This window comes from uncultured Sphingomonas sp. (genome assembly GCF_913778135.1).
GTDB lineage: Bacteria > Pseudomonadota > Alphaproteobacteria > Sphingomonadales > Sphingomonadaceae > Sphingomonas.
The window spans coordinates 1-43,345 of sequence record NZ_CAJYVU010000045.1 but is presented as its reverse complement, the minus strand read 5'-3'; the positions used below and the strand labels follow the sequence as shown (position 1 = coordinate 43,345).

The 43,345-nt window shown below is 68.5% G+C and carries 47 protein-coding genes; 29 read left to right on the top strand and 18 right to left on the bottom strand.

Features of this window, described 5'->3' with window-relative positions; genetic code table 11:
* The 7 genes from QZ847_RS04725 to QZ847_RS04695 form a co-directional block, all read left to right on the top strand.
* A partial coding sequence (locus QZ847_RS04725; protein ID WP_294353592.1) for a C-terminal helicase domain-containing protein occupies positions 1–655 on the top strand: 655 nt, incomplete at its 5' end.
* Positions 656–1,076: 421 nt separating this feature from the next.
* Positions 1,077–2,234 carry a CaiB/BaiF CoA-transferase family protein gene (locus QZ847_RS04720; RefSeq protein WP_294353589.1) on the top strand — a complete coding sequence of 386 codons (1,158 nt, stop codon included), beginning with the start codon at positions 1,077–1,079 and terminating at the stop codon, positions 2,232–2,234.
* An 85-nt stretch (positions 2,235–2,319) separates the two neighbouring features.
* On the top strand, positions 2,320–4,404 hold the full coding sequence (locus QZ847_RS04715; RefSeq protein WP_294353586.1) for a TonB-dependent receptor: 2,085 nt from the start codon (positions 2,320–2,322) through the stop codon (positions 4,402–4,404).
* A gap of 198 nt (positions 4,405–4,602) precedes the next feature.
* Positions 4,603–5,154 (top strand): DUF4142 domain-containing protein, encoded by a 552-nt coding sequence (locus QZ847_RS04710; protein WP_294353581.1) that lies wholly within the window; start codon positions 4,603–4,605, stop codon positions 5,152–5,154.
* A 12-nt stretch (positions 5,155–5,166) separates the two neighbouring features.
* Positions 5,167–5,742 carry a uracil-DNA glycosylase gene (locus tag QZ847_RS04705; RefSeq protein WP_294353578.1) on the top strand — a complete coding sequence of 192 codons (576 nt, stop codon included), beginning with the start codon at positions 5,167–5,169 and terminating at the stop codon, positions 5,740–5,742.
* Between the two features lie 179 nt (positions 5,743–5,921).
* A complete protein-coding gene (locus QZ847_RS04700) occupies positions 5,922–6,683 on the top strand; it encodes a glycosyltransferase family A protein (RefSeq protein ID WP_294353574.1) in 762 nt (253 codons plus the stop codon).
* 56 nt (positions 6,684–6,739) lie between these two features.
* Positions 6,740–7,225 (top strand): metallophosphoesterase family protein, encoded by a 486-nt coding sequence (locus QZ847_RS04695; protein WP_294353570.1) that lies wholly within the window; start codon positions 6,740–6,742, stop codon positions 7,223–7,225.
* Here QZ847_RS04695 and QZ847_RS04690 read toward each other — a convergent pair.
* Positions 7,222–8,067 (bottom strand): type 1 glutamine amidotransferase, encoded by an 846-nt coding sequence (locus tag QZ847_RS04690; RefSeq protein WP_294353568.1) that lies wholly within the window; start codon positions 8,065–8,067, stop codon positions 7,222–7,224. The genes QZ847_RS04695 and QZ847_RS04690 overlap by 4 nt on opposite strands.
* An 89-nt stretch (positions 8,068–8,156) precedes the next feature.
* Between QZ847_RS04690 and QZ847_RS04685 the strand changes: the two genes are divergently transcribed.
* From QZ847_RS04685 to QZ847_RS04675, 3 genes are read left to right on the top strand one after another with little or no spacing between them, the layout of a single operon-like run.
* A complete protein-coding gene (locus QZ847_RS04685; RefSeq protein ID WP_294353564.1) occupies positions 8,157–8,573 on the top strand; it encodes a cupin domain-containing protein in 417 nt (138 codons plus the stop codon).
* Positions 8,570–9,550 (top strand): SDR family oxidoreductase, encoded by a 981-nt coding sequence (locus tag QZ847_RS04680; protein ID WP_294353561.1) that lies wholly within the window; start codon positions 8,570–8,572, stop codon positions 9,548–9,550. Before QZ847_RS04685 ends, QZ847_RS04680 begins: the two co-directional genes overlap by 4 nt.
* Positions 9,489–9,902 (top strand): hypothetical protein, encoded by a 414-nt coding sequence (locus QZ847_RS04675; protein ID WP_366930170.1) that lies wholly within the window; start codon positions 9,489–9,491, stop codon positions 9,900–9,902. The genes QZ847_RS04680 and QZ847_RS04675 overlap by 62 nt, the downstream gene beginning before the upstream one ends.
* A 17-nt stretch (positions 9,903–9,919) precedes the next feature.
* On the opposite strand, the gene pncB is transcribed toward QZ847_RS04675, so the two are convergent.
* The 8 genes from pncB to QZ847_RS04635 all read right to left on the bottom strand — a co-directional run bounded on the left by pncB (position 9,920) and on the right by QZ847_RS04635 (position 16,996).
* On the bottom strand, positions 9,920–11,224 hold the full coding sequence (gene pncB / locus QZ847_RS04670; RefSeq protein ID WP_294353559.1) for a nicotinate phosphoribosyltransferase: 1,305 nt from the start codon (positions 11,222–11,224) through the stop codon (positions 9,920–9,922).
* A gap of 20 nt (positions 11,225–11,244) precedes the next feature.
* The gene (locus QZ847_RS04665; RefSeq protein ID WP_294353557.1) at positions 11,245–12,102 is read right to left on the bottom strand and encodes a glucose 1-dehydrogenase; all 858 of its coding nucleotides are present in this window, start codon (positions 12,100–12,102) and stop codon (positions 11,245–11,247) included.
* A 62-nt stretch (positions 12,103–12,164) separates the two neighbouring features.
* Positions 12,165–13,499 carry an AarF/ABC1/UbiB kinase family protein gene (locus tag QZ847_RS04660; protein ID WP_294353599.1) on the bottom strand — a complete coding sequence of 445 codons (1,335 nt, stop codon included), beginning with the start codon at positions 13,497–13,499 and terminating at the stop codon, positions 12,165–12,167.
* Between the two features lie 106 nt (positions 13,500–13,605).
* A complete protein-coding gene (locus QZ847_RS04655; RefSeq protein WP_294353554.1) occupies positions 13,606–14,463 on the bottom strand; it encodes a DUF5694 domain-containing protein in 858 nt (285 codons plus the stop codon).
* Positions 14,464–14,561: 98 nt separating this feature from the next.
* Positions 14,562–14,774, bottom strand: a complete 213-nt coding sequence (locus tag QZ847_RS04650) for a hypothetical protein (RefSeq protein WP_294353551.1) — start codon at positions 14,772–14,774, stop codon at positions 14,562–14,564.
* The gene (locus QZ847_RS04645; RefSeq protein ID WP_294353547.1) at positions 14,774–14,983 is read right to left on the bottom strand and encodes a hypothetical protein; all 210 of its coding nucleotides are present in this window, start codon (positions 14,981–14,983) and stop codon (positions 14,774–14,776) included. Before QZ847_RS04645 ends, QZ847_RS04650 begins: the two co-directional genes overlap by 1 nt.
* A gap of 74 nt (positions 14,984–15,057) precedes the next feature.
* Positions 15,058–16,446, bottom strand: coding sequence for a class II fumarate hydratase (fumC, locus tag QZ847_RS04640; RefSeq protein ID WP_294353544.1), 1,389 nt, complete (start codon positions 16,444–16,446; stop codon positions 15,058–15,060).
* Between the two features lie 67 nt (positions 16,447–16,513).
* A complete protein-coding gene (locus QZ847_RS04635) occupies positions 16,514–16,996 on the bottom strand; it encodes a ClpXP protease specificity-enhancing factor SspB (RefSeq protein WP_093004398.1) in 483 nt (160 codons plus the stop codon).
* 93 nt (positions 16,997–17,089) lie between these two features.
* Between QZ847_RS04635 and hisB the strand changes: the two genes are divergently transcribed.
* From hisB to QZ847_RS04575, 12 genes are all read left to right on the top strand, one after another.
* Complete coding sequence (gene hisB, locus QZ847_RS04630) at positions 17,090–17,677, top strand: imidazoleglycerol-phosphate dehydratase HisB (protein WP_294353542.1); 588 nt, start codon at positions 17,090–17,092, stop codon at positions 17,675–17,677.
* 25 nt (positions 17,678–17,702) lie between these two features.
* Positions 17,703–18,314 carry an imidazole glycerol phosphate synthase subunit HisH gene (gene hisH, locus QZ847_RS04625; RefSeq protein WP_294353539.1) on the top strand — a complete coding sequence of 204 codons (612 nt, stop codon included), beginning with the start codon at positions 17,703–17,705 and terminating at the stop codon, positions 18,312–18,314.
* Positions 18,311–19,045, top strand: a complete 735-nt coding sequence (gene hisA, locus QZ847_RS04620) for a 1-(5-phosphoribosyl)-5-[(5-phosphoribosylamino)methylideneamino]imidazole-4-carboxamide isomerase (RefSeq protein ID WP_294353537.1) — start codon at positions 18,311–18,313, stop codon at positions 19,043–19,045. Before hisH ends, hisA begins: the two co-directional genes overlap by 4 nt.
* Complete coding sequence (gene hisF, locus QZ847_RS04615; protein WP_294353534.1) at positions 19,042–19,803, top strand: imidazole glycerol phosphate synthase subunit HisF; 762 nt, start codon at positions 19,042–19,044, stop codon at positions 19,801–19,803. Before hisA ends, hisF begins: the two co-directional genes overlap by 4 nt.
* Positions 19,804–19,844: 41 nt before the next feature.
* The gene (locus QZ847_RS04610; RefSeq protein ID WP_093004406.1) at positions 19,845–20,030 is read left to right on the top strand and encodes a hypothetical protein; all 186 of its coding nucleotides are present in this window, start codon (positions 19,845–19,847) and stop codon (positions 20,028–20,030) included.
* A 58-nt stretch (positions 20,031–20,088) separates the two neighbouring features.
* A complete protein-coding gene (locus QZ847_RS04605) occupies positions 20,089–20,436 on the top strand; it encodes a phosphoribosyl-ATP diphosphatase (protein WP_093004408.1) in 348 nt (115 codons plus the stop codon).
* Between the two features lie 16 nt (positions 20,437–20,452).
* Positions 20,453–20,845: an HIT domain-containing protein gene (locus tag QZ847_RS04600; RefSeq protein WP_294353529.1), complete on the top strand. Its 393-nt coding sequence runs from the start codon at positions 20,453–20,455 to the stop codon at positions 20,843–20,845.
* Positions 20,846–20,954: 109 nt separating this feature from the next.
* Complete coding sequence (locus QZ847_RS04595; RefSeq protein WP_294189784.1) at positions 20,955–22,490, top strand: amino acid permease; 1,536 nt, start codon at positions 20,955–20,957, stop codon at positions 22,488–22,490.
* A 158-nt stretch (positions 22,491–22,648) separates the two neighbouring features.
* Positions 22,649–23,236, top strand: coding sequence for a LemA family protein (locus QZ847_RS04590; RefSeq protein WP_294189756.1), 588 nt, complete (start codon positions 22,649–22,651; stop codon positions 23,234–23,236).
* Positions 23,237–23,246: 10 nt separating this feature from the next.
* Positions 23,247–24,107, top strand: a complete 861-nt coding sequence (locus QZ847_RS04585; protein WP_294353526.1) for a TPM domain-containing protein — start codon at positions 23,247–23,249, stop codon at positions 24,105–24,107.
* Entirely contained in the window at positions 24,107–24,769 is a 663-nt protein-coding gene (locus QZ847_RS04580) for a hypothetical protein (protein ID WP_294353521.1), read from the top strand. Before QZ847_RS04585 ends, QZ847_RS04580 begins: the two co-directional genes overlap by 1 nt.
* Positions 24,766–25,296 (top strand): NUDIX hydrolase, encoded by a 531-nt coding sequence (locus QZ847_RS04575; RefSeq protein ID WP_294353519.1) that lies wholly within the window; start codon positions 24,766–24,768, stop codon positions 25,294–25,296. The genes QZ847_RS04580 and QZ847_RS04575 overlap by 4 nt, the downstream gene beginning before the upstream one ends.
* Before the next feature lie 9 nt (positions 25,297–25,305).
* On the opposite strand, the gene QZ847_RS04570 is transcribed toward QZ847_RS04575, so the two are convergent.
* From QZ847_RS04570 to QZ847_RS04555, 4 genes are read right to left on the bottom strand one after another with little or no spacing between them, the layout of a single operon-like run.
* Positions 25,306–25,857: a hypothetical protein gene (locus tag QZ847_RS04570; RefSeq protein WP_294353516.1), complete on the bottom strand. Its 552-nt coding sequence runs from the start codon at positions 25,855–25,857 to the stop codon at positions 25,306–25,308.
* Entirely contained in the window at positions 25,854–26,135 is a 282-nt protein-coding gene (locus QZ847_RS04565; protein WP_294353514.1) for an ETC complex I subunit, read from the bottom strand. The genes QZ847_RS04570 and QZ847_RS04565 overlap by 4 nt, the downstream gene beginning before the upstream one ends.
* 41 nt (positions 26,136–26,176) lie before the next feature.
* Entirely contained in the window at positions 26,177–28,603 is a 2,427-nt protein-coding gene (hrpB, locus tag QZ847_RS04560; RefSeq protein WP_294353512.1) for an ATP-dependent helicase HrpB, read from the bottom strand.
* Positions 28,604–28,616: 13 nt separating this feature from the next.
* Positions 28,617–29,612: an adenosine kinase gene (locus QZ847_RS04555; protein WP_294353508.1), complete on the bottom strand. Its 996-nt coding sequence runs from the start codon at positions 29,610–29,612 to the stop codon at positions 28,617–28,619.
* Between the two features lie 119 nt (positions 29,613–29,731).
* Between QZ847_RS04555 and QZ847_RS04550 the strand changes: the two genes are divergently transcribed.
* The 7 genes from QZ847_RS04550 (at position 29,732) to QZ847_RS04520 (ending at position 35,790) form a co-directional block, all read left to right on the top strand.
* Positions 29,732–30,400, top strand: coding sequence for an EI24 domain-containing protein (locus tag QZ847_RS04550; protein WP_294353596.1), 669 nt, complete (start codon positions 29,732–29,734; stop codon positions 30,398–30,400).
* Entirely contained in the window at positions 30,397–30,753 is a 357-nt protein-coding gene (locus tag QZ847_RS04545; protein ID WP_294353505.1) for a hypothetical protein, read from the top strand. Before QZ847_RS04550 ends, QZ847_RS04545 begins: the two co-directional genes overlap by 4 nt.
* A gap of 58 nt (positions 30,754–30,811) precedes the next feature.
* Complete coding sequence (locus QZ847_RS04540) at positions 30,812–31,729, top strand: ATP-binding cassette domain-containing protein (RefSeq protein ID WP_294353502.1); 918 nt, start codon at positions 30,812–30,814, stop codon at positions 31,727–31,729.
* Positions 31,726–32,943, top strand: a complete 1,218-nt coding sequence (locus QZ847_RS04535) for an ABC transporter permease (RefSeq protein ID WP_294353499.1) — start codon at positions 31,726–31,728, stop codon at positions 32,941–32,943. The genes QZ847_RS04540 and QZ847_RS04535 overlap by 4 nt, the downstream gene beginning before the upstream one ends.
* A 63-nt stretch (positions 32,944–33,006) precedes the next feature.
* Entirely contained in the window at positions 33,007–34,245 is a 1,239-nt protein-coding gene (locus QZ847_RS04530; RefSeq protein ID WP_294353496.1) for a cytochrome P450, read from the top strand.
* A gap of 70 nt (positions 34,246–34,315) precedes the next feature.
* Positions 34,316–35,401 carry a DUF3667 domain-containing protein gene (locus tag QZ847_RS04525; protein ID WP_294353493.1) on the top strand — a complete coding sequence of 362 codons (1,086 nt, stop codon included), beginning with the start codon at positions 34,316–34,318 and terminating at the stop codon, positions 35,399–35,401.
* 77 nt (positions 35,402–35,478) lie between these two features.
* Entirely contained in the window at positions 35,479–35,790 is a 312-nt protein-coding gene (locus QZ847_RS04520; protein ID WP_294189733.1) for a hypothetical protein, read from the top strand.
* 452 nt (positions 35,791–36,242) lie between these two features.
* Here the strand turns inward: QZ847_RS04520 and ftsH are convergent, their stop codons facing one another.
* From ftsH to ptsP, 5 genes are all read right to left on the bottom strand, one after another.
* On the bottom strand, positions 36,243–38,222 hold the full coding sequence (gene ftsH / locus QZ847_RS04515; protein ID WP_294353489.1) for an ATP-dependent zinc metalloprotease FtsH: 1,980 nt from the start codon (positions 38,220–38,222) through the stop codon (positions 36,243–36,245).
* A 64-nt stretch (positions 38,223–38,286) separates the two neighbouring features.
* Positions 38,287–39,297, bottom strand: coding sequence for a tRNA lysidine(34) synthetase TilS (tilS, locus tag QZ847_RS04510; RefSeq protein ID WP_294353487.1), 1,011 nt, complete (start codon positions 39,295–39,297; stop codon positions 38,287–38,289).
* The gene (locus QZ847_RS04505; RefSeq protein ID WP_294353484.1) at positions 39,275–40,246 is read right to left on the bottom strand and encodes a hypothetical protein; all 972 of its coding nucleotides are present in this window, start codon (positions 40,244–40,246) and stop codon (positions 39,275–39,277) included. The genes tilS and QZ847_RS04505 overlap by 23 nt, the downstream gene beginning before the upstream one ends.
* 71 nt (positions 40,247–40,317) lie before the next feature.
* The gene (locus QZ847_RS04500) at positions 40,318–41,298 is read right to left on the bottom strand and encodes a helix-turn-helix domain-containing protein (RefSeq protein ID WP_294353481.1); all 981 of its coding nucleotides are present in this window, start codon (positions 41,296–41,298) and stop codon (positions 40,318–40,320) included.
* A 119-nt stretch (positions 41,299–41,417) separates the two neighbouring features.
* A partial coding sequence (gene ptsP, locus QZ847_RS04495; RefSeq protein ID WP_294353478.1) for a phosphoenolpyruvate--protein phosphotransferase occupies positions 41,418–43,345 on the bottom strand: 1,928 nt, incomplete at its 5' end.

The following is a 43,345-nucleotide window of genomic DNA, read 5'->3' as shown; positions in this document are numbered from 1 at the left end:
GAGTCAGCCGCAGCGCGAGCGCGCGCTTGCCTTGTTCAAGTCGGGCGAGGTGCCGATCCTGGTCGCGACCGATATCGCCGCGCGCGGCATCGACGTGTCGGGCGTCAGCCACGTGTTCAACTTCGAGCTGCCCAACGTGCCCGAGCAGTATGTCCACCGCATCGGCCGCACCGCGCGCGCTGGCGCCAGCGGCGAGGCGATCGCCTTTTGCGCCGATGACGAGCGGCCGTACCTGAAGGACATCGAGAAGGTGACGCGCCAGAAGATCCCGTCGGTGCCGCTGCCCGACGACTTCACCCGCCGCGCCGATCAGCTGAAGGCCGAGCGCGTCAAGGCGATCGGTGCCGATCCGGCACCCCGCGCCGACCGCCAGCGTGGCCCCGCACGACCGAAGGCGACGCACGCGCCGCGCCCCGCACACGGTTCGCGCCAGCACGAGCCGCAGGCACCCGCCCGCGCGCACGGTGGCGGTCATGGGGGCGGCGGTCGTCCGGCACACGGTGGCCAGCGCCCGGCGCAGGGTAGCGCACAGGGTGGCAACGGCGGCGCAGGCGCCAATACCGGCGGTCGCAACTACGCCAACGCGAGCGGCAACCGTCGTCGCGGTGGGCGCGGCCGCGGCGGCGCAGGTGGCGGGCGCAGCATCTCTGCCTGATCCTTCTCGCCGATCGTAAGCGGCCCGCGTGGCGCTCGCGCTCTGCCTTCGAGGCGAGCGCGGGAGCCGCGCGGGCCGTTTCGCGTTTGAGATGCAGGAGGTCGCATCATGCATGTATCCGTTACGCCGCTCGTCGAGCGTATCGCGCGTGCTCGCCGCGCAGCGCATCAGCGCGAACGGGCCGGACAAGAGGAATCGGCGGGCAGACTGATCGACGCGAACTGGCCCGACTATTGCGACGACGCGTTGGCGGTGCGCCACACACCGTGCGCGAACCTTCACGCGCGATGGCGGACGCTGGCGACACCGCGACCTGGGAGCGCGTAGTCCTCGTCACGCTCGACGAGGCCCCCCCCCCGGCCGATTAACGCGAGCCTATAGAGCGTCGACTTGGCACAATAGTACCCTACAAGGGTCGATGATGACCGCTCCGACCGCCACCCCGCCCCGACCGCTCGCCGGCCTGCGCGTGCTCGAACTCGCGCGCATTCTTGCGGGGCCGTGGTGCGGGCAGCTGCTCGCCGATCTCGGCGCAGACGTGATCAAGGTCGAGCGGCCGGGCGAGGGCGACGACACACGTCACTGGGGTCCGCCCTTCGTCACCGCCGACGACGGCACCGACCTGTCGGCGGCCTATTACCACGCCTGCAACCGCGGCAAGCGATCGGTCGCGATCGACATCGCGAGCGGCGAGGGCCAAGCCCGCGTCCGCACGCTCGCCGCTGGCGCCGACGTGGTGATCGAGAATTACAAGGTCGGTGGCCTTGCCAAATACGGGCTCGACGCCGCCACGCTGCGCGCGGCCAACCCGCGACTGATCGTCTGCTCGGTCACCGGGTTCGGTCAGACCGGCCCCTACGCGCACCGCGCCGGCTACGATTTCATCATCCAGGGCATGGGCGGGATCATGTCGCTGACCGGCGAGCCGGACGGCGACCCGCAGAAGAGCGGCGTCGCGATCGCCGACCTGTTCACCGGCGTCTACTCCGCGGTCGCGATCCTCGCCGCCCTGCGTGAGCGCGAGCGGACCGGCGTCGGCGCGCACATCGACATGGCGCTGCTCGACACGCAGGTCGGCGTGCTCGCCAATCAGGCGCTCAACTGGATGGCGAGCGGCGCCGTGCCCGGCCGCATGGGTAACGGCCACGCCAACCTCGCCCCGTACCAGAGCTTCCCGACGAGCGACGGCGACCTGATCGTCGCGGTCGGCAACGACCGGCAATTCGCCCGGCTGTGCGCTGTCCTCGGCGCGCCTGCACTCGCCGCCGACGAACGCTTCGCCACCAACCCCGCGCGGGTGCGCAACCGCGCCGCGCTGCTTCCGCTGATCGTCGCGGAGACGGTGAAGTGGGAGAGCGCACAGCTGCTCGCCGCACTGGAGCAGGCCGGGGTACCGGTCGGCCCCGTCAACCGCATCGATCAGGTCTTCGCCGACCCGCAGGTGGTGGCCCGCGGCATGCAGATCAGCGTCGAAGGTCTGGCGGGCCTCGCCGCCCCGATCACGATCGACGGTCGCCGCGTCATCGCTGAACGTGCCAGTCCCAGGCTCGGCGAGCATGCCGACGCCGACTGGGCTTGATCGCGCTCTCGTTCACCTGCGCGACGTTGAGGCGTTCGGGTCGCCACGTGGCTAAGGGGGTCGCTTCCCGGCCACGAAAAATCGCATGATCCGCCCCACCCTCTCGCTCGCCCTGCTGCTCGGCAGTGCGCCCCCGGCCTTCGCCCAAACGCCCGCGCCAACCGACCCCACAGCGGGCGAGGACGTCGTCGTCACCGGCCGGGGCCTGAGCGATCGCCCCGGCGACGCCGCCGCCAGCGTGGTGACGATCACTGCCGAGCAGATCCGCAGCAACGCCGCCGACCGGCTCGAAAGCGTGCTCGCCGATGTGGCGGGGGTGCAGCAGTTCCGCCGCTCCGACTCTCGCTCGGCCAATCCGACCAGCCAGGGGATCTCGTTGCGCGGGATCGGCGGCAACGCGTCGAGCCGCGCGCTCCTGATCCTCGACGGCGTGCCGCAGGCTGACCCGTTCGGCGGCTGGGTGCCGTTTCCCGCCTACGCGACCGACCGTATCGGGCGCATTCGCGTGACCCGCGGCGGCGGCAGCGGTTACTTCGGCCCCGGCGCGCTCGCCGGCACGGTCGAACTGGAGAGCGCCACCCCGACGCAAGTGCCGCGCTATCTCGGCAGCGTCGCTTATGGCAGCCGCAACGCGCTCGACGCGCAAGGTTCCGCCACGCTCAGCAACGACGGCGGCTTCGCGACCCTGTCCGCCGCCTACGCGCGCGGTGACGGCTTCGCGCCGATCGTCGCGGAGGACCGCGGCTTCGTCGACGGTCGCGCACCCTACGAGCAGGCGTCGGGCGCGATACGCGGCGTGATCCGCACCGGCGCCGACAGCGAATTGCAGGCCAACGTCAGCGCCTTCACCGACCATCGCACGCGCGGGCTGCCGTTCACCGCCAACCGCAGCGAGGGCGCGGACGCGAGCCTGCGCCTGATCGGGCGCGGACACTGGGGCTATTCGGCGCTCGCCCACGTGCAGACCCGCGCCTTCGCGTCGCAGTTCGCCAGCGTCGACGCCGCGCGCACCACTGCGACGCCGACGCTCGACCAGTACAACACGCCCGCGACCGGGCTCGGCGCGCGGCTTGAGCTGGTGCCGCCGCTCGGCACGGGCGCGGACCTGCGGCTGGGCGTCGACTGGCGCGATGTCAGCGGGCGAACGCAGGAACTCTACAGCTACACAAACGGTCTTCCGACCAGGCGCCGCGTGGCGGGGGGCAGCAGCACGACGCTCGGGGCCTTCGCCGACGCGAGCCGGACACGCGGCCCGCTCACGCTGACGCTCGGCGGACGCGTCGATCGCTGGTGGATCACCGACGGGCGGCTGAACGAGCGCGCGCTCGCCGCCGCGACCGTCTTCACCGACGATCGCTTCGCCGACCGCGACGGCACCGAGGCGACCGGGCGCGCGGGCGTGGCGTACCGGCTGGGAGATGGCGTAACATTGCGCGCCTCGGGCTATCGCGGTTGGCGCCTGCCGACACTCAACGAGCTATACCGCCCGTTCCGCGTCGGTGCCGACGCGATCGCTGCCAACGCCGCGCTCTCACCCGAGCGGCTGACCGGCATCGACGGCGGCGTCACGATCACCCCTGCCGCACGCATGACGCTCGCCGCGACCATATTCTGGAACCGGCTGGAGGACGCGATTGCCAACGTGACGGTTGCGCGCGGGCCCGGCACCTTCCCCGGCGTCGGCTTTGTCTCGGCGGCGGGCGTGTACCGCGTGCGCCAGAACCTCGACGCGATCCGCTCGACCGGGCTCGAGCTCGACGCCGACTGGGATCTCGCGGGACCATTGTTCGCGCGCGCGTCGTGGAGCCACGTGTCGCCGCGGGTGGAGGCATCGGGCAGCGCCACAGCGCTCGATGGCTTGCGCCCTGCGCAGACGCCGCGTGACCTCGTCTCGGCGACGCTCGGCTGGCGACACGACGCGCTCACCGCGTCGGCGACGCTGCGCCACGCCGCGCGCCAGTTCGAGGATGACGCCAACACGCGCGCGCTGGCGCCCGCGACGACCGTCGACGGCTACCTGTCGCTGCCACTCACGCGCGCGCTGGCGCTGGAGGCGCGGGCCGAGAACCTGTTCGACGCGCGCGTGGAGGCAGGCATCAGCGGCGCCGACCTGGTCGAACGCGCCACGCCGCGTACGTTGTGGATCGGGCTTCGACTGCGCGGATCGTGAGGATGCTCGACTTTATCAAGTAACGCCACGCCGCGCGGAAGCGGTCAACTTCCACGACGCACAACAACGACCTTGATCGATATCAGTGTTCTTTTCCTGTTCACGGGCGAAACTACCGACTGTTCTTCCGGGTTGAAGGCGCATGTCGCGACCCCGTGCCGCGCCACCCATGTTGCTGTCCGACTAGGAGAGAAGAAAATGAAGACGCTTACTGGTCTCGCCGTCGCGCTGGCCTCGGCCACCGCCGCACTGCCCGCCGTCGCACAGACCCCGCCGCCCCCGCCGCCCGCCGAGGCGAAGTTGCAGGCGATGCCCTATGTCATGGCCTCGGGCATGAGCGACCTGTTTGAGATCAACTCCAGCCAAATCGCGCTGCAGAAGTCGCAGAACCCTGCGATCAAGCGTTTCGCGACGATGATGATTCGCGACCATCAAAAGACGACCGCCACCACGATGGCGGCGGCGAAGAAGGCCGGTCTCACGCCGACGCCACCGATGCTCGATGCCGGCGCGACCGCGTCGATCACCGAATTGCAGCAGGCCGCACCGGGCGACTTCGACCGCATCTATCTCGCGCAGCAGCTGCCCGCGCATAAGGTGGCGCTCGACCTGCAGCAGAGCTACGCCGCCGGCGGCGATCAGGCTGCGCTGCGTGCCAACGCGAAGGCCGCGGCCCCGATCGTCAAGCGCCACGTCGACATGGTAACGAAAATGCAGGCCGGAGAGATGGGTGCCGGGCACAAGATGTGACCCGCGCCGCTCGTGCACGACGCTGACCGATTGAACAGCATCGCGCAGGAGCGACTGCAAGCATGGCGGCGCTCGCTGGTCGACAGCGGGCGCCGCATGCCGTTGTTCGATCCCGCCGACGGCGGCGCGAGCGCGCGCCTGCTGATTTTGCTCGAGACACCCGGTCCCGGCGATGCAGGCGATCGTCAAGTGTCGCGCGACAATCAGACCGGTACGGCGCGCAACCTGACCCGCTTCCTCGATGAGGCCGCGATCGCGCGCCGCGACACGATCCTGTGGAACACCGTGCCGTGGATCGTCCACGAACCCGGCGCGCGCAATCGCCCGCTCCGTCGCGGCGAGATACGCGAAGGGCTCGCCACCCTGCCTGACTTCCTCGCCTTGCTCCCGCGCCTCTGCGTCGCCGTGCTCGCCGGCCGCGTTGCTGGCGAAGCCGCACCGGTGCTCGCCGGCTGCTGCCCTCGCGTAGCGATGCTGACGATGCCGCATCCCTCGCCCACGATCGTCTGCACCAGTCCGGACATCGCACGCACGATCCGAAATACGCTCATGCAAGCTGCCGGATTGCTGAACGACGCGAGGCTGTAGCTCGTGCGGCGGCAAAGTGCTCCAAAAACAGCGAAAACGGCCTCACGCTCCTTCCCGTTCTCGCGCGATTTGCTATGGTGCCAGCGATCTTCGCAGAAGGTTCCACAAGGCTAAGAAAATAATCGCGCGCCGCCGATCATGCCGGCGCGTGCGCGATCGCCAAACCCGCAAAGGACGCCATGTACCTGCCGACCGACGACTGCCGTACCGACCTCACCCTCTCCACGCACGCTCCCCTGCCCGCCTACGACGTCGTCATACCCTGCTACAATCGCGCGCACGTCGTCGCCGATGCGCTCGAGAGCGTGCTTGCGCAGGAGCACGCGCCGACGCGGGTCGTGCTGGTCGACGACGGATCGAGCGACAGCAGCGCCGCGGTGATCCGGCGGCTGGCGGCCATGCACGCGAACGTCGAGGCCGCGGTGCTGCCCCGCAACGGCGGCGCGTCGAACGCGCGCAACGTCGGCGTGTCGCTCTGCACCGCGCCCTGGGTCGCCTTTCTCGACAGCGACGACGTCTGGCTAGCAGGCGCGGCGCGCGCGCTGCTGGAGCGATCCGCGGGCCATGACATCGTCGTCGGGTTCTTCGCGCGGGTCGAAGGAAACGCCGTGCCGGATGAGCCCGAGTGCGGTTGGTCGGGTGGCGACATTCGCCGCGCGCTCGCCAGCGGCGGCGTGATCGGGCCGAGCTGGTCGATCGTGCGCCGCGCTACCGTGACGGCGGTCGCTGGCTTCGATCCCAGCTTCCACAATTGCAACGACTGGGATTTCTACACCCGCGCCGCCGCGGATGGCGCCCGCTTCGCGCGCATCGACCGCTGCGTCGCGCTGTACCGCACGGTCGCGGGCGCGCGGCTGGTCGATGACGAGGCGATCAACGCGGTCAACGCGCGCCGCGTCCGCGCGCATCCCTATCTGGCCGACCTGCTGCAACCAGCCTGAGGACCGATCGAGGAACAGCGGGATCAGGCAAGCCGCACCAGGCGTTCGCCCGGACGATGACGCGCTTCTTCACCGCCGACACCCATTTCGGCGATCACCGCACGATCAACATCCAGCGGCGCCCCTTCGCGTCGGTGGCGGATATGGACGCACTGCTCGTCGCGCGCTGGAACGATGTGGTCGGCGCAGGCGACGAGGTCTGGCACCTGGGCGATGTCGCACGCCGCGCCGCCGACGTGCCCGCGCTGCTCACCCGCCTGAACGGCACCAAGCATCTGATCCGCGGCAACAACGATCCCGACGCGACGCTCACCGCGCAGGGCTGGGCAAGCGTCGCCGACTATGCCGAACTGGAGGAGGACGGCCGCAAGCTCGTGCTCTGCCACTATCCGTTCCGCTCATGGAACGGGCAGGGGCGCGGCGCGATCAACCTGCACGGGCACAGCCACGGCCGGCTCAAACCGACGCCACGCCAGTTCGACGTCGGCGTCGACGCGCGCGATTTCGCGCCCGTCCGCCTCGCCGATCTGCTCGCGCCTTAGCCGCCTCCACGCAGCATCGGGATCGCGGCGATAAAGTTGGCGATCTCCAGCCGTCGCCGGTCATCGTGCGCGAACTCGTCGTCGACGCCCAGCTCCCAGCGTGCGGCGTGGTCGTCGGGGTCGCGCTGGATGCGATCGAGCAGCACGGCCCGCTGCTCCACCGCCTGCTCGTCACTTGCCAGCCCTTCCTCGACCAGCGAATTGCCTTGCGATCGGATTGCGGAGGCGATCTCACCCGGGCTCAGCTCCGGGTGATATTGCACGCCCCAGAACACGCCATTGCCGTGCCGGATTTCCACCGCCTGCACCCGCGTCACGCCGTTCGTCGCCAGCAGCAGCGCGCCCTCGGGCAGTTCCTCGACCTCGTCGCTATGCACCGATGCCGCATCCCACGCCGGCGCGCGTCCGGCGAGCAGCGGGTGGTCGCGCCCCGCCTCGGTCGCCGTGATCCGTCGGCCTACAGCTGCCTCCAGCCGCTCGGGCATCTTGCGGACGCGCCCGCCCGCCGCCGCGACCGCGACCTGCAATCCCGCGCACGAACCGAATGACGGCACCCCGCTGTCGAACACCGCGCGCATGAAGGCGATCTGCCGCTCGACCTCGGGCGCATCGTCGTAGACGTGAAGCGGCGATCCGGTCAGGAACACCGCGTCATAGGCGGCAATCTCGTCCGCGCTCAGGCGGTCACCGTCCGCGTCGGCCGGCTCGACGCGCGTAACTTCCGCACCCGGCGCCATCTGTTCCAGCGTCGCCTGGAAACTCTCGCCCGAACTCTTGCCCGCGCGCTTGCGCCGGTCGGCACGGTCCTGCGCAGTCTCGCTTTCCGCCACCAGAAATCTCACGCGCGTCCGATCGAATGATTGTTGTGAATGTGAGTGAACGCTTGGCGCTCCACGTCGTTCTCCCCTGCAACACATTGAAAGGAAGAAAGATGGCGATCTTCAACAAGGACATGGTCGAGCTCGCGAACAACAACGAGCTGTGGCAGAAGGAAGTGTTCCGCGACAACAAGGTGCAGGTGGTGCTGATGAGCATCCCGGCAGGCGAGGACATCGGGCTTGAGACGCACAACGCCGACCAGACCACCTTCATCGTCACCGGCGAGGCGCAGGTCACGATCGACGATCATCACACCAAGGCCGGCCCGAACCACATGGTCGTCGTGCCCAAGGGATCGAAGCACAACTTCACCAACAAGGGCTCGTCGGCGCTGAAGCTGTTCTCGGTCTACGCGCCGCCCGCCGAGCCCGAGGGTGCCGCGTTCAAGACCAAGGCGGAGGCCGAGGAAGCCGAGAAGGGCCTGCTCGCCAAGGCGACCGACGCGGTCAAGGACGCGATCGGCCGGTGAAAAAGCGATCCTCCAGCCTGCGGATCGTCATCACAGGCGCGTCGAGCGGGATCGGTGCCGCCACCGCGATCGCCTTCGCCAAAAAGGGTGCGCACCTCGTGCTCGTCGCGCGCGGTGAAGCGGGGCTGGAGGACATTGCCACGAAGGTACGCGCCGCGGGCGGCACCGCCGAGGTACGATCGGTCGACGTGACCGACGCCGCTGCGGTCGCCGCCTTCGCCGCCGAGGCGCAGGTGATCCTGGGCGAGATCGACCTGTGGTTCAGCAACGTCGGCGTCGGCGTGGTCGGCAAATACCACGACGTGCCGATGGCGGATCACGCCCGCGTCATCGACGCCAATCTGATCGGCCACATGAACGACGCGCACGCGGTCTGGCCGATCTTCCTCGCGCAGGACCGCGGCACCTGGGTCAATATGATCTCGGTCGGCGGCTTTGTCGCGACGCCCTACGCCGCCGCCTATGCCGCGAGCAAATTTGGCTTGCGTGGATTCAGCCAGGCACTGCGCGCCGAAGTGTCGAAGCACCCGCACATCCACGTCTGCGACGTCTACCCGACCTTCGTCGACACGCCGGGCATCGACCACGCGGGCAATTACACCGGTGCGACGCTGTCGCTGCCCCCCGGCGCGCTCGCGCCCGAGACGGTGGCGAAAGCAGTGGTGAAACTCGCCAAACGACCGCGCAACACGACTGTCGTCGGCGCGCCCGCCTGCGCGATGAAGCTCGGACAGTTCGCCGCGCCGAACCTCGGTGCCGCGATGATGAACGGCTTCATGGACGTGTGGTCCGACCGCGCCAAGCCCGGTGAAGACGACGCCGGCGCGCTCCACGAACCACCCGCCGCGCCCAGCGGGGTCGATGGTGGTCGTCGCCATCCCGAACGGCGACGCAAGGCCGGGCTAGTCGCCGGCGGTGTCGCCGCCGCGGGGCTGGCCGGGCTCGCCGCATTCTTCTGGCGGCGTCGCCACGACTGACCGCGCACCCGTCACGCCGGACGGCCGCTACCTCGTGGTACGCGGCCGTTTGTGGCGGCGGAGCAATCCTGCACTATCCGACAACGTGCGCGCCGGGCTGGTTGCCGAATTGATGGACGCGCGGCGGATCATCGGCAGCGCTGGCCGCACCGGCGACACCGAAGCAATCGCCGCGGCGCGCACCAGGGTTCACGCCGCCAAGGTCGCGCTCGGCGAGCGCGGCCCGGTCTGGTGGGATGACGGCGCCCCCGACCTCAACCGCCACATGGCGCGCAACACACCCTACGCCGACTGGTTCGCGTCGCTTGACCTATCCGCCAACCATCCCTCCTCGGGCGGGTCAGCAGGTTAGGTCTCAAACCAGGCCACTCAGACCGACACCGCCGCCTCGGCCCGCCCACCGTTACCGAAGATGCAAAGGTATCGTTCGATCTCTGCCGGATCGCCCGTCGCCTTCGACGGATTGTCCGACAGCTTGACCGCAGGTCGCCCGTTCGCCTCGATCACCTTGGCGACAAGCGAGATCGGCTCCAGCGCGTGTCCGCCTTGCGGATCGCAACCGCGGAAATCGTTGGTCAGGTTGGTGCCCCAGCCAAAGCTCATCCGCACCTGCCCGGCAAAGTGGCGGTACGTCGCCTCGATCGAGTCGACATCCATGCCGTCGGAAAAGATCAGCAGCTTGGCCCGAGGATCGCGGCCCCGCGCGCGCCACCAATCGATGATCTGCTCGCCCGCTTGGATCGGCGGCAAACTGTCGGGGCGAAATCCCGTCCAGTCGGCGACCCAGTCGGGCGCGTGTGCCAGGAACGCCGCGGTCCCGAACGCGTCGGGCAGCACCACGCGTAAATTGCCGCCGTAATGCGCCTGCCATTCCTCCAGCACCCGGTACGGCGCCGCGGCCACACCCGCATCGTCGTCGGCGAGCGCGGCCATCACCATCGGCAGCTCGTGCGCGTTGGTGCCGATCGCCTCCAGATCGTTATCCATCGCCAGCAGCACGTTGGACGATCCGATGAAGCGGCTGCCCAGCCCCTCCTTCAACGCCCTAACGCACCAGCGCTGCCACAGGAAGCTGTGCCGCCGCCGCGTACCGAAATCGGAGATGACGAGCTCGGGCAAGTATCGCAGCCGCTCGACCTTCTCCCACAATTTCGCCTTGGCGCGTGCGTACAGCACATCGAGCTCGAACCGCCCGCGCGCCCTGAGCGCCGCACGGCTGCGCAGTTCGTTGACGATCGCGAGCGCGGGGATCTCCCACATCGTCGTGTCGGTCCACGCGCCCTCGAAATGCAGTTCGTACTGCCCGTCAGCAACGCGCAGATCATAGTCGGGCAGGCGGAAGTCGGCGAGCCAGGCGAGAAAATCGGGCGCGAACATCCGCCGCTCGCCGTAAAAAGTATTGCCCGCCAGCCAGATCAGCTCCTTTTTCGCCAGCCTGACCCCGCGTGCGTGATCCAGCTGCTCGCGCAACTCGGCCTCGTCGACCACCTCCGCCAGCCGCACCGACTTCGTCCGATTGATCAGCGCGAAGGTCGCGCGCACGTCGCGGTGCTCGCGCCAGATCATCTGCAGCATCAGCAGCTTGTAAAAGTCGGTATCGAGCAGGCTGCGGACGATCGGGTCCAGCCGCCAGCTATGGTCGTATACGCGCGTGGCGATGTCGGTCACCGCCACGCGGAGTCCTCCTCAACAGGTCAGAGGAATGGCGTACCACCCGTCACCGGGATTGTCGCGCCCGAGATATAGCTCGCCTCGTCGCTCGCCAGCATGACGTAGGGCGGCGCCAGCTCGGCCGGCTGCGCTGCGCGCCCGATCGGCGTTTCCTGCCCGAACGACTTGACCTGATCGGCCGGCATCGTCGACGGGATCAGCGGCGTCCACACCGGACCCGGCGCGACTGCGTTGACGCGGATGCCGCGCTTGGCGAGCATCTGCGCCAGCCCGGCGGTGAAATTGTGGATCGCGCCCTTGGTGGTCGCATAGGCGAGCAAGGTCGGCAGCGGCTTGTCGGCGTTGATCGATGTCGTGTTGATGATCGACGAACCCTCGCGCATGTGCGGCACCGCGGCTTTCGACAGATAGAACATTGCGTGCATGTTGATCGCAAAGGTCTTCTCCCATTCCTCATCCGGAATGTCCTCGATCTCGGCGAAGGTGTGCTGGTAGGCCGCGTTGTTGACCAGCACGTCGACGCGCCCGAACGCCTCCACCGCCTTGGCGACCACCGCGCGCGCGTGTGCGGGATCGCTGATGTCGCCGGGCACCAGCACCGCCGTGCGCCCCGCGTCCTCGACCAGCCGCTTCGTCTCGGCCGCGTCGTCGTCCTCGTTCAGATAGCTGATCAGCACGTCCGCGCCTTCACGCGCGAAGGCGAGCGCGACCGCGCGTCCGATCCCGCTGTCGCCGCCGGTCACGATCGCCTTGCGGCTGTTCAATCGCCCGTAGCCGACGTAGCTGTCCTCACCGTGGTCCGGCCGCGGATCCATCTGCTCGGTGTCGCCGGGCACCTGTTGCTGCTGCTCGGCGAAAGGCGGTTCGGGGCGAAAGGTCATGCGTGGCTCCTGCATCTGCCGACGCACAAAGAACCGGGCCGCCGATGCGTTCCCGCACGAGGTCAGGCGATCGCGGCGACACCTTCCCCCTCGATCCGCGCCGCGACCATCGCACGGATATCGACCCGCGCCTTCAACCGCGCGGCGAGCAGCGCGGTGCCGCTGATCTTGCGCTGGACGAACAAGGTGTCGATCGGCGGGACGTGCCAGGTCGAACGGTCGCGCGCCATGTCGATCGCCTGTTCGCGCAGCACGCCGACGAAGGCGCGGTCGCCGAAATCGAACACGCCGGGCTGGTTGAGCTCGGACAGGATCACGTCGATCATTCGGTCGACCAGCGCGCGGTGCGCAGTCGCCGCCGCCTCGCCCATGAACCCCGCCGCGACCGCCGCCTCGCGCACCGCGTCGCGGTTGCCCGACAGCCCGGCGGCGAGCAGCCGGCGATAGCCCGCGCTCGTCTCCGCCGGCACACCGCGCGCCGCACCGAAATCGAGCAACACCAGCCTACCGGTCTCCGGCTGCCAGCGGTAATTGGCAAAATTGGGGTCGGTCTGCATCAACCCCCAGTCGAACAGCTCGCGCAGCACCAGCGCGATCAGCCGCGCCATCGCCGCGTCGCGCACCTCCCGGGCTCCGTCCTCCAGCGTCTCCACGGCCACGCCCGCGACGAAGTCCATCGCCAGCACGCGCTCGGTCGTCAGCACTGGCTCAAGCTTCGGCACGACGAAGCCGTCCTCGCCCGCCAGCAGCTCGCCGTAGCGCGTCAGCATCGCACCCTCGCGGCGGTAATCGGCCTCCTCGTGCAGCTGCCGCTTGGCTTCTTCCAGCAACGGCTTGATGTCGAGTTCGCGCGGCAGCAGCCCCGATACGCGCAGCAGCGTCGCGACATTGTCGACGTCGGCGTCGATGCTCTCTTTGACGCCCGGATATTGCACCTTGATCGCCAGTTCGCGCCCATCGGGCAGCCGCGCACGGTGGACTTGTCCGATCGAAGCGGCGGCGATCGGGTGCGCCTGGAAATGCGCGAAGCGGCGCCGCCAGCCCTGACCCCACTCGCGCACCAAAACCGCGTCCAATTGCTTGGGCGGCATGTGGTGCGCATTGTCGCGCAGCCGTGCCAGGATCTGGGTCAGTTCGGGCGGCAGCAGGTCGCCCGCATCCATCGACACCATCTGCCCCAGCTTCATCGCCGCGCCGCGTAGGTTGGCGAGCTGATCGGCGACACGCGTCGCATTCGCCGGGGTGAGCAGCAGGTCGCCCATCCGCGGGCGCTCACCGTTCGCCAGCCGACGCGCGCCCTCGGCAACGACGCCGCCTGCGACTCCGCCCGCCAGCCGCCCGAACGCGCTCACTCTCGCGATCCGTCCGCTCGGCACTGCGCGGCCGCCACCCGTCATCCGATCTTCGTCACTCACGCCCGCACTCCTTTGCGCGCTCAACGTTCGCTGATGACGAAGGCTGCGCGGGATACTGGCTGGCCGAGCGTGCTAAATGGGCGCCGCGTCAGCAGCGCCGCCTGGGTCCGCTCGGCAGGTAATCGCGCGCGTCGACGACGTTGAACGTGCCCGACTCGCTCGCATAGGCACGCAGCAACGGCGCGTGTCCCGCACCGAAGATCACCACCGTTCGGTCGCCCGGACGCCCCGCGACGCGCGCCAGATTGGCGTAGATCTTCAGGTTGCGTGCGTGCCATTGCCCAACCCAATTTGCGCCGGGGTTGTCGCGCGCGTCGCCCATCCGCGCGATGGTGTAGTAAGGTGCTTCGTTGAGCGCCACGTAATTGGGGTCGGCAAAATAACGTAGCCAGTCGCCGACCGAGCTACAGCGCTGCCGCGCACCGTTGGCGTCCGCTTGCGCCTGAGCCTGCCGCTGAAACGCCGCCCACTCGGTTGCGCGTCCGTGCGCCTTCATCCAGCCCACGAAATCGTAATCGCTGTCCTTGCCCGGCTTGTCACCCTGGAAATCGACGGCGTCGACGCGCGGCAGATTGAGCCTGGCCGCGAGCCGCAGGCCCAGCTGGTCGCTCTCATCGGCGGTCAGCTTGTAGCGGCCGGCGCGATAATCGGCGTAGCGCTTGTCGAGCTTCGCCTGGTCGGCAGTATCCCACTCGACCGCAACATGGTTGGGATGAAATCGCGCGAGCCGTTCCACCACCGCCTCGATCTCGCGCTGTCGGTCGGGTGCCAGCACGTTCTCGACCCGCGTGTTGCCGATGTCCTGTCCAGGATTGCCGAAATGGGCAGAGCCCACCACCAGCAACGCGGCGCGATTGCCTGAGAAGGAGACGCCCTGCGCCATGGCAGCACCAGCCGCCAGACCGACGCCGAGCGCGAGCAAACCTGCGCCAATCAACTTCTTCATCGCATCAACTCCCCGCCGTCACGACCTTGGTACACGGCGGGGAGGATGCTTCAACCCGTCAGGGTCGCGTGTTTCCTCAACCCGTCAGGATCGCGCGGTCACACCCGCGGCGGAATTCCTGCGCGCGCGGCCTTGCGACGGTCGTATGCCTTCTTGCCGAGGTACGCCGCGCTCGCCGCCATGCCGAGCGGCCCCATGCGCGACAGACCGCGCGTCAGCAGCCCGCCGATCACCGCACCCTTGACGCCGCTGCCGCGGCTGTTCTGGCTTACTTCGCGACCGACCAGCGCGCCCAAAATCGTCCTCAACATTACACAGCCTCCTTGATCCGGTCGCTCAGCACCGCGACGCCCTTCAACACGCCCCAGCCGATCGCGTGGGTAACCGCGATCGGCAGAACCACTTTCAGCACATTGGCCGTGACCGCTCCGATCAACGCGCCATCGGCGACGCTGTCGTCATCGCCCGACATCGCATCGATCGCACCGCCGATCAGCGCGCCCACGCTTGTTGCACCCATGAAATGATCTCCTTCGGCGGGGTAATGAGCGGAGGCGAGTTGCGGTTCCGGCGCGGACCTACTTAGCTCGGCCCTTACCTGCCGATCATCGTCTCCGGCCGCACGACACGGTCAAACGTCTCGGCATCGACCAGCCCGAGCGCCAGCCCCGCCTCGCGCAGCGTCAGCCCTTGCGCATGCGCGTGCTTGGCGATCTTGGCGGCATTGTCATAGCCGATCTCGGGCGCGAGCGCGGTGACGAGCATCAGCGAGCGGTCGAGCAACTCCGCGATCCGCCCCTCGTTCGGCACGATCCCGGCAACGCAACGCTCCTCGAACGCGCGCATTCCAATCGCCAGCAGGTCCATCGATCGGAGCACGTTGCTGCCTATCAGCGGCTTGAACACGTTGAGTTCCAGATGCCCCTGCATGCCCCCGACCGTCACCGCGACGTGGTTGCCCATCACCTGCGCCGCCACCATCGTCAGCATCTCGCACTGCGTCGGGTTGACCTTGCCCGGCATGATCGAACTGCCGGGCTCGTTCGCGGGCAGATCGATTTCGGCCAGGCCCGAGCGCGGACCCGAGGCGAGCAGGCGGATGTCGTTGGCGATCTTGGTCAAGGCGACCGCCAGCGTGTTGAGCGCGCCCGACAGCTGCACCAGCGCGTCGTTGCTCGCCAGCGCCTCGAACTTGTTGTCTGCGGGCACGAAGCGGATGCCGGTCAGCGCCGCGATCTCGGTCGCCATGTCACGGTCGAACTTGGCCGGCGCGTTCAGGCCCGTACCCACGGCCGTCCCGCCCTGCGCCAGCTTGTTGACGTCGATCAGCGCCGCATCGATCCGCGCACGGCAAGCGGCGAGTTGGGCTGCGTAGCCCGAAAACTCCTGTCCCAGCGTCAGCGGCGTCGCATCCTGCAAATGCGTGCGGCCGATCTTGACCCGATCGTCCCATTCGCGCGCCTTGGCATCGATCGTGTCGTGCAGGCTGGTCAACGCCGGCAGCAGCTCCGCCCCCGCCTTGATCGAGGCCGCGACGTGCAGCGCAGTCGGAAAGCTGTCGTTCGACGATTGCCCGCGATTGACGTCGTCATTGGGGTGGACCGGCACCTTGCCGCCGCGCGTACCCGACAGCGCCTCGTTGGCGCGGCCTGCGATCACCTCGTTCACGTTCATGTTCGACTGCGTGCCCGACCCCGTCTGCCAGATGACGAGCGGGAACTGGTCATCGAGGCGTCCGTCGATCACCTCGCGCGCCGCCGCCTCGATCGCCTCGGCCTTCTCCGTCTCCAGCCCGTGGCGCTTGTTAACCCGCGCCGCGGCCAGTTTGACGCAGGCGAGCGCGCGGACGATCTCGATCGGCATCCGCTCGCGCGCGCCGAACGGGAAATTCTCTAGGCTACGCTCGGTCTGCGCGCCCCAGTAAGCGTCGGCGGGGACCTTGATCGGTCCAATCGAATCGGTTTCGGTGCGTGTGTCGGCCATGCACGATCAAGCGCGCGGGCACGCAACTCGTTGCACGCACCCGCGGATCAACCGCGTGTGCGCCGCCTCACTTCTTGCGCTTGAAATCCACCGCGACGACGTTGCTGCCGTCCTGCTGCTCCGCGGTCGGCGTGCCGTCATTCTCCGCCGGATCGTGCCCGCCCGGACCGTCGCCCGGCCCCTCCTGCGCCTGGAAGCGCAGTTCGAAATTGACCGCCGGATCGTGGAAGCCCGTAATCGCCGAGTACGGGATCACCAGCTTCGACGGCACCTGGTTGAACGACAATCCGACCGAGAATTTCTGCTCGTCGACCAGCAGGTCCCAGAACCGGTTCTGCAGCACGATCGTCATCTCGTCGGGAAAACGCTCGATCAGCCGCTGCGGAATGTCGACGCCGGGCGCCTGCGTCTTGAACGTGATATAGAAATGGTGCTCGCCGGGCAGCCCGCCCGTTTCCGCCACGGTGTTAAGCACGCGGCCCACCACCGCACGCAGGGCTTCCTGCACGATCTCGTCGTACGGTATCAGGCTGTCGGGCATCTCGCTCATCGCGGCGCATGGGTAGCGTCGTGGCTGGCCCGGTCAAGAGTGCGCGGCAGGCACGAACTTGCTTGGCGCGGCGGCGGCGCTAAGGGAGCCTCCATGCGGACCGCGACCATCAAGCGCTCGACCAGCGAGACCAGCATCGAGGTTTCCGTCAACCTCGACGGCACCGGCGTCTACCATGTCGCAACCGGCGTCGGCTTCTTCGACCACATGCTCGAACAATTGTCGCGCCACTCGCTGATCGACTTGGACGTGAAGACGACGGGCGACCTCCACATCGACGCGCATCACACGGTCGAGGATACCGCACTGGCGCTGGGCAGCGCAGTCGCGCAGGCGCTCGGCGACAAGCGCGGCATCCGCCGCTACGGCGACGCGCTGTCGCCGATGGACGAGGTGCTGACGCGCGTGTCACTCGACATCTCGGGACGTCCGTGGCTGGTGTGGCGCGCACCGTTTGGTCAAGCGACGCTCGGGACGATGGACACCGAGTTGTTCGAGCATTTCTTCCACTCGTTCGCGCAGACCGCCGGCATCACGCTCCACGTCGAGCTGCTCCACGGCCACAACAACCACCATATCGCCGAGAGCGCGTTCAAGGGCCTGGCGCGTGCGCTGCGCACCGCAACCGAGATCGACCCCCGCAAGGCCGACGCGATCCCCTCGACCAAGGGGGTGTTGTGAGCAGGCGTGCTGTGAGCGCTCGCCCATGACGCTCGCGCTGATCGACTACGGCGCGGGCAATCTCCACTCGGTCGAGAACGCGCTCAGGGCAGCGGGCTGCACCGACCTGACGGTAACTGCGGACGCCGAAACGGTCGCGCGCGCCAATCGCGTCGTCCTGCCCGGCGTCGGCGCGTTCGGATCGTGCGCGACCGCGTTGCGCGGCGTGCCCGGCATGGTCGAGGCGCTGGAACAGCGCGTCCGGCGCGAGGGGGTGCCGTTCCTCGGCATCTGCGTCGGCATGCAGTTGATGGCGGAGGCGGGCGAGGAACTCGGCACGCACGCCGGCCTCGGCTGGGTCAACGGGCGCGTCCGGCTGATCGACGCCGCCGGCACCGACGCAAAGGTGCCGCACATGGGCTGGAACGACGTGGTACCGACCCGCCCCCACCCGCTGATCGTGCCGGGCGAGGCCTATTTCCTCCATAGCTTCGCCTGTCAGGGCGACGATACCGATGTGGTCGCCACCACCGACCACGCCGGTCCCGTCACCGCCGCCATGGCGCGCGACAACATGGTCGGCGTGCAATTCCACCCCGAGAAGAGCCAGCGCTACGGCCTCGCGCTCCTCGACCGTTTCCTGAAGTGGCGCCCATGAGTTTGATCGTCTTCCCCGCCATCGACCTGAAGGCCGGTCAGGTCGTCCGCCTCGCCGAAGGCGACATGGCGCGCGCCACCGTCTACGGCGACGATCCCGCTGCGCAGGCGACTAAGTTCGCCGACGCCGGTGCCGGCCACCTCCACGTCGTCGACCTCGACGGCGCGTTCGCAGGGGAGAGCGTCAACGGTGACGCGGTGCGCAGCATCGTCGCGACCTTCCCCGGCCACGTACAGCTCGGCGGCGGCATCCGCACGCCGAAGGCGGTCGCGGCGTGGTTCGACCTCGGCGTCGCGCGCGTCGTGATCGGCACCGCCGCGCTCGAGAATCCCGACTTCGTCCGCGACATGGCGCGCGACTATCCCGGCGGCATCGTCGTCGCGGTCGACGCCAAGGACGGTATGGTCGCGACCAAGGGCTGGGCCGACGTCTCGACCGTCTCGGCGACCGACCTAGCGCGCCGCTTCGAGGACGCGGGCGTCGCCGCCGTCCTGTTCACCGATGTCGGGCGCGACGGGATGCTCAAGGGCTGCAACGTCGAAGCGACGGTCGATCTCGCGCGCAGCGTCGACATTCCTGTGATCGCCAGCGGCGGGGTGAAGGGCATCGCCGACATCCATGTCCTGGCGCTCCACGCCCGCGACGGCGTCGAAGGCGTCATCACCGGCCGCGCGCTCTACGACGGCCGCCTCGACCTCGCCGCCGCGCTGTCGGTTGCATCCGCCGCATGACCGTCCGCGCGCGCGTCATCCCATGCCTCGACGTGGCGAACGGGCGCGTCGTGAAGGGGGTCAACTTCGTCGACCTGGTCGACGCGGGCGATCCGGTCGAGCAGGCGCGCGCGTATGACGCGGCGGGCGCCGACGAGCTCTGTTTCCTCGACATCACCGCCAGCCACGAGGCACGTGGTACGATCCTCGACGTGGTCCGCCGCACCGCCGCGGTCTGCTTCATGCCGCTGACCGTCGGCGGCGGGGTACGCACCGCGGAGGACGCGCGCGCGCTGCTGCTGGCGGGCGCGGACAAGGTCGCGGTCAATTCCGCCGCCGTGTCGCGGCCCGAGGTGGTCGCCGACATCGCCGAGCGCTTCGGCGCGCAATGTTGCGTTGCCAGCATCGACGCGCGCCGCGTCGAGAACGGCTGGGAGGTGTTCACCCACGGCGGGCGCCGCGCGACCGGCATCGACGCGGTCGCGCACGCGCTCCGCCTCGCCGAACTGGGCGCGGGCGAGCTGCTCGTCACCTCTATGGACCGCGACGGCACGCGCGGCGGCTACGACCTCGACCTCGTCCGCGCGATCGCCGACCGCACGAGCGTGCCCGTCGTCGCCTCGGGCGGCGTCGGTACGCTGGGCGACCTCGTCGCCGGCGTGACGCAGGGCCACGCATCCGCGGTGCTCGCCGCCTCGATCTTCCACTTCGGCGAGGCGACGATCGCCGACGCGCACGCCGCGCTGTTGGCGGCGGGCGTTCCGGTGCGCACGCACTGACGCCAACGTTTCAGTGACAATCGTCTGCTAGGGCCAAGACGATGAACCCGCGCCTGCTTGCCCTGCTGCTCGCCCCATTGCTCGTCGCGGCGAGCGGACACGACGGGCACCCGCGCCCGCGCACCGCACCCGAATTGTCGGACGTGGCGCTGTTCGTGTTCGCGGTCATCGCGGTGTGGCTCACGCGTCGTGCGCTGAGACGCCGCGCCGCAACCCGCAAGGATTGATCGGGAGCGTCGTCGCTAAGGATTGACCCGCGTCGCGGGCGGGGGCACCCCGCGCGACATGGCCGACGACATCCTCGATCGCCTTCAGGCGACGATCGCTGAACGAAAGGGTGCCGACGCGGGCGCCTCCTACACCGCCTCCTTGTTCCACAAGGGCCGCGCGCGGATCGCGCAGAAACTGGGCGAGGAAGCGACCGAGACGATCATCGCCGCGATGGGGGACAACCCGCACGCGATCGTGCCCGAGGCCGCCGACCTCATCTACCACCTGCTCGTCCTGCTCGCCGACGCCGGGCTCAGTCTCGGCGACGTGCGGATGGAGCTCGCGAAGCGCGAAGGACTGGGCGGTCTCGACGAAAAGGCCGCGCGCACCCCGGCCGGACTCCCCCTCTCCTTTCGCCCCTGATCCCGGAGCCGCGACCATGACCGTCGACGCCACCCAACCCTACGACGACAACAACATCTTCGCCCGCCTGCTGCGTGACGAGATCCCCTCGACGCGGGTGTACGAGGACGATTACGCGGTCGTGTTCCGCGACATCGCGCCCTGGGCGCCGACCCACTTGCTCGCGATCCCGCGCGGGGCCTACGTCAGCTGGGACGATTTCAGCGAACGCGCATCGGATGCGGAGATCGCCGGCTTAACCCGCGCAATCGGCCGTGTCGCGCGCGACGCCGGGCTGGTCGCCGGCGGCTATCGCCTGATCGCCAATATCGGCGGCGACGCGCACGCCGAGGTGCCGCACCTCCACGTCCACATCCTCGCCGGTCGCGCACTCGGACCGATGCTGGTAGCGAACGACAGCCAACGCTAGTAACAACGGCTACCAACGCAGCCCGCGTAAAACCGGGCCTACTTGTCACCGCGGGAGAGGTCGCTAGGCTCCCCGCTTTCGCATACCCGCCGGGAGGGGGCATTCCTTGATCTTTTTCGAACGCATGAAACCATTGGACGCCATCCTGGCGACCGCGGAGGAGAAATCGCTCCACCGCTCGCTCGGCTGGTTCCAGCTGATGCTGTTCGGCATCGGATGCGTCATCGGCGGCGGCATCTTCGTGCTGACCGCGGTCGGCGCGCAGAAGGCCGGGCCCGGCCTGATGCTCGCCTTTGCGATCGCGGGCGCGATCTGCATCGTGGCCGCACTCTGTTACGCCGAGATCGCGGCGATGATCCCGGTCGCGGGCAGCGCCTATACCTATAGCTACACCACCATCGGCGAGACGATCGCCTGGACGGTCGGCTGGGCGCTGATCCTCGAATATGCGGTCGCGGCGAGCGCGGTGGCGGTCAGCTGGTCGGGTTATTTCAACGGCACGATCCTGCAGCAATTCCTCGGCATCCATTTGCCTGCCTGGGCGAGCGCGGGTCCGCTGGCGCTGGGCGGCGCGCCGGGCGGCTTCGTCAATCTGCCTGCCGTGTTCATCTCGCTGCTGATGACGTGGCTGCTGATGGTCGGCACGTCGGAGAGCGCGAAGGTCAACGCGATCCTGGTCGCGATCAAGGTCGTCGCGCTGGTGATCTTCTGCTCGCTCACCCTGCCCAAGATCGACACCGCCAATTACAGCCCGTTCCTGCCCGCGGGCGTGTTCGGCGGGCTCGGTACCGGCGTCGGCGCGGTCGGCGCGGCGGCGACGATCTTCTTCGCCTATGTCGGCTTCGATGCGGTCTCAACCGCGGCGGAGGAAACCAAGAACCCGCAGCGCAACGTCCCCATCGGCCTGATCGGCTCGCTGCTGATCTGCACCGTCTTCTACATCGTCGTCTCTGCCGGCGCGATCGGGGCCATCGGCGGCCAGCCGGTGATGAACGCGCTGACCGGCATGCCGCTCGAGGCCGGCTCGCCCGAACTCGCGCGCCAGTGCGCGCTGCCGCAATACCGCGACGCGCTCGTCTGCTCGAACGAGGCGCTGGCACACGTGCTGCGCGTGGTCGGCTTCGGCAAGATCGGCAACCTGCTCGGGATCGCGGCGAACATCGCGCTGCCGTCGGTCATCCTGATCCTGCTGTTCGGCCAGACGCGCATCTTCTTCGTGATGAGCCGCGACGGCCTGCTGCCCGAGGCGCTCAGCCGTGTGCACCCGAAGTGGAAGACGCCATATATCGTAACCGCGCTCACCGGCATCGCGGTCGCGATCGCGGCGGCGTTCCTGCCCGTCGGCCAGCTCGCCGACTGGGCGAATGCGGGCACGCTCTATGCGTTCATGATGGTTGCGATCAACGTTATGCTGCTGCGTCGCCAGCAACCGAATGCCAAGCGCTCGTTCCGCACGCCCGCATTGTGGCTGGTCGGGCCGCTGACGATTGCGGGTTGTATCTTCCTGTTCGTCAACCTGCCGTGGCAGGCGATGCTGGTGTTCTTCGTCTGGGGCGCGATCGGCCTCGCCGTCTATTACGCCTACAGCCGCAAGACGAGCCATCTCGGCCGCGGCGTGGTGGTGACACCCGACGCGGGTCACTGACACCGTCTGACCGTGCAGACAGGGGCCGGGAGGAGCGATCCTTCCGGCCTTTTCTTTGGCACAAGCCATTTCATTTCACGTCTGACACCAATCCCCCTTCGCGCACGCCTTCACGTGTCCTATATGGCTGACACAGACCTAGGGAGTGAGCCGAGACGATGACCCACCGTGCCGTTGCCGCCGCGCTGATGGCGCTTCCGCTCGCCGCGTGCGGGCTCAACAGCGTTCCGACCGCCGAGGAGACTGCGAAGACGCGCTGGGCCGACGTCCAGAACGAGTATCAGCGCCGCGCCGACCTGATCCCCAATCTCGTCTCGACGGTGAAGGGCTATGCCAAGCAGGAGTCGGACGTGCTCACCCGCGTGACCGAGGCGCGCGCCAATGCCGGCCGTATCCAGCTGTCGGGCGACGACCTGAAGGATCCCGCCAAGGTGCAGCAATATGCCAATGCGCAGAACGGGTTGAGCGTCGCACTGACGCAGCTGCGCCCTTTGCAGGAGGCCTACCCCGACCTGAAAAGCAACGCCAACTTCATGGCGCTGCAATCGCAGCTTGAGGGCACGGAAAACCGCATCACGATCGCGCGGCGCGACTACAATTCGGCGGTGCAGGACTACAACACGCGCATCCGCACCTTCCCCGACGCGGTCGGCGCGAAGATTTTCTACGGTGCGAAGCCGATGGTGCCGTTCCAGGCGACCACGCCCAACGCGCAGACCGCGCCGACGGTGAACTTCGGCGCCTGAGCCAACACCCGTGTCGCGGCTGATCCGCTCGATCCTCGCGCTGCTGCTGGTCGTGTTCGCGCTGCCGGCCGCAGCGCAGACGTTCCCCAAGCTGACTGGCCGCGTCGTCGATGACGCGCACCTGCTCTCGCCCGAGCAGGTGCAGCAACTGACGCAGCTGAGCGCGGGCGTCGAGCAAGCCTCGACGCGACAGCTGGTGGTGGCGACGATCCCCGACCTGCAAGGCTACCCGATCGAGGATTACGGCTACCGTCTTGGTCGTGCCTGGGGTCTGGGGCAGAAGGACGCGAACAACGGCGTGATCCTGCTGGTCGCGCCCAAGGAGCGCAAGGTCAGGATCGAGGTCGGCTACGGGCTGGAGCCGATCGTCACCGACGCGCTGTCCAGCGTCATCATCAACCAGACGATCCTGCCGCGTTTTCGCGACGGCGACATGGCGGGTGGCATCGTCGCGGGCGCGAACGCGATCGCGGAGCAGCTGAAGCTCCCGCTCGAGGCCGCGGAGCAGCGCGCCAAGGCGGCGGGCGCCAAGCGCGCGCAGGCCGGCGGCAACAATCGCGGCGGCCTGATCGCGGTCTTCTGGATCATGGTGGTGCTGTTCTTCGTCGTGCCGCTGATCTTCCGCCGCGCGGGCGGCCGGCGCTTCGACGACGATGACGACGACGATCATGGCAGTGGCGGCGGCGGTGGTGGCCAGCGTCGTCGCAGCGGCGGCTTCGTGCCGCCGGTCGTGATCTGGGGCCCGGGCATGGGCGGCGGCTGGGGCGGTGGCGGCAGCGGCGGTGGGTTCGGTGGCTTCGGCGGCGGCGGTGGTGGCTTCGGTGGCGGCGGCGGATCGTTCGGCGGCGGCGGCGCGAGCGGGGGATGGTGATGGCGACCTTTTCCGACAGCGAGCGCGACGCGGTCGCCGCCGCGGTCACCGCAGCCGAGGCGACCACCGACGGCGAGATCGTGACGATCGTCGCGCAGCAGTCCGACGCCTATCACGACGTCGCGCTCCACTACGCGCTCGCCGCCGTCCTCGCGGTGACCGCAGTCGGTGCGATCAGGCCCGACTGGCTCACCCCGTTCGACAATGGCTGGGAGCATGAGCCGAGCATACACGGCATGCTGTTCACGCTGCTGATCGCGCAGGCAGTCGCATTCCTTCTTGTTCGGCTGCTGCTCGCCTATCGCCCGCTGCGGCTCGCGCTCACTCCTCCAGCGACCAAGGCACGCCGCGTTCGTCGCCGCGCGCTGGAAGCATTCCGCGTCGGCACCGAGCGCCGCACCGCAGGGCACGAGGGCGTGCTGCTCTACCTCTCGCTTGCAGAACACCGTGCCGAGATCGTCGCCGACGCCGCCGTCCACGCCCGCGTCGCACCCGAACGCTGGGGCAAGGCGATGACGACGCTCGTGTCCGCGATCCGCGCCGGCCGCACCGCCGACGGCCTTGCGGGCGCAGTCACCGCGATCGGCGTCGTGCTGGCCGAGGTGCTGCCCAAGACCGACGACAATCCCAACGAATTACCCGACCGGGTGATCGAGCTATGAGCGTCGAGGATGCCGACAAGCCTGTCGAGGTAATGTGGGAAGGCCGCTTCATCCGCGCGGTGCGCCGCGGACGGTGGGAATATGTCGGCCGCCGCGGCGGGATCGAGGCGGCGGTCATCTACGCCGATACGCCCGCGGGAGAGGTAATTCTGGTCGAGCAATATCGCGTCCCGCTCGGCCGTCGCAGCCTTGAACTACCCGCAGGCCTAGTAGGCGATGATACGGAGGGAGAAGGCGTGGCGAGCGCCGCCGCGCGCGAGCTGGAGGAAGAAACCGGCTACCGCGCCGGACGCATCGAGGAACTCGGCTTCTTCTACGCCTCCCCCGGCATGACCAGCGAAGGCTTCACGCTGGTGCGCGCACACGACGTGGAGAAGGTCGGCGACGGCGGCGGCGACGCGCAGGAAAATATCGAGGTCATCCTGGTCCCGCGTGCCAACCTGCCCGCCTTCGTTGCCGCAAAACGCACGGCCGGCGTCGCGATCGACGTCAAGATGCTGCTGCTACTCGGCGAGGCGTTGCTGTAGCGACGGGCTCTACTCGCGCGCGACCAGCACCATCTCGAACACGCGATCGGCGTCCTCCAGCAGCAGGAACTGCGGGATAGGATCCAGCGACGGCACCCAGTAGCTGACGCCCGACCGGCCGAAGCCGAACAGCGGGGTAGCAGCACCGAAGCGGATCGTCCCATGACCGCCCAGCTCGGTCGTCAGATGTACGTCGCCGACCGCCTGCAGGTCGACGATCGTGCGCACGCCGAACGGTCCCGCGCGCTCGATCGCCGCGCGTCGCCCGGTCAGGACATACCGCGTCCGGCCGCGTAGCCAGGCGTCGACGAAGAAGCGTCCGACAAAGAAAAACAACCCAATCAGCAGAAAGAGGAGGCCGAACAGTCTGAACGGCAACGGTGCACCGTCGCTATGACCCACGCCGATGTTCCAAAAGATGACGAAGCCGAGCCAGACCATGCTGAACGGCACCAGCATCAGGTCCCGCCGCGTCAGCCGCAACCCGCGCGCGGGTGCACCCTGCCACGCTATCCGCTCACCCGGCGCCAGTCTGGGCCAGGGTGTCGCGGACAGCGTCACCGGAAATTGTCGGCGTAGCTCTGCAGCTTCAGCTTCTTGGTCGGTGTCGGGATAACCGTATAGGCGAGCCCCTGATCCTCGGCGTAGGCAACCGCGGCGTCGCACGACGGAAAGCTCAGCTTCACCTGTTCGCGCACGTCGCCACTGCCGGCCCAGCCGGTCAGCGGGTCGGCACGCTTGGGCTCAGTGGGCTCGAACTCCAGCACCCAGTGTGTCGTGGCGAATCGACCCGACTGCATGGCGTTCTTCGGGCGCTGATAGATGCGGGCGTTGGCCATTAGGAAAACTCTCGAACCGGTCTCGTATGTTGCCAGATGCTCTAGCGCGCGCCGGCGTTCCGCGCATCCGCCTTTTTGGTCCTGAGCGTCGCGGTCGCGGCGGCGGGATCGTCGGGCCAGGGATGCTTGGGATAGCGCCCGCGCATCTCCTTCGCCACTGCCACCCATGACCCCGCCCAGAAGCCCGGCAGATTGCGCGTCGTCTGGATCGGGCGCCCCGCGGGCGAGGTGAGCGACAGCACCAGCGGAACGCAGGCCTCGCCGACGATTGGGTGCTCGGCCAGCCCGAACAGCGACTGCACCCGCAGCGCGACGGTTGGGCCGGCCTCGGCGGCGTAATCGATCGCGTGCGTGCTGCCCGCCGGCGTGGTGAAATCGGCTGGGGCGAGCCGGTCGATCTGGCGCTGCGCGTCCCAGCCGATCAGGTTCCGCAACGCGTCGGTGAGCGCACCCGGCGGGATCGCGTCCAATCGCCGACGCCCCTCGACCAGCGCGGGCAACCATTCGTCCAGCCGCTCGGTCAACGTCTCGTCGTCGAGCGCGACCCCCGCGAACGCTGCCCGCTGCCGAAGCGCGGTCGCCCCCTCGCCCCATGGCAGCAGCGCGACGCCGTGTAGGCGCACACCCTCGACCAGCGCGGCGGCGATCGTGTACGGCTCGGCGCGCGTGTCCGGCCCCGACGACAGCCGGATCGCCCCGAGCCGCCGCTCACGCACCGGCTGCACCGCCCCAGTATCGGGGTCGAAGGTCGCGCTGCGTACCGTCTCGATCCGGTCGGCGAACAGGTCCTCGACCTCGGCGAGCGTCAGCGGTGCCGCCGACAGGATGCGCGCGCCCGCCGCACTTCCCTGCGTTTCCGCCACCGCGAGCCATTCCGCGCGCGCGAGCGAGGCGGTCGAGTCGAGCCGGAACCCGCGCCCGCCGACCGAGGCCCAGCGCTCCCCGCTCGCATCGCGGCGGCGAGAAACGCGGTCGGGAAAGCCGAGCGCCAGCGTCGCGCCGATACTCGCCTCACCCTCTGCCCGTCCGGCCGAGCCGGTCCACCTCGCCGCCAGCTTGCGCGCGCCATCCGCTTTTTGCCCGCGCTCGCCGCGCCAGCGCCGCAGCCGCACCTCCAGATCGGCGTCGGGGCCACCAAGCCCGCGCTCCTGCAACAGCACCGCGATCTCGGCCGCGAGCCGCTTGTCGGTTGCCGAGAGCAGCATGTGCGCCAGCCGCGGCGCCATCGGCATCGCCGCGATCCGCCGGCCGTGCGGCGTCGGGCGCCCGTCCTCGCCCAGCGCGCCGAGCGTCGTCAGCCGCGCACGCGCCTCGGCAATCGCAGCCTCGGGCGGCGGGTCGATCCAGCGCAGCTCGCGCGGATCGGCGACGCCCCAGATCGCGGTGGCGAGCAGCAGCGCCGAAAGGTCCGCCTCCAAAATCTCGGGTGGGTCGAAGCGCGGCATCCCCGCAGTCGCCGCTTCCTCCCACAACCGGTACGCAGCCCCCGGCCCCTGCCGCGCCGCGCGCCCGGCGCGCTGCGTCGCCGCCGCCTGGCTCTCGCGCTCGGTCACCAGCCGCGTCATCCCCGCCGCACGGTCGTAGCGCGGGCGTCGCGCGAGCCCGGAGTCCACCACCACGCGGATGCCGTCGAGCGTCAGGCTCGTCTCCGCGATCGAGGTCGCGAGCACCAGCTTGCGTGCACCATCCGGCTCCGCACGAATGGCAGCGCGCTGCGCGGCGGGGTCGAGGCTGCCGTGCAGCCGGTGGAGCGTGACATTCGGCAGATCGCCGAGCACGGTCGCGGTGCGCTCGATCTCCGCAACGCCAGGCAGGAAGGCGAGCACGCCGCCCTCTTCCTCCGCCAGCGCCTGCCGGATCGCCCCGGCCATCGCCTGCTCGATCCGCTGCTCGCCCCCGCGACCGACGTGGCGGAGCACCAGAGGATAGCTGCGCCCCGCGCTCTCGATCATGGGCGCACCATCCATCAGCGCCGCGAAACGCGCGCCATCGAGCGTCGCCGACATCGCCACTACGCGCAGGTCCGGCCGCAACCCGGCTTGTGCGTCGAGTGCCAGCGCCAGCCCGAAATCACCGTCGAGGCTGCGTTCGTGCACCTCGTCGAAGAGGATCGCCGACACGCCCGACAGTTCGGGGTCGGCTTGTAACCGCGCGGTCAGAATGCCTTCAGTCACGACCGTCACGCGCGTCGCCGCCGACCGCTTGCTGTCGAGCCGCGTCGCATAGCCGAAGGTGCGCCCGACCGCCTCGTCCGCCAGCGCCGCCATCCGCTCCGCCGCCGCGCGCGCGGCGAGCCGGCGCGGGGACGTGACCAGCACCTCGCCCGTGCACCAATCCTCGCCCAGCAGCGCGGGCGCGACCGCGGTCGTCTTGCCCGCGCCCGGTGGCGCCACCAGCACTGCCGACGAGCCTGCACGCAGCGCCGCAAGCAGGTCGGGCAGGACGGCGTGGATCGGCAGCGCCGTCACTGGGCTAACCCGGTCAGAGCGCCTTCTGCGCCAGCTCCTTCAGGTCGGCGATCGGGCGGGCGCCGAAATGGCTGATGACCTCGGCCGCACACACCGCGCCGAGCGTCAGTGACTGCTCCAGCGTCTTGCCCCGTGCCTGACCGTGCAGGAAACCAGCGGCGAACAGATCGCCCGCGCCGGTCGTGTCGACCACCGCGTCGATCGGTTGCGCCGGCACCGTCACGCGCTCCTCGCCCGCCTGTGCCAGCGCCCCGCGCTCGCTCAGCGTCACGACGACCAGCGGCACCTTGTCCGACACGGCGGCGATCGCCGAGTCGACGTCCGCGGCCTGCGTCAGAAACACGATTTCCGCCTCGTTGGCGAACAGCACGTCGATCAGCCCCTGATCGATCAGTTCCTGGAACGCGGCGCGGTGGCGATCGATCACGAACTCCGCCGACAGCGTGAACGCGACCTTGCGCCCGGCCTTGCGCGCGATGTCGATCGCGGCACGCATCGCGGCGCGCGGCTCCTCCGGGTCCCACAAATAGCCTTCGAGATAGAGGTAGCGCGCGTCCTCGATCAGCTTGGCGTCGATCGACTCCGCCGGCAGGTAGTGCGACGCGCCCAGGAACGTGTTCATCGTTCGCTGCCCGTCGGGCGTCACGAAGATCAGGCAGCGCCCGGTGGTCGGCTGCCCCGCGCGCGCGGACACGTCGAAACGGATGCCCGCGGCATGAATGTCGTGTGCGAACACCTCGCCCAATTGGTCGTCGGCGACCTGCCCGATGAAGGCGCACTCGCTGCCCAGTGCCGCCATGCCCGCGATCGTGTTCGCGGCCGAACCGCCCGACACCTCCTGCCCCGGTCCCATCTTGGCGTAGAGCGCGTCGGCCTCCTCGGGTGAGAACATCAGCGCCATCGCGCCCTTGGTCATGCCGTTCTCGGCGACGAAGCCGTCGTCGGCGGGCGAGAGGACGTCGACGATGGCGTTGCCGATCGCGACCACATCGTAACGGGGTTCGGTCAAGAAGGTGCTCCAACAGGGGCGCGGGCATATCGGCCGGCGCGGATGGCGCTCGCGGTAGCCAAGCCGCCGGCACGCCGCAACCATTGACGCATACACCGCGGCCCGCGATCCTCGCGCTCATGTTCCACGCGCTGCTGCTCTCGCTCGGCCAACTCGGCGATCCTGCGATCCGGCGCGTGCTTGCCAGGTCGCTGGCGCTGACGCTCGCGATCTTCGCGGCGCTCGGTGCGGCGATCTGGTGGAGCCTCGACGCGGCGATGGCGGACTGGCGCTACCACAATGCGCTTGCGGGTGCGGCGGCGACGCTTGCGACGCTGCTCGCGCTGTGGCTGCTGTTCCGCGCGATCGCGGTGCTGGTGGTGGGCGTCTTCGCCGACGATGTCGTCGCCGCGGTCGAACGCAAACATTATCCGGCCGCATTGGCGAGCGCTCGTGCAGTCCCGCTTCATCGCTCGATGCAGATGGGTCTGGGCTCCGCTGTGCGGTTCCTCCTCGTCAACCTCCTCATGACGCCGGTGTACCTTGCGCTGCTGGTCACCGGTGTCGGCACCGCGGCGGCGTTCTTCGTGGTCAACGCGTGGCTGCTCGGACGCGACCTGTCGGACATGGTGGCGAGCAGGCATCTGTCGCGTGCGGCGATGCGCGACTGGCGCAAGGCGAATGCGGCCAAACGCTTCCTGCTGGGGCTTGCGGGCACGGGGTTGTTCGTGGTTCCGCTGTTCAACCTGCTCGCCCCCGTGCTCGGCGCGGCGATGGCGACCCATCTGTTCCACAGGACGCGACCATGATCCGCCGTTTGCTCCCGCTCACTCCCTTCGCCGCGCTGGCCGCCTGCGGACCGACCGGCGTCACCCCGCCGCCCGCGCTCAGCAGCGCGCCGTCGCAGGCCAATCTCGCGGTGATGGGACAGGATGCCGCCGGGCTCGTCCGCCTGTTCGGCAATCCCGACGCCGACGTGCGCGAAGGCACCGCGCGCAAGCTCCAGTTCGAAAGCGCGATCTGCGTCCTCGACGCGTACCTCTACCCCAAAGGCAGCGGCGATCCGCGCGTCACCTGGGTCGACGCCCGCCAGCGCGACGGTAGCCCGATCGACCGCGCCAGCTGCATCGCTGCCCTATCCCGCCGCGACGGCGGTAAGTAGCGCTTTCGGGACGCGGACCGGCGCGCTACCACCACCGGCGAACGACGGGGGTGAGTGCGTGGCAGGGGATTGGGCGGTCACCGCCGAGGGATTGGTCAAGCGCTTCGGCGAGCGCCGCGTCGTCGACGGCGTCGATCTGGCGGTGCCGACGGGCGCGATCTACGGCGTGCTCGGCCCGAACGGCGCGGGCAAGACGACGACGCTCAGGATGCTGCTCGGTATCATCGAACCTGACGCTGGATCCCGCACCCTGCTCGGCCACGCGCAGCCGCAGGATGCGAGCGACCAGGTCGGCTACCTGCCCGAGGAGCGCGGGCTCTATCCGGCGATGAAGGCGCGCGAGGCGATCGCCTTCATGGGCGCATTGCGCGGGCTCGACTGGCGCCTGGGACGCGCGCGCGCCGGCGAGATGCTTGAGGCCGCCGGGCTCGGCCACGCCGCCGATGAGAAGATCCGCAAGCTGTCGAAGGGCATGGCGCAGCTCGTCCAGCTGCTCGGCTCGGTCGTCCACCAGCCCGAAATGCTCGTGCTCGACGAACCCTTCTCCGGGCTCGACCCCGTCAACCAGGAACGGCTGGAGCGGCTGATCGTCGCCGAGCGCGACCGTGGCGCGACGATCCTGTTCTCCACCCACATCATGTCGCACGCGCAGCGCCTGTGCGACCGTCTCGCCGTGATCGCGGGCGGCAAGCGCCGCTTCGAGGGAACGGTCGAGGAGGCGCGCGCGCTGCTGCCGCAGCAGGTCCATTACGTGCCCAATCACCCCGGACCAGATATTGTCGCCGCGCTTCCCGCCGATGCGACGCGCGATGGCGAGGGCTGGCGCTTCACGCTGCCGCCCGACGGGATCGAGCGGACGCTGAAGCAGTTGATCGACGCCGGCCACGGCATCTCCGGCCTGTCGATCGAGCGGCCGGGCCTGCACGAGGCATTCGTCCACATCGTCGGCGCGCAGGCCGTGGAGACCGCACGATGACGCGCTTCCAACGCCAGCTCCGCCAGACGCTGACGATCGCGCGCCGCGACTTCATCGCGACCGTCTTCACGCCGATCTTCCTCCTGTTCCTGTTCGCGCCGTTGATCATGAGTTCGTTTGGCGCGATCGGTGGCCTCGGCGCGGCGAACGCCGCCGACGGGTCGTCCGACAAGCAGCGCATGGTGCTGGTCATGCCGCTCGACGAGGCACGGCTGGTGCGCGCGGCCGACGAGCAGTTGCGCGCGACCTTCCCGCGCGACGCGCGCCCTCCCGCGATCGTCGTCGTCGCCGATCCGGTCGATCCGCGCGGGCAGTTGCGCCGGCGCGACTTCGACGTGTCGGCGGTGATGCAGGGACCGCTCGACCGTCCCGCGATCTTCTACGCCGCGGGCAATCGCCGCGACGCGCGTTACTTAGCCGCCGTCGCCGACGTGGCGCTGCGCCGCCACGCCACCGGCGAGGCGCGGTTGTCGACGCCCAAGATCGAACGCGTCAGCATCTCCACCCCGTCGCAGGGCGGGCAGAAGACTGCCGCCTTCTTCGCCGTCTTCGGCATCTTCTTCCTGACCTTGTTCCTGTCGGGTCAGGTCGTCGGCACGATGGCGGAGGAGCGCAACAACAAGGTGATCGAGGTGCTCGCCGCCGCCGTGCCGCTCGAATCGGTGTTTCTCGGCAAGCTGCTCGGCATGTTCGGGGTCGCAGTGCTGTTCGTAGCCTTCTGGGGCACGATCATCGCGCAGGTGGGGCAGTTCCTCCCCGCCGATCTCGCCTTGCAGGCAGCGCAGCTCGTGCCCGCGGTCGGCCTCGGCTGGTTCGCGCTGCTGTTCGTCGCCTATTTCACCACCGCCTATCTGCTGCTCGGCGCGGTGTTCCTAGGCGTCGGCGCGCAGGCATCGACGATGCGCGAGATCCAGATGCTGTCGCTGCCGATCACCGTCGTACAGGTCGGCATGTTCGCGCTCTCCAGCGCTGCCGCATCGCGCCCGGGCACGTGGATCGCGACGCTGGCCGAGCTGTTCCCGCTCTCATCCCCCTTCGCGATGGCGGGGCATGCCGCCAATCGGCCCGAGCTGTGGCCGCACGCAGCGGCGCTCGCGTGGCAGCTCATGTGGGTGTCGATCTTCATCACCGTCGGGGCGCGGCTGTTCCGGCGCGGGGTGCTCCAGTCCGCCAGCAGCAAGCCGGCGTGGAAACGGCTTTTCGCGCGCGGCTGATCGCAACACTATTGACAGCAATGTCAGTTAGGTTTCTTCTCGCAACCAAATAGGAGAGAGAAGATGGCGACGCTTGCGCGAGACGCTGCCCCCGCGGTCGACCCGTTCGACGTCAGCCGGCCCGAACTCTACCGCGACGATACTTGGGGCGAGCCGTTCCGCCGCCTGCGCGCCGAGGCGCCGGTCCACAAGGTCGAGCATTCCGAGTTCGGACCCTATTGGTCGGCGTCCACCTACAAGCCGATCGTCGAGGTCGAGTCGCTCCCCGACCTCTACTCGTCCGAGGTCGGCGGTTTCACCATCGCGCCATTCGGGCCCGAGGGCAGCGAGGTACGCATGCCGATGTTCATCGGCCGCGATCGTCCCGTCCACACCGGTCAGCGCCGCACCGTCGCCCCAGCCTTCACGCCGAGCGAGATGGTCCGCATGACCGCCGACATCCGCCGCCGCACCGCCGAGATCCTCGACGCACTCCCCTATGGCGAGACCTTCGACTGGGTCGACCGCGTCTCGATCGAGCTGACGACGCAGATGCTTGCGATCCTGTTCGACTTTCCCTGGGCCGACCGGCGCAAGCTGACCGAATGGTCCGACTGGGCGGGCGATATCGAGATCATCAAGAACGATGCATTGCGCGAGCAGCGGCTGGGCAAGATCTACGAAATGGGCGCCTATTTCCAGGGTCTGTGGAACACCAAGCTCAATGCCGATCCCGCCCCCGACCTGATCAGCATGATGATCCACTCGGACGCAATGAGCCACATGGACGCGCACGAGTTCATGGGAAACCTGATCCTGCTGATCGTCGGCGGCAACGACACGACGCGCAACACGATGAGCGGGCTCGTCTACGCGCTCGACCGCTTCCCCGACCAGCGCGCAAAATTGGAGACCGACACCGGCCTGATCGCCAACGCGACCAGCGAGATTATCCGCTGGCAGACCCCGCTCGCGCACATGGCACGCACCGCCACCGCCGACACCGAACTCGCCGGACAAAGAATCGCGGCCGGAGACAAGGTCGTGATGTGGTATATTTCCGCCAACCGCGACGAGAGCGTGTTCGGCGACAATGCCGACGACTTCCAGGTCGACCGCGCCAATGCACGCCGTCACCTCGCCTTCGGCCACGGCATCCATCGCTGCGTCGGCGCGCGACTGGCAGAGTTGCAGGTGTCGATCCTGCTGGAAGAAATGGCGGCGCGGCGTATGCGCGTGAACGTGGTGGGCGAGCCATCACGCGTCGCTGCCTGCTTCGTTCACGGCTACCGTGCGCTGCCGGTCGAACTCTCGCGTTATTGAGGGCTTGAGCCTCCGCCGTTTGCGGCTAGCATCGCGACCGACAAGCGGGGGCTTCGACATGGTTGGTGAAATGGCAGCGGACGTGGTGACCGGCGGCGTGATCGCGCACGCGGTCGAGCCGCGCGCGGGCGGGCACGTGGCGGCGGGTCAGTTCGAACACGGCCTGTGCCTCAACTGCGGAACGGCTCTGATCGACGCCCACTGCCACCGCTGCGGACAGGCCGGCCACGTCCACCGCACCGCCGGCGCCTTCTTCCACGATGTGCTCCACGGCGTATTCCATTTCGAGGGCAAGGCGTGGCGCACGCTGCCGATGCTGGTGCTCCATCCCGGTGCATTGACGCGCCGCTACGTCGCGGGCGAACGCGCGCGCTTCGTCTCGCCGATCGCGCTGTTCCTGTTTTCGGTCTTCCTGCTGTTCGCGATCCTCGCGCAGCTGCCGATGTTCCATTTCGAGGGAGACTTCCTCAAGGGTGGAGGCGGCATCGCCACCCTGCAATCGACCGTCGCCGTCGAACGCGGCAAGATTGCGCGCGATCTCACCGACCTGCGCCGCGAATTGAGCGAGGAACGTGCGGCGTCCAAACCCGACGCGGCTCGCATCGTGAAACTGGAAAAGCGCATCAACGACGCGCGCACCGCGGTGAACGACCTCACCGCTGCCGAACGTGCGCTGCCCCGCGCTGTAGAACATAGCGCTTTCAACGCCGCCGCCCCAGGTTTCGAGAGCTGGGCGGCGGGCAAGTGGCAACATGCGACCGAGAACCCGAAGCTGCTGCTCTACAAGCTGAAGAGCAGTGGGTATAAATACAGCTGGGCGCTGATCCCCTTGTCGCTGCCGTTCCTGTGGCTGCTCTTCCCCTTCAGCCGCCGCTTCGGCTTCTACGATCACGCGGTGTTCGCGACCTATTCGCTCACCTTCATGTCGCTGCTGACGATCGCAACCGCGCTGCTGCTGACGGCGGGTGCCTCGTCGTCGGTGGTGATCGTCGCGCTCGTCGCCGCGATGGTCCACATCTACAAGCAATTGAAAGGCGCCTATTCGCTCGGCCGCGGCGGCGCGCTGATTCGCACGCTCGTTCTCTCCACCTTCATCTGCTGGGCGATCGTGCCCTTGTTCCTGACCGGTTTGCTCTACCTCGGCCTCGCCGACTGATCGCGCGCAACCTGTGGCAGGTGTTTGCGTTACGGCAACCACCAACCATGCACCGTTCACACAGGGAGAATTGTACCATGCGTAAATTCCTGCTCACGCTGGCCGCAGCCGGTCTCGCAGTGCCGACCGCCGCCGTTGTCGCCCCGACGCACAAGGCCGAAGCACGCGAGTATCACGGCAAGAGCTACAAGCATCGTCGCTACCGCGGCGCGCGTCGCTGCCGCTACTCGAGCGGTACGACCGGCCTGATCGCGGGCGGCGTCGGTGGCGCGGTACTCGGCAACGCCGTTGGCGGTGGTCTGCTCGGCACCGTCGCAGGTGGCGCAGCGGGTGCGCTTGGTGGTCGCGCGATCGACCGCACGATCACCGCGAAGCGTCGCTGCCGCTGATGTAATGCTCCTCCCGCTCATCTGGGCGGGAGGAAGCCACGCGACCGATCAGTAGCGGTCCTCGGAGTGGTCGCTTGCCGCTGTCGCACGATCGTCACCTGCACGACGCTCGATCAGGCTTCTGCTACTTAGAACTTGTGATGTTTACGCCCTTCGGCCGAGCGGCGGTGGCGTACGCGTCTGACGATCTTTTAGTGTGATCTACTTATCCCGCGCCGTTCGGCTCTTCTTCTAAATAGCCGTATTTCTTACCGATACGCCGACGATGACAGGTTCAGCCTGCTCCCAACGGCTTTTGATCGGCGTGAGGTCGCGCTGAAAGTGATCAGCGTACTCGCATCGCAGGTTGTCGTGACCCTTCCGGCGTATACGCGCACAGATGAGTTCAAGCAAAAAGGCCGCGGAAGGTAGCTCCTTCCACGGCCTTTTGCTGCTTCACGTCCGACGGCGTGTCAGGCGCCCGCGGGTGACGGGCTGCCGAACGGGCCGCTCGGCCGCTTGGTCTTGGGGATCGAGGTACCCGCGCTCGGCACCACCACGGTCTTCGCGCCCGGCTCGCTGCGGCCGATGTCGTCGCCCGCGATCAATCGCTTGATCTCCTCGCCGTTCAACGTCTCATACTCCAGCAGCGCACCTGCCAGCGAGTGAAGCTGGTCGATGTGATCGCTTAACACCTGCTTCGCACGCGACAGACCGCCCTCGACGATGCCCTTGATCTCGTCGTCGATCAGCTGCGCGGTCGCGTTCGACATGCGCACCGGCTGCGAAGAGGAGTAACCCAGGAAGCTTTCGCCCTCGGGCTGCGCATACTCAACCGGACCGACCTTGTCCGACATGCCCCATTTGGTGACCATGTCGCGCGCAAGACCCGTCGCATACTGGATGTCGCCCGACGCGCCCGACGACACCTTGTCGTAACCGAAAATGATCTCCTCGGCGACGCGGCCACCCATCGCGACGGCAAGGTTCGCGTACATCTTGTCGCGGTGATAGCTGTAGCTGTCGCGCTCGGGCAGTCGCATGACCATGCCAAGTGCGCGCCCGCGCGGTATGATCGTCGCCTTGTGGATCGGATCGGACGCGGGCTCGTGCATCGCGACGACGGCGTGGCCCGCCTCGTGATATGCAGTCATCCGCTTCTCGTCGTCGGTCATCACCATGCTGCGACGCTCGGCGCCCATCATGACCTTGTCCTTGGCTTCCTCGAACTCGGCCGAGGCAACCAGCCGCTTGCCCTTGCGCGCCGCCATCAGCGCAGCCTCGTTGACGAGATTGGCGAGGTCCGCGCCCGAGAAGCCCGGCGTACCGCGCGCGATCACGCGTGCGTCAACGTCGGGCGCCAGCGGCACCTTCTTCATGTGCACTTCCAGGATCTTGACGCGACCGTCGATGTCGGGACGCGGCACGACGACCTGGCGATCAAAGCGACCAGGGCGCAGTAGCGCAGGGTCGAGCACGTCGGGTCGGTTGGTCGCCGCGACGATGATGATCCCCTCGTTCGCCTCGAACCCGTCCATCTCGACCAACAGCTGGTTGAGAGTCTGTTCGCGCTCGTCGTTGCCGTTGCCCAGGCCCGCGCCACGGTGACGACCGACCGCGTCGATCTCGTCGATGAAGACGATGCACGGCGCCGACTTCTTCGCCTGCTCGAACATGTCGCGCACGCGGCTGGCGCCGACTCCGACGAACATCTCGACGAAGTCCGAACCCGATATGGTGAAGAACGGCACGCCCGCCTCACCCGCGATCGCGCGCGCGAGCAGCGTCTTGCCCGTACCCGGCGAGCCGACCAGCAGCGCGCCCTTCGGGATTTTGCCACCCAGTCGCGCGAACTTGGTCGGGTCCTTCAGAAACTCGACGATCTCGGTCAGCTCGGCGCGTGCCTCGTCGATGCCGGCGACGTCGTCGAACGTCACCTTGCCGTGCTTCTCGGTCAGCATCTTGGCGCGGCTCTTGCCGAAGCCCATCGCGCCGCCCGCGCCGCCACCCTTCTGCATCTGCCGCACGACAAAGAAAGCGATGCCAAGGAACAGCAGGAACGGCAGCGACTGGTAGAGCAGGACCATCCAGATCGACGGACCCTCTTCGGGCTTGCCCGCAACCTCGACACCCGCCTTGCGCAGCCGTTCGATCAGCCCGCTGTCCTGCACCGGATAGGTGCGGAACTTGTCGCCGGATGAGAACGTGCCGGTGATCATGTCGCGCGACACATTGACGGTCTTCACCGTGCCCTCATCAACCTTGTCGAGGAAGGTCGAGTAGGCAACCGTGTTGCCCTGCGCGCCGCCGGTGCGCCCGTCGAACATCGTCACGACGACCGCGAGCGCCAACAGGATGCCTACCCAGATCAGCAGGCTTTTCATCCACGGGTTCGGGCCACCGGGATTGCCGCCGCCGTCACCGTTGCCAGACTGCTTGTCGTTGTCGTTCATTCGGGAGCCTTTCGTCCGCGAATATGTAGGCGCGCCGGGGTTAATGGCAATGGAACAAGACCGTTCACGATGATCGACGCGACCGCGCCCGGACGAAGCGCCAGACCGGTTCGTCGCGCGCGTCGCGCGACGGCCGGCACAGCACCTCGCCCAGCGTCACCGTGGCGCCGCGGTCCAGCGCGGCAACGCCTCGCGCAATCGCGGACCCGCGCGGATCACCGGCCGGATCGACCGTCAGCACACAACGCGCGACGAGTCGGCGGCGCAGATCGAACGGCAGGTCCGCCGCGGCCATGACGATCCCGCCGTCCGCCTCTGAGCATCGCTCGTCCCACAAGCGCTGCGTTACCCACGCCAGCGCTTCGTCCGCGTCGGCCAACGCCGACGCGCTCCTCGACCATGCCGCTGCGTCGATCCAGCCCGCGCCTTCCAATGCCGCGCGCACCCGGGCCCGGGCGAAGCGCGCATCGCGGTTGCTCGGATCATCGACCGGCGTGATGCCGCACGCCGCCACGATCGCTGCCAGCTCATCACGCCGCCAACCGAGCAGCGGCCGGATCACGTCGCCGTTCCCCGCCCGCACCCCGGCAAGTCCCGACAGCCCGGCGCCGCGGTTCAGTCGCATGGCGATCGTCTCGACCTGATCGTCGGCGTGGTGCGCGGTCGCGATCGCCGCTGCCCCGACCTCACCCGCGTGTGCGCGCAGCAACGCGTAGCGCAGCGCCCGCGCGCGTGCCGACAGGTTGCGCGTGCCAGCCGCGCGCGTCGGTAACGCGCCCGTCAATACCGTATGCGGCACGCCGATGCCCGCGCATAGATCGGCGACCCATCTCGCCTCGTCTGCCGCCTCTTTGCGCAGACCATGATCGACCGTCGCCGCGACGCAGCCGTTACCGAGCACGTGGTGGGCCAGCAGCAGCAGCGCGACGCTGTCGGGTCCACCCGACACCGCGACCAGCAGCGGCGCGTCCGGCGTGAACGTCCGCCCGAGATCGTCCGCGAAGCGCGCCACCGCCGCGGGATCAATCGCGCCAGACCGGATCAGCGCAAGGTTACTTGCACTTGGCGGTGACACGCGCCTTCGCGATATCGGCCTTCATGCTGGCCGAGATCTTGTCGCCGTAGACGTCGGTCAGCTCACCGTAGACCTTGCACGCATCCGCCGGCTTGTTGAGTTTGGTTAGCGACTGGCCGAGATAATACAGGCTCTCCGGCGCGCGCTCACCTTCGGGGAACTTCTTGTAATTGTCATAGAAGGCGATCGAGGCGAGGCTCGGTTTGCCCTCATCCAGGTAGCTGCGGCCGAGCAGATTCTGCGCGTAGCTGGCACGGCGATGCTTCGGATAGGTCGCGACCACCTGCTTCAACTGCGCCTCTGCCTCCGCATATTTCTTCGCGGCGAACAGGCGATAGCCGTAGACATAGGCGTCCTCGCCCGCGTCACCCGTGCTCGGCTTCTCAATACCCGCGACACTGCCCGACGCAGTCGAACCCCGCGCCGGGGCAGCGTCATCCGGCGGGGTCAGCACACCGCCGCCGCGCGCGACCGGCTTGCCGCTCGCCGCCTCTGCTGCCGCCGCGCGTGGTGCGGATGGCACCGTCACCCCCGCCGCATCGACGTCGCGCGGCGCGCCGGCGGCTTGCCCGGCGAGCTTCGCGTCGGTCGCCTTCTTGTAGGCGGCGAACTGGTCCTCGATCTGGCGCAGGCGATATTGCGTCTGCTCGATCTGCCCGGTCATCGTCGCGATCTGCTGCTCGAGCGCGACGACGCGGTTGCTGAGGTCGGTGACCGGACTGGTCGCCGGGGTTCCCGCGGGCACCGCCACGCTCGTCTCGGGCGAGATCTGTGGCTCGACCATCGCGGCAGTGCCGTTCGGGAACACCTTGCGCTGCACCGCGCGCATCTCGCTTTCCAGTCGCCCGACGCGTCCCTCGACGTTCGACTGCGCGGTCGCGGGCGCGACGCCCGCCGCCAGCATCATCGCGCCGAGCGCACAACCCGTACCCAACCACAATCTGTTCATGCGTCGCCCCCGACCCTCGATCATCATGCGCCCCAACTCGCTCAACGCACCTGTCCTTACGCTGAAGCAGCCTATTGCGCGGCCGGCGTGGCTGTCGCGGCCGGCGTAGTACCCTGAGCGGCGGCACGGTTGGCACCCGCGGCGTCGTCCGCCGCCGGCGACGCGAACGCCGGCGGCAACGCGTTGCTGCGGCGCTGACCGGTGACACGCGCCGGCACCGCGCGCGACACGACCGGCGTCGATGCGCTCGCGCTCGGTGTCGGCGCGGGCGCCGTGCCCGTCGCACGATCGGCCAGCGCGCTCGCGCTGATGCGGATGTCCTTCAGCGGCCGGCTGCCGTCACCCAGCGGCGCGATGACGCGGTCGCCGACGGTGATCCGCAGCTTGTCGGGGCGGCCGACGTTGATCTTGGGATCGTTCGCGTTCGCGGGCACCTCGAACCGCTCGCCCGGCTTCATCGTGCCGATGTACAGCGTCTTGTCGGCGGCATCGTAGACGCGCAGCCACACGGAATCGGCGGCGGTCAGCACCACCGGACCGTTCGCGGCCGTCGTTGGCACCACCGTGGGCGCGGGCACCGCGGCGGTCACCCGCGCGTTCCCGATCGCCTCCGACCCGCTATCGCCGCCTCGAAACACGCCGGTCGCGAACCACAAAAGCGCCAGGATCAGCACCGCGAGCGCCAAGCCCAGCGCGACGATCACCACGGTGCGCGACGGCCCGCGCGCGGGGTCGGCGATCTCCTGCACGTGATGATGCTGCCGCTGCACCGCGCCGGGCGCGTTCATCTCGTCGCGGATCTCGCGGCCGATCACGACCTGGTCCATCCCGACCGCCCGTGCGTACGCCTTGGCGAAGCCGACCGCGTAGGTCGATGACGGCAGGTCCTGCGGCCGGCCGTTCTCGATCGCTTCCAGGAACCGCTGCGTCACCCGCGTGCGCGTCGCGACCTCGGGCAGCGACAGTCCCTGTGCCTCGCGCGCGGCGCGCAGCCGCTGACCGACCGTCGCCGGTTTCGCGCCCGCCATCTCGCCCAAGTCGCCGTCGCTCATCTTGTTCTCCAGCGCGCAGCCTTTCCCCGATCTGGGCCCCGATTGGCTGCAACCCGAACCTGCGTGTTTCAAACGGGCCGGTGAGTGTCAACCGGACCCGCGCGTAAGCGATCGCAGGATCACGCCAATTCGACGCCTTCGCCCGTCGCCCACGTCGAAAGTGCGCCGCGGAAGTCGCGCGGGGGCTGCGCCAGCAACGTCGCCATCCGCTCGGCAAGCTTAGCGCGGTCGATCGAGCGGATCATCGCTTTGATCGGCCCGACCGCCGCCGGGGTGATCGACAGCCGCTCGATACCCAGCCCGATCAGCGCCATCGCCTCCAGCGGACGCCCGCCCATCTCGCCGCACACCGCGACCGGTACGCCCGCCGCATGCGCCTGATCAGACACCAATTTCACGAACCGCAGGATCGAGGTCGACAGCCAGTCGTAGCGTTCGGCCAGCTTCGGGTTGGCACGATCGGCGGCGAACAGGAACTGCGTCAGGTCGTTGGTGCCGATCGACAGGAACTGCACGCGTGGCAGCAGCAGGTCGAGCTGATAGGCAAGGCTCGGCACCTCCAGCATCGCGCCATAGCGTATCTCATTCGGCAATCGCCGCCCGCGCGAGGCGATCCAGTCGCGCTGCGCCTCGAACAAGGCCTTGGCCTCGTCGAACTCCCATGCCTCGCTCACCATCGGGAACATGACGTTGAGCGTCCGGCCAGCCGCTGCTTCCAGTAGCGCGCGCGCCTGCGCCTTCATCAACCCGTCGCGTTCCAGCGCGAGGCGGAGCGCGCGCCACCCCATAGCCGGATTCTCCTCGTCCGGCGCATCGGACACGAGGTACGGCAGCGCCTTGTCCCCGCCGATGTCGACCGTGCGGAACACCACCGGCCGGTCGCCCGCGGCGTCGAGCACCTCGCGGTACAGCCGCTGCTGACGCTCGCGCTGCGGCAGCGTGGCGGAGACGAGAAACTGGAATTCGGTACGAAATAGCCCGATCCCGTCGGCACCCGTCACATCGAGCGCGGCCACATCGTCGCGCAGCCCCGCATTGACCATCACGGTGATACGCTGTCCGTCGCGCGTCTGCGGCGCCAGATCGCGCAGCGCAGCATAGGCGGCCTTGCGCTTCTGCCGCAGCACCAGCTTGGCGTCGAACGCTTCCTCCATCGGCAGCGTCGGTCGCACCAATACCGAGCCTTCGGTCACGTCGAGCAGCAGCAGGTCGCCTTCCGCGATCATCCGCCGCACGTCGCGCACGCGGCCCAGCACCGGCACGCCCATCGCGCGCGCCACGATCGTGACGTGCGCGGTCAGCGATCCTTCCTCCAGGATCACGCCCTTCAATCGCCGACGGTCATATTCCAGCAACTCCGCCGGACCAAGATTGCGCGCTATCAGGATCGTGTCCTGCCTCAGTCCCAGTTGCGCCGCGGTCCCCATCTGCCCCGACACGATCCGCAGCAACCGGTTGGACAGGTCCTCCAGATCGTGCATCCGGTCGGCGAGCAAAGGATCGTCGATCTGCCGCATCCGCTGGCGCGTGCGCTGCTGCACCCGCTCGATTGCGGCCTCGGCGGTCAGCCCTGAATCGATCGCTTCGTTGATCCGCCTTGCCCAGCCCTCGTCGTAGGCGAACATCTTGTAGGTGGCGATCACCTCCTGATGCTCATCGCCGACGCCGAACTCGGCCTCGCGCGCGATGCGGTCGATCTGCTCGCGCATCTTGTCGAACGCGGCGTAAACGCGGTGGCGCTCGGCCTCGGTATCCTCCGCGACCGTGTGCTCGATCGTGACGCGCGGCTGGTGGAAAATGGCATATCCCGCCGCCATGCCGTCGACCAGCTTCTGTCCGGCCATGCGCACGGTCGCGGTCGACTGCACCCGGTCCTTCGGCCCGCCCTGATCGATCAGCCCGGCATTGGCGATCAGCTCGGACAAGACCATCGCCACCGTCTGCAACGCCTCGATCTCAATATCGGCATAACGGCGCGGATCGGCGTGCTGCACCGCCAGCACGCCCACCGAACGCTCGCGCCTGACGATCGGCACACCCGCGAAGC

Excerpts from the sequence above, each read along its gene's own strand:
- hisB (WP_294353542.1), top strand. The coding sequence starts at position 17,090 with ATGCGGACCGCGACCATCAAGCGCTCGACCAGCGAGACCAGCATCGAG.
- fumC (WP_294353544.1), bottom strand. The coding sequence starts at position 16,446 with ATGGCCGACACACGCACCGAAACCGATTCGATTGGACCGATCAAGGTC.
- QZ847_RS04535 (WP_294353499.1), top strand. The coding sequence starts at position 31,726 with ATGACGCGCTTCCAACGCCAGCTCCGCCAGACGCTGACGATCGCGCGC.
- QZ847_RS04565 (WP_294353514.1), bottom strand. The coding sequence starts at position 26,135 with ATGGCCAACGCCCGCATCTATCAGCGCCCGAAGAACGCCATGCAGTCG.
- QZ847_RS04580 (WP_294353521.1), top strand. The coding sequence starts at position 24,107 with ATGGCGACCTTTTCCGACAGCGAGCGCGACGCGGTCGCCGCCGCGGTC.
- QZ847_RS04545 (WP_294353505.1), top strand. The coding sequence starts at position 30,397 with ATGATCCGCCGTTTGCTCCCGCTCACTCCCTTCGCCGCGCTGGCCGCC.
- QZ847_RS04685 (WP_294353564.1), top strand. The coding sequence starts at position 8,157 with ATGGCGATCTTCAACAAGGACATGGTCGAGCTCGCGAACAACAACGAG.
- QZ847_RS04645 (WP_294353547.1), bottom strand. The coding sequence starts at position 14,983 with ATGGGTGCAACAAGCGTGGGCGCGCTGATCGGCGGTGCGATCGATGCG.
- ftsH (WP_294353489.1), bottom strand. The coding sequence starts at position 38,222 with ATGAACGACAACGACAAGCAGTCTGGCAACGGTGACGGCGGCGGCAAT.
- QZ847_RS04695 (WP_294353570.1), top strand. The coding sequence starts at position 6,740 with ATGACGCGCTTCTTCACCGCCGACACCCATTTCGGCGATCACCGCACG.
- QZ847_RS04575 (WP_294353519.1), top strand. The coding sequence starts at position 24,766 with ATGAGCGTCGAGGATGCCGACAAGCCTGTCGAGGTAATGTGGGAAGGC.
- QZ847_RS04710 (WP_294353581.1), top strand. The coding sequence starts at position 4,603 with ATGAAGACGCTTACTGGTCTCGCCGTCGCGCTGGCCTCGGCCACCGCC.
- hisF (WP_294353534.1), top strand. The coding sequence starts at position 19,042 with ATGACCGTCCGCGCGCGCGTCATCCCATGCCTCGACGTGGCGAACGGG.
- QZ847_RS04660 (WP_294353599.1), bottom strand. The coding sequence starts at position 13,499 with ATGACGGGTGGCGGCCGCGCAGTGCCGAGCGGACGGATCGCGAGAGTG.
- QZ847_RS04720 (WP_294353589.1), top strand. The coding sequence starts at position 1,077 with ATGACCGCTCCGACCGCCACCCCGCCCCGACCGCTCGCCGGCCTGCGC.
- QZ847_RS04525 (WP_294353493.1), top strand. The coding sequence starts at position 34,316 with ATGGCAGCGGACGTGGTGACCGGCGGCGTGATCGCGCACGCGGTCGAG.
- QZ847_RS04500 (WP_294353481.1), bottom strand. The coding sequence starts at position 41,298 with ATGAGCGACGGCGACTTGGGCGAGATGGCGGGCGCGAAACCGGCGACG.
- QZ847_RS04590 (WP_294189756.1), top strand. The coding sequence starts at position 22,649 with ATGACCCACCGTGCCGTTGCCGCCGCGCTGATGGCGCTTCCGCTCGCC.
- hisA (WP_294353537.1), top strand. The coding sequence starts at position 18,311 with ATGAGTTTGATCGTCTTCCCCGCCATCGACCTGAAGGCCGGTCAGGTC.
- QZ847_RS04505 (WP_294353484.1), bottom strand. The coding sequence starts at position 40,246 with ATGAACAGATTGTGGTTGGGTACGGGTTGTGCGCTCGGCGCGATGATG.
- QZ847_RS04530 (WP_294353496.1), top strand. The coding sequence starts at position 33,007 with ATGGCGACGCTTGCGCGAGACGCTGCCCCCGCGGTCGACCCGTTCGAC.
- QZ847_RS04550 (WP_294353596.1), top strand. The coding sequence starts at position 29,732 with ATGTTCCACGCGCTGCTGCTCTCGCTCGGCCAACTCGGCGATCCTGCG.
- QZ847_RS04520 (WP_294189733.1), top strand. The coding sequence starts at position 35,479 with ATGCGTAAATTCCTGCTCACGCTGGCCGCAGCCGGTCTCGCAGTGCCG.
- QZ847_RS04715 (WP_294353586.1), top strand. The coding sequence starts at position 2,320 with ATGATCCGCCCCACCCTCTCGCTCGCCCTGCTGCTCGGCAGTGCGCCC.
- QZ847_RS04700 (WP_294353574.1), top strand. The coding sequence starts at position 5,922 with ATGTACCTGCCGACCGACGACTGCCGTACCGACCTCACCCTCTCCACG.
- QZ847_RS04605 (WP_093004408.1), top strand. The coding sequence starts at position 20,089 with ATGGCCGACGACATCCTCGATCGCCTTCAGGCGACGATCGCTGAACGA.
- QZ847_RS04635 (WP_093004398.1), bottom strand. The coding sequence starts at position 16,996 with ATGAGCGAGATGCCCGACAGCCTGATACCGTACGACGAGATCGTGCAG.
- hisH (WP_294353539.1), top strand. The coding sequence starts at position 17,703 with ATGACGCTCGCGCTGATCGACTACGGCGCGGGCAATCTCCACTCGGTC.
- QZ847_RS04600 (WP_294353529.1), top strand. The coding sequence starts at position 20,453 with ATGACCGTCGACGCCACCCAACCCTACGACGACAACAACATCTTCGCC.
- QZ847_RS04650 (WP_294353551.1), bottom strand. The coding sequence starts at position 14,774 with ATGTTGAGGACGATTTTGGGCGCGCTGGTCGGTCGCGAAGTAAGCCAG.
- QZ847_RS04665 (WP_294353557.1), bottom strand. The coding sequence starts at position 12,102 with ATGACCTTTCGCCCCGAACCGCCTTTCGCCGAGCAGCAGCAACAGGTG.
- QZ847_RS04610 (WP_093004406.1), top strand. The coding sequence starts at position 19,845 with ATGAACCCGCGCCTGCTTGCCCTGCTGCTCGCCCCATTGCTCGTCGCG.
- QZ847_RS04655 (WP_294353554.1), bottom strand. The coding sequence starts at position 14,463 with ATGAAGAAGTTGATTGGCGCAGGTTTGCTCGCGCTCGGCGTCGGTCTG.